Source organism: Flavobacterium sp. (assembly GCF_031409475.1).
Lineage (GTDB): Bacteria > Bacteroidota > Bacteroidia > Flavobacteriales > Flavobacteriaceae > Flavobacterium.
This window is the reverse complement of the sequence record NZ_JANNXH010000043.1, coordinates 57672-115342: the sequence shown is the minus strand read 5'-3', so window position 1 is coordinate 115342 and position 57671 is coordinate 57672. Positions and strand designations below refer to the sequence as shown.

57 protein-coding genes, 2 tRNA genes and 1 pseudogene (2 of these 60 cut by a window edge) are annotated in these 57671 nt (G+C 34.4%); 30 read left to right on the top strand and 30 right to left on the bottom strand.

Annotated features, from left to right (window positions below):
- The 5 genes from RMO53_RS08305 to ruvC form a co-directional block, all read right to left on the bottom strand.
- A protein-coding gene (locus RMO53_RS08305) for an MmcQ/YjbR family DNA-binding protein (protein ID WP_310379584.1) crosses the window boundary here: on the bottom strand, positions 1 to 315 show its 5' portion. The gene continues 57 nt to the left of window position 1, outside the view; the window shows 315 of its 372 coding nt (coding positions 1–315); the start codon lies at positions 313 to 315; the stop codon falls past the left edge of the window.
- Positions 316 to 366: 51 nt separating this feature from the next.
- A complete protein-coding gene (locus RMO53_RS08300; RefSeq protein ID WP_310379582.1) occupies positions 367 to 1146 on the bottom strand; it encodes a cyclase family protein in 780 nt (259 codons plus the stop codon).
- A gap of 87 nt (positions 1147 to 1233) precedes the next feature.
- Positions 1234 to 2397, bottom strand: coding sequence for a radical SAM family heme chaperone HemW (hemW, locus tag RMO53_RS08295; RefSeq protein WP_310379580.1), 1164 nt, complete (start codon positions 2395 to 2397; stop codon positions 1234 to 1236).
- Between the two features lie 108 nt (positions 2398 to 2505).
- Positions 2506 to 2877 (bottom strand): four helix bundle protein, encoded by a 372-nt coding sequence (locus RMO53_RS08290; RefSeq protein WP_310379578.1) that lies wholly within the window; start codon positions 2875 to 2877, stop codon positions 2506 to 2508.
- Between the two features lie 81 nt (positions 2878 to 2958).
- Positions 2959 to 3513: a crossover junction endodeoxyribonuclease RuvC gene (gene ruvC / locus RMO53_RS08285; RefSeq protein WP_310379576.1), complete on the bottom strand. Its 555-nt coding sequence runs from the start codon at positions 3511 to 3513 to the stop codon at positions 2959 to 2961.
- A 110-nt stretch (positions 3514 to 3623) separates the two neighbouring features.
- On the opposite strand from ruvC, the gene RMO53_RS08280 reads away from it, so the two are divergent.
- Together RMO53_RS08280 and RMO53_RS08275 are read left to right on the top strand one after the other, a co-directional pair.
- The gene (locus tag RMO53_RS08280; protein WP_310379574.1) at positions 3624 to 4550 is read left to right on the top strand and encodes a hypothetical protein; all 927 of its coding nucleotides are present in this window, start codon (positions 3624 to 3626) and stop codon (positions 4548 to 4550) included.
- Positions 4547 to 5647 carry a glycosyltransferase gene (locus tag RMO53_RS08275; protein ID WP_310379573.1) on the top strand — a complete coding sequence of 367 codons (1101 nt, stop codon included), beginning with the start codon at positions 4547 to 4549 and terminating at the stop codon, positions 5645 to 5647. The genes RMO53_RS08280 and RMO53_RS08275 overlap by 4 nt, the downstream gene beginning before the upstream one ends.
- A 189-nt stretch (positions 5648 to 5836) precedes the next feature.
- Here the strand turns inward: RMO53_RS08275 and RMO53_RS08270 are convergent, their stop codons facing one another.
- Positions 5837 to 6319: a hypothetical protein gene (locus RMO53_RS08270; protein ID WP_310379571.1), complete on the bottom strand. Its 483-nt coding sequence runs from the start codon at positions 6317 to 6319 to the stop codon at positions 5837 to 5839.
- Positions 6320 to 6398: 79 nt separating this feature from the next.
- On the opposite strand from RMO53_RS08270, the gene RMO53_RS08265 reads away from it, so the two are divergent.
- Positions 6399 to 6899: a DUF456 domain-containing protein gene (locus RMO53_RS08265; protein ID WP_310379570.1), complete on the top strand. Its 501-nt coding sequence runs from the start codon at positions 6399 to 6401 to the stop codon at positions 6897 to 6899.
- A 210-nt stretch (positions 6900 to 7109) separates the two neighbouring features.
- Here the strand turns inward: RMO53_RS08265 and RMO53_RS08260 are convergent.
- The 5 genes from RMO53_RS08260 to dnaE all read right to left on the bottom strand — a co-directional run bounded on the left by RMO53_RS08260 (position 7110) and on the right by dnaE (position 14425).
- Positions 7110 to 7183: transfer RNA gene (locus RMO53_RS08260), tRNA-Asp, on the bottom strand.
- A gap of 86 nt (positions 7184 to 7269) precedes the next feature.
- Positions 7270 to 8208 carry a DUF58 domain-containing protein gene (locus tag RMO53_RS08255; protein ID WP_310379568.1) on the bottom strand — a complete coding sequence of 313 codons (939 nt, stop codon included), beginning with the start codon at positions 8206 to 8208 and terminating at the stop codon, positions 7270 to 7272.
- A gap of 129 nt (positions 8209 to 8337) precedes the next feature.
- The gene (gene trxA / locus RMO53_RS08250; protein WP_310379567.1) at positions 8338 to 8688 is read right to left on the bottom strand and encodes a thioredoxin; all 351 of its coding nucleotides are present in this window, start codon (positions 8686 to 8688) and stop codon (positions 8338 to 8340) included.
- Between the two features lie 315 nt (positions 8689 to 9003).
- Positions 9004 to 9831 carry a hypothetical protein gene (locus RMO53_RS08245; RefSeq protein WP_310379566.1) on the bottom strand — a complete coding sequence of 276 codons (828 nt, stop codon included), beginning with the start codon at positions 9829 to 9831 and terminating at the stop codon, positions 9004 to 9006.
- 4 nt (positions 9832 to 9835) lie between these two features.
- Positions 9836 to 14425 (bottom strand): DNA polymerase III subunit alpha, encoded by a 4590-nt coding sequence (dnaE, locus tag RMO53_RS08240; RefSeq protein ID WP_310379565.1) that lies wholly within the window; start codon positions 14423 to 14425, stop codon positions 9836 to 9838.
- A 594-nt stretch (positions 14426 to 15019) separates the two neighbouring features.
- Between dnaE and leuC the strand changes: the two genes are divergently transcribed.
- The 5 genes from leuC (at position 15020) to leuB (ending at position 20470) form a co-directional block, all read left to right on the top strand.
- Positions 15020 to 16414, top strand: coding sequence for a 3-isopropylmalate dehydratase large subunit (leuC, locus tag RMO53_RS08235; RefSeq protein ID WP_310379563.1), 1395 nt, complete (start codon positions 15020 to 15022; stop codon positions 16412 to 16414).
- A gap of 181 nt (positions 16415 to 16595) precedes the next feature.
- Positions 16596 to 17192, top strand: coding sequence for a 3-isopropylmalate dehydratase small subunit (gene leuD / locus RMO53_RS08230; RefSeq protein ID WP_310379561.1), 597 nt, complete (start codon positions 16596 to 16598; stop codon positions 17190 to 17192).
- A gap of 50 nt (positions 17193 to 17242) precedes the next feature.
- Positions 17243 to 17749, top strand: a complete 507-nt coding sequence (locus RMO53_RS08225; protein WP_310379559.1) for a GNAT family N-acetyltransferase — start codon at positions 17243 to 17245, stop codon at positions 17747 to 17749.
- 31 nt (positions 17750 to 17780) lie between these two features.
- Positions 17781 to 19301 carry an alpha-isopropylmalate synthase regulatory domain-containing protein gene (locus RMO53_RS08220; protein ID WP_310379557.1) on the top strand — a complete coding sequence of 507 codons (1521 nt, stop codon included), beginning with the start codon at positions 17781 to 17783 and terminating at the stop codon, positions 19299 to 19301.
- Positions 19302 to 19408: 107 nt separating this feature from the next.
- Positions 19409 to 20470, top strand: coding sequence for a 3-isopropylmalate dehydrogenase (leuB, locus tag RMO53_RS08215; protein ID WP_310379556.1), 1062 nt, complete (start codon positions 19409 to 19411; stop codon positions 20468 to 20470).
- Between the two features lie 120 nt (positions 20471 to 20590).
- Here the strand turns inward: leuB and RMO53_RS08210 are convergent, their stop codons facing one another.
- Entirely contained in the window at positions 20591 to 20956 is a 366-nt protein-coding gene (locus RMO53_RS08210; RefSeq protein WP_310379555.1) for an RNA-binding protein, read from the bottom strand.
- Positions 20957 to 21111: 155 nt separating this feature from the next.
- Complete coding sequence (locus RMO53_RS08205; protein ID WP_310379554.1) at positions 21112 to 21582, bottom strand: DUF6252 family protein; 471 nt, start codon at positions 21580 to 21582, stop codon at positions 21112 to 21114.
- A gap of 200 nt (positions 21583 to 21782) precedes the next feature.
- Between RMO53_RS08205 and RMO53_RS08200 the strand changes: the two are divergent.
- The 5 genes and pseudogenes from RMO53_RS08200 to RMO53_RS08180 all read left to right on the top strand — a co-directional run.
- Positions 21783 to 22334, top strand: a pseudogene (locus RMO53_RS08200) (30S ribosomal protein S16); the annotation flags it as partial.
- A 196-nt stretch (positions 22335 to 22530) separates the two neighbouring features.
- On the top strand, positions 22531 to 23055 hold the full coding sequence (rimM, locus tag RMO53_RS08195; RefSeq protein ID WP_310379552.1) for a ribosome maturation factor RimM: 525 nt from the start codon (positions 22531 to 22533) through the stop codon (positions 23053 to 23055).
- A 139-nt stretch (positions 23056 to 23194) separates the two neighbouring features.
- The gene (locus RMO53_RS08190) at positions 23195 to 23887 is read left to right on the top strand and encodes a methyltransferase (RefSeq protein WP_310379630.1); all 693 of its coding nucleotides are present in this window, start codon (positions 23195 to 23197) and stop codon (positions 23885 to 23887) included.
- A gap of 149 nt (positions 23888 to 24036) precedes the next feature.
- Positions 24037 to 25215, top strand: coding sequence for an acyl-CoA dehydrogenase family protein (locus RMO53_RS08185; RefSeq protein ID WP_310379550.1), 1179 nt, complete (start codon positions 24037 to 24039; stop codon positions 25213 to 25215).
- Between the two features lie 124 nt (positions 25216 to 25339).
- Entirely contained in the window at positions 25340 to 26068 is a 729-nt protein-coding gene (locus RMO53_RS08180; protein ID WP_310379548.1) for an SGNH/GDSL hydrolase family protein, read from the top strand.
- 12 nt (positions 26069 to 26080) lie between these two features.
- On the opposite strand, the gene RMO53_RS08175 is transcribed toward RMO53_RS08180, so the two are convergent.
- The 8 genes from RMO53_RS08175 to RMO53_RS08140 all read right to left on the bottom strand — a co-directional run bounded on the left by RMO53_RS08175 (position 26081) and on the right by RMO53_RS08140 (position 31644).
- Positions 26081 to 26404 carry a 2Fe-2S iron-sulfur cluster-binding protein gene (locus RMO53_RS08175; protein ID WP_310379546.1) on the bottom strand — a complete coding sequence of 108 codons (324 nt, stop codon included), beginning with the start codon at positions 26402 to 26404 and terminating at the stop codon, positions 26081 to 26083.
- 81 nt (positions 26405 to 26485) lie between these two features.
- On the bottom strand, positions 26486 to 26725 hold the full coding sequence (locus tag RMO53_RS08170) for a NifU family protein (protein WP_310379544.1): 240 nt from the start codon (positions 26723 to 26725) through the stop codon (positions 26486 to 26488).
- A gap of 57 nt (positions 26726 to 26782) precedes the next feature.
- Positions 26783 to 27925 (bottom strand): Mrp/NBP35 family ATP-binding protein, encoded by a 1143-nt coding sequence (locus RMO53_RS08165; protein WP_310379542.1) that lies wholly within the window; start codon positions 27923 to 27925, stop codon positions 26783 to 26785.
- 150 nt (positions 27926 to 28075) lie between these two features.
- The gene (locus RMO53_RS08160) at positions 28076 to 28408 is read right to left on the bottom strand and encodes an MGMT family protein (protein ID WP_310379540.1); all 333 of its coding nucleotides are present in this window, start codon (positions 28406 to 28408) and stop codon (positions 28076 to 28078) included.
- A 4-nt stretch (positions 28409 to 28412) separates the two neighbouring features.
- Positions 28413 to 29045, bottom strand: coding sequence for a LysE family transporter (locus tag RMO53_RS08155; protein ID WP_310379538.1), 633 nt, complete (start codon positions 29043 to 29045; stop codon positions 28413 to 28415).
- A 55-nt stretch (positions 29046 to 29100) separates the two neighbouring features.
- Positions 29101 to 29778 carry a tRNA (guanosine(46)-N7)-methyltransferase TrmB gene (gene trmB / locus RMO53_RS08150; RefSeq protein ID WP_310379536.1) on the bottom strand — a complete coding sequence of 226 codons (678 nt, stop codon included), beginning with the start codon at positions 29776 to 29778 and terminating at the stop codon, positions 29101 to 29103.
- 119 nt (positions 29779 to 29897) lie between these two features.
- Positions 29898 to 31355, bottom strand: coding sequence for a glycoside hydrolase family 30 protein (locus tag RMO53_RS08145; protein ID WP_310379533.1), 1458 nt, complete (start codon positions 31353 to 31355; stop codon positions 29898 to 29900).
- 215 nt (positions 31356 to 31570) lie between these two features.
- A tRNA-Ala gene (locus tag RMO53_RS08140) sits at positions 31571 to 31644 on the bottom strand.
- Positions 31645 to 31769: 125 nt separating this feature from the next.
- On the opposite strand from RMO53_RS08140, the gene RMO53_RS08135 reads away from it, so the two are divergent.
- The 5 genes from RMO53_RS08135 (at position 31770) to RMO53_RS08115 (ending at position 36044) form a co-directional block, all read left to right on the top strand.
- Positions 31770 to 32537, top strand: a complete 768-nt coding sequence (locus tag RMO53_RS08135) for an enoyl-CoA hydratase/isomerase family protein (protein WP_310379531.1) — start codon at positions 31770 to 31772, stop codon at positions 32535 to 32537.
- Positions 32538 to 32660: 123 nt separating this feature from the next.
- Positions 32661 to 33113 (top strand): 6-carboxytetrahydropterin synthase, encoded by a 453-nt coding sequence (locus tag RMO53_RS08130; protein WP_310379529.1) that lies wholly within the window; start codon positions 32661 to 32663, stop codon positions 33111 to 33113.
- A 23-nt stretch (positions 33114 to 33136) separates the two neighbouring features.
- The gene (locus tag RMO53_RS08125) at positions 33137 to 33889 is read left to right on the top strand and encodes a UDP-2,3-diacylglucosamine diphosphatase (RefSeq protein ID WP_310379527.1); all 753 of its coding nucleotides are present in this window, start codon (positions 33137 to 33139) and stop codon (positions 33887 to 33889) included.
- Positions 33890 to 33950: 61 nt separating this feature from the next.
- Positions 33951 to 35354 (top strand): PQQ-dependent sugar dehydrogenase, encoded by a 1404-nt coding sequence (locus tag RMO53_RS08120; RefSeq protein ID WP_310379526.1) that lies wholly within the window; start codon positions 33951 to 33953, stop codon positions 35352 to 35354.
- 3 nt (positions 35355 to 35357) lie between these two features.
- On the top strand, positions 35358 to 36044 hold the full coding sequence (locus RMO53_RS08115; protein WP_310379524.1) for a GNAT family N-acetyltransferase: 687 nt from the start codon (positions 35358 to 35360) through the stop codon (positions 36042 to 36044).
- A 5-nt stretch (positions 36045 to 36049) separates the two neighbouring features.
- On the opposite strand, the gene RMO53_RS08110 is transcribed toward RMO53_RS08115, so the two are convergent.
- The 3 genes from RMO53_RS08110 to recJ are packed head-to-tail and all read right to left on the bottom strand — an operon-like array spanning position 36050 to position 40290.
- Entirely contained in the window at positions 36050 to 37315 is a 1266-nt protein-coding gene (locus RMO53_RS08110; protein WP_310379522.1) for an MFS transporter, read from the bottom strand.
- A 22-nt stretch (positions 37316 to 37337) separates the two neighbouring features.
- Complete coding sequence (locus RMO53_RS08105) at positions 37338 to 38555, bottom strand: cytochrome c3 family protein (RefSeq protein ID WP_310379521.1); 1218 nt, start codon at positions 38553 to 38555, stop codon at positions 37338 to 37340.
- A 37-nt stretch (positions 38556 to 38592) separates the two neighbouring features.
- On the bottom strand, positions 38593 to 40290 hold the full coding sequence (gene recJ, locus RMO53_RS08100) for a single-stranded-DNA-specific exonuclease RecJ (protein ID WP_310379519.1): 1698 nt from the start codon (positions 40288 to 40290) through the stop codon (positions 38593 to 38595).
- Between the two features lie 153 nt (positions 40291 to 40443).
- On the opposite strand from recJ, the gene ade reads away from it, so the two are divergent.
- Genes ade through RMO53_RS08085 form a run of 3 tightly spaced genes read left to right on the top strand, consistent with a single transcriptional unit; the run spans position 40444 to position 43742 of the window.
- Positions 40444 to 42066 carry an adenine deaminase gene (ade, locus tag RMO53_RS08095; RefSeq protein WP_310379517.1) on the top strand — a complete coding sequence of 541 codons (1623 nt, stop codon included), beginning with the start codon at positions 40444 to 40446 and terminating at the stop codon, positions 42064 to 42066.
- 52 nt (positions 42067 to 42118) lie between these two features.
- Entirely contained in the window at positions 42119 to 42454 is a 336-nt protein-coding gene (locus RMO53_RS08090) for a helix-turn-helix transcriptional regulator (RefSeq protein ID WP_310379515.1), read from the top strand.
- A gap of 1 nt (position 42455) precedes the next feature.
- Positions 42456 to 43742, top strand: a complete 1287-nt coding sequence (locus tag RMO53_RS08085) for a type II toxin-antitoxin system HipA family toxin (protein WP_310379513.1) — start codon at positions 42456 to 42458, stop codon at positions 43740 to 43742.
- A gap of 65 nt (positions 43743 to 43807) precedes the next feature.
- On the opposite strand, the gene RMO53_RS08080 is transcribed toward RMO53_RS08085, so the two are convergent.
- The 4 genes from RMO53_RS08080 to RMO53_RS08065 form a co-directional block, all read right to left on the bottom strand.
- Positions 43808 to 44155, bottom strand: a complete 348-nt coding sequence (locus RMO53_RS08080; protein ID WP_310379511.1) for a HopJ type III effector protein — start codon at positions 44153 to 44155, stop codon at positions 43808 to 43810.
- 70 nt (positions 44156 to 44225) lie between these two features.
- On the bottom strand, positions 44226 to 44693 hold the full coding sequence (locus RMO53_RS08075) for a hypothetical protein (RefSeq protein WP_310379510.1): 468 nt from the start codon (positions 44691 to 44693) through the stop codon (positions 44226 to 44228).
- Positions 44694 to 44719: 26 nt separating this feature from the next.
- Positions 44720 to 45421: a 16S rRNA (cytidine(1402)-2'-O)-methyltransferase gene (gene rsmI / locus RMO53_RS08070; RefSeq protein WP_310379509.1), complete on the bottom strand. Its 702-nt coding sequence runs from the start codon at positions 45419 to 45421 to the stop codon at positions 44720 to 44722.
- Positions 45422 to 46270, bottom strand: a complete 849-nt coding sequence (locus RMO53_RS08065) for a hypothetical protein (protein ID WP_310379507.1) — start codon at positions 46268 to 46270, stop codon at positions 45422 to 45424.
- A gap of 101 nt (positions 46271 to 46371) precedes the next feature.
- On the opposite strand from RMO53_RS08065, the gene RMO53_RS08060 reads away from it, so the two are divergent.
- The 8 genes from RMO53_RS08060 (at position 46372) to RMO53_RS08025 (ending at position 54611) form a co-directional block, all read left to right on the top strand.
- Positions 46372 to 46983: a thymidine kinase gene (locus RMO53_RS08060; RefSeq protein ID WP_310379505.1), complete on the top strand. Its 612-nt coding sequence runs from the start codon at positions 46372 to 46374 to the stop codon at positions 46981 to 46983.
- Between the two features lie 68 nt (positions 46984 to 47051).
- Positions 47052 to 47312: a DUF6364 family protein gene (locus RMO53_RS08055; RefSeq protein ID WP_310379503.1), complete on the top strand. Its 261-nt coding sequence runs from the start codon at positions 47052 to 47054 to the stop codon at positions 47310 to 47312.
- A complete protein-coding gene (locus tag RMO53_RS08050; RefSeq protein ID WP_310379500.1) occupies positions 47312 to 47731 on the top strand; it encodes a PIN domain-containing protein in 420 nt (139 codons plus the stop codon). The genes RMO53_RS08055 and RMO53_RS08050 overlap by 1 nt, the downstream gene beginning before the upstream one ends.
- A gap of 4 nt (positions 47732 to 47735) precedes the next feature.
- Entirely contained in the window at positions 47736 to 50180 is a 2445-nt protein-coding gene (locus RMO53_RS08045) for a bifunctional UDP-N-acetylmuramoyl-tripeptide:D-alanyl-D-alanine ligase/alanine racemase (protein ID WP_310379498.1), read from the top strand.
- A gap of 61 nt (positions 50181 to 50241) precedes the next feature.
- Positions 50242 to 50643: a large conductance mechanosensitive channel protein MscL gene (gene mscL, locus RMO53_RS08040; protein ID WP_310379497.1), complete on the top strand. Its 402-nt coding sequence runs from the start codon at positions 50242 to 50244 to the stop codon at positions 50641 to 50643.
- Between the two features lie 217 nt (positions 50644 to 50860).
- A complete protein-coding gene (locus RMO53_RS08035; RefSeq protein WP_310379494.1) occupies positions 50861 to 51850 on the top strand; it encodes an aspartate-semialdehyde dehydrogenase in 990 nt (329 codons plus the stop codon).
- A 92-nt stretch (positions 51851 to 51942) separates the two neighbouring features.
- Complete coding sequence (locus RMO53_RS08030) at positions 51943 to 52293, top strand: hypothetical protein (protein WP_310379492.1); 351 nt, start codon at positions 51943 to 51945, stop codon at positions 52291 to 52293.
- A 98-nt stretch (positions 52294 to 52391) separates the two neighbouring features.
- Positions 52392 to 54611, top strand: coding sequence for a TonB-dependent receptor domain-containing protein (locus tag RMO53_RS08025; protein ID WP_310379490.1), 2220 nt, complete (start codon positions 52392 to 52394; stop codon positions 54609 to 54611).
- Positions 54612 to 54814: 203 nt separating this feature from the next.
- Here RMO53_RS08025 and mtgA read toward each other — a convergent pair whose 3' ends face one another.
- On the bottom strand, positions 54815 to 55555 hold the full coding sequence (gene mtgA / locus RMO53_RS08020; RefSeq protein WP_310379488.1) for a monofunctional biosynthetic peptidoglycan transglycosylase: 741 nt from the start codon (positions 55553 to 55555) through the stop codon (positions 54815 to 54817).
- Complete coding sequence (locus tag RMO53_RS08015) at positions 55555 to 56667, bottom strand: FAD-dependent oxidoreductase (protein ID WP_310379486.1); 1113 nt, start codon at positions 56665 to 56667, stop codon at positions 55555 to 55557. The genes mtgA and RMO53_RS08015 overlap by 1 nt, the downstream gene beginning before the upstream one ends.
- Before the next feature lie 170 nt (positions 56668 to 56837).
- Between RMO53_RS08015 and RMO53_RS08010 the strand changes: the two genes are divergently transcribed.
- A protein-coding gene (locus tag RMO53_RS08010; protein ID WP_310379485.1) for a reprolysin-like metallopeptidase crosses the window boundary here: on the top strand, positions 56838 to 57671 show its beginning. It continues 2382 nt past the right edge of the window; only the first 834 of its 3216 coding nucleotides appear in the window; its start codon is at positions 56838 to 56840; its stop codon lies beyond the right edge, outside the window.

Here is a 57671-nt window from a genome sequence, read left to right as displayed (position 1 = left end):
CAAATCATAAGACATCGTAATGAGTTCACACATCATTTTATTAGAAACATCACTTTTAAAATCAATGGTGTTCCAATGCACTTTGCTCATGTGATATCCGGGTTTTATTGCCTCATATTCTGCTCGAAGTTCTTGAGAACGATCTGGTTCACACTTTAAATTTAATGAAGGTGTCCCTTTTTCCCATTCTTTTAATGATGTAAGACAAAACATTTTGCCTCCAACTTTAAACACCAATGTGTCTTCATCGAACGGAAAATGCTCCGTAACTCCTTTTTTTGAAAGGCAAAATTCATAAAGTTGTTGTATGTTCATGATGATTTTTAATTTGAGAATAGTTCTTTTTGATTTTTGAAGTTTAGGAATCTACAATCGTTTATCTAAATTCGAAAATCTTAATTCATAAAGAATCGGTTTACTCGGACTGGCATCGTTTTCGAACGAAGCAATTTGAATATTTAATAAATAACTACCATCGTTTACTTTATTTGGGACAAAAATCATTTCGGTAATCGTGCAATTTAGCCTCGCATCAATATTCAAATTATTACTATCTGTAACATTCCAAAACGCTTTGTGTGCCAAAAGTTTGCCTTCATCGCGTTCTTTGTCTACACTTGGCAAATCAATTAGTAAATGTTGAATTCCCATTTCACGAATAAATATTGCCGCATCTTCAGACAAATAAGGCGGATTTGTATTGGAATATTTTAAGGCTTTTTTACTTTCTAAATTGGGCAAAGTTCTAATTATTATTGCTTCGGGAGTTTTTCCGTTTAAAGTTTTTTCAACCTGATTTTTGGTAATTACTAAATCATCTCCTTGCTTTTCAGGTTCAATAGAAACTAATTCTGCCATGAAGAAAAACTGTTTTAAACACTGATTGATGCTGTAAAATTCTCTAGTAATATGTCCCAAACATTCGGTGTGTGTGCCGTGTCCGTGAGGATTGAAAAAGATAGTATTGAAATTTGTCGAAGATGTTCCTTCGGAAACTTTGCCAATCCAATCGCCAAAAACAACGGGTTTGATTACTGGCTTTTCGAGATACCAAGCAATTGGGTTTTGGTCTGTATTAGTTAACGGAATCGAAATATCAATGGGTTTTGATAGGTCGATTTGGAAGTTTTTTATTGTTGCTTTCATTTTTTTAAACACTAAGTTCACCAAGAAGGCACTAAGTTCACTATGCTTTATGTGCTTAGTGTTTTCTTTGCGCTCTTTGCGGTTAAGTTATTCCAAATTTAAATAAAATAAATCTGATGCAATTCCATCCGTCAAAAACTTTCCTTTTCGGGTCGTTTTTAAAACATTATTTTCAATGAAAAGTAAGTCATCATTAAGGAATTTCTGCGCTTGGTTTTGCAAATAGTTTAAATATTCTATTCCAAATCCGGTTGTAATTCTATCCAAAGAAACTCCCCAAATAGTTCGCAAACCGGTCATTATATATTCATTGTAACGGTCGGTTTTGGATAAAATCTCCATTTCGCTTGGTAATTTATTTTCTTCCAAAGCTTTTAAATACATTGCATTATTCGAAACATTCCAACTCCTAGAAATTCCGTCATAACTGTGTGCCGAAGGTCCAATTCCTATGTATTTTTTTCCCAACCAATAGGCTGAATTGTTCTTAGAAAAGTAATTCTCTTTCCCAAAATTTGACAACTCATAATGAATAAACCTATTTTTTTCTAGTGTTTCGACCAAAATCTGAAAATGTTCTTGCGCTAAATCATCGTCTGGTTTGGCTATTTTACCCGTTTGAATGAGTTTATTCAAAGCGGTTTTAGGCTCGACTGTCAAAGCATAACTCGAAATATGCGGAATACCAAAAGACAAAGCTGTTTCGATATTCTGTATCCATTTCTGGTTGCTCATTTGCTTCGCCTGTTCGCCATTCTGGCTCGAGTCAGGAATTCCGTAAATTAAATCGAGGGAAATATTGTCGAAATATTGTGTGGCGATTTCCAAACATTTTTTGGCTTCAGCCGAATTATGAGCGCGATTCATCAGCTGTAAATCGTCTTCAAAAAAAGACTGAATTCCAATGCTTAGACGATTAATCCCAATTTTAGAAAGTTCTATCAAATAATCTTCCGATAAGTCATCAGGATTGGCTTCGAGCGTGATTTCTGGGTTTTGAGCAACCTGATAATTTTTATAAATCGAATCAATCTGCAATCTTAAATCTGCAATTTGCAATCTGCTCGGTGTTCCTCCGCCAAAATAAATGGTTTCTACAACTTCATCTTTAAGCTCTGTTTTACGCATTTCAATTTCTTTGGCCAAAGCCAAAACCATTTCGTCCTTCTTCTTCATCGAAATCGAAAAATGAAAGTCGCAATAGTGACAAGCTTGCTTGCAAAAAGGGATATGGATGTAGATTCCGCTCATAAATTAGTGTTCAGTATTCAGATTTTAAGTGGTCAGTCTTAAGAATTGGTTGGTGTTCAGTTTTTTAGCGATCAGTGAATAACGAAATACTCAAATACTGAAAACTGATTACTCCTTCTTTACTCCAAATTTCTCTGGATTTAATATCATATAATTAATAAGTTTACCTATTTCTAAACTTTCCGAAGTAAGTTCTTGATGAATTGTCTGGGAGATATATTTACATGCAAATGCAAAATCTAACCAAACTAGAGTTTCTGAGTTTTCGCCATCTGAGTCGGTTAATTTACTATGAAAATGTTTTGGATAAATTCTTTTTCTATACGATTCTGCTATTGTAACAGGCACGCTTCTTGAAGAACGCCTTATTTGATCTGTCAATGAATAGGTTTCTTCTTTGGGAAAGGTTTTTGTAATTTCAAAAATTCTCATCGCTAATGAAAATGATTTCTTATAAGCCAGTAAATCTTGAAATCTCATATAACTTTAATTGAAATTAACACTAACACTTTTTACTCTAAAACTGAATACTATTTTATGCCTAACACAACTGAACACTGATTACTTTTTTACTCGTTCCTCATTCTGTTTCACAAAAGCATCCCAGCCGGTATAACTTTTCGTTCCAATCACTTTTCCGGAGTTAAAAAAATGACAAACCGCAGCAGCTAAGCCATCTGTAGAATCGAGATTTTTTGGTAATTCTTTTAGTCCTAGAAGTTGTTGGAGCATTTTGGCCACTTGTTCTTTGCTGGCGTTTCCGTTTCCTGTAATGGCCATTTTTATTTTTTTGGGCTCGTATTCTGTGATGGGAATGTCTCTCGAAAGTCCCGCTGCCATTGCCACGCCTTGAGCTCTTCCGAGTTTCAGCATCGATTGTACGTTTTTACCAAAAAAAGGCGCTTCAATCGCTATTTCGTCAGGATGATGCGTATCAATTAATTCTATGGTGCGTTCGAAAATGATTTTCAGTTTTTGATAATGGTTGTCGTATTTAGACAATAGCAGTTCGTTGAGTTGTATAAATTGCATGTTTTTACCCACTACTTTTATCAATCCAAAACCCATAATAGTGGTTCCTGGATCTATTCCTAATATGATGCGTTCGTTTGCCATAATTATTTTGCCACAAAGACACGAAGTCACAAAGTTTATTTATTAAATTATACCTACAAGGTTTTGAAAACCTTGCAGGATTATGGAGAGTTTTCATTTACTTTGCAACAATGATTTCAATTTCTCACAAAGCTAAACAATTCCTTGTACTTCTAATCAAAGTTTTAATTGTAGGCGGTGCATTTTATTTTATTTACAATCAATTAGCCAATAATGACCAGCTCGATTGGCAAAAATTCCTTGTGTTGTTTCACAAAAATCAATCTTTTCTAGGAGTTACTTTTATCTTGTTATTGAGTATTTTGAATCGGTTTTTTGAAATTTTGAAATGGCAGAATTTAGTTTCTTATTTTCTAAAAATTTCTTTGCCCGAAGCCACTAAACAAGTTCTTGGCGCACTTACTGCTGGACTTTTTACTCCAAACGGACTAGGTGAATATGCAGGGAAAGCTGTTTTTTACAGCAAAAAAGAAACTAAAAAAATCATTTTTTTAAACCTCATTTGCAACGGAATCCAAATGATTTTGACCATTGTTTTTGGAACAATCGGGTTGTGGTTTTTAGGTTATGGGTTGTGGGCTTTGGGTATTTTAGGAATATTTTTTTTCTTTTTTCTTTTTTCTTTTTTCATCAGAAATTTAAAAATCAAAGGGTATTCTATAGAAAAACTGATTCATAAAATTAACGGAATTCCAGAGGCGATTCATCAAAAAAATATCTTTTTGGGCATTTGCCGCTATCTTGTTTTTTCGCATCAATATTATTTTTTATTTCTGGCTTTTGATGTTCATTTGCCTTATTTAATAATGATTGCTACTATTGCTACGGTCTATTTTCTAGCTTCATCATTGCCTACTTTTCAGTTTTTAGACTTTGCAGTCAAAGGAAGTGTGGCGGTTTATTTCTTCGGAATTCTGGGTGTAAACGAATGGATTGTTGTTTTTATTTCGACATTAATGTGGTTTCTAAATGTAGTTTTGCCTGTACTAATCGGGAGTTATTATGTGTTGAATTTTAAAACCAAAACCTCGATATGATTTATGTTTTATACCTAATCATGCTTTTGTATTGCTTGGCGATTGGTGTTTTGATTCGTGGCTTTGTCAAAGTAAATGACTATGAATTCATAGGCATAAAACCAAAAACAAAATTCTCGATTGTAGTACCTTTTCGGAACGAAGCTGAAAATTTACCAAAGCTTTTAGACAGTTTTTCTAACTTAAATTATCCGAGTGATTTGTTTGAAGTTATTTTGGTTGATGATGATTCAAAAAAAGTGTTCAGTATTCAGTCTAAATTAGTGTTCAGTGTTCAAATAATAAAGAATATTCGGGTTTCAAATTCACCAAAGAAAGATGCGATTACAACGGCAATACAAATCGTGAAAAATGATTGGATTATCACGACTGATGCGGATTGTGTGGTCAATAAAAACTGGTTGTTGACATTGGATAATTACATTCAAAACCATGAGGTTTCAATGATTTCCGGAGCGGTTACTTATGATGGCGAGAATTCTTTTTTGCATCATTTTCAGCAGTTGGATTTGGCGAGTTTACAAGGCGCAACGATAGGAAGTTTTGGTATGAACAAAGGTTTTATGTGCAATGGAGCCAATTTTGCTTACACCAAATTATTTTTCCAAGACTTAAATGGTTTTGAAGGAAATGACGGAATTGCAAGTGGCGATGATGTTTTTTTGTTCCAAAAAGCGATGGCTCAATTCCCCAAGAAAGTGTATTATTTAAAATCTAAATATAATATAGTTACCACAAAACCTTTGAATAATTGGAAATCGTTGTTTTATCAAAGAGTGCGTTGGGCATCAAAAACTGGTTCGTATCAGAGTAGTTTTGGCAAAGGATTGGCGTTGTTCGTTTTTGGAGGAAATTTAGCTTGGCTGTTGGCTGTTGGCTGTTGGTTTTTGGGTTTAATTTCATTTCAAAATATCATTTTGCTATTTCTCTTTAAGTTTGTTGTTGATGTTGTTTTAATTTACAAAACGAATCGTTTTTTGACTAAAAATAAAATCCGTTATTTGGTTTTGAGTAGTTTAGTATACCCGTTTTTTAGCGTAAGTGTGGCTTTGTATTCCATGTTTGGAGAATATGAATGGAAGGGAAGGAGATTTTAGATTTCAGATTTTTGAACAATACTAATCCTTACCTAAATTCCTAGCCCAGACCTGTCTGCCGACAGGCAGGTGGAAACGGCATCCTTTTGTGGCGGTGTTCGCCACAAAAGATATAGTGAACAGCTGGAAACCTGCCTGCCGGCTGGCAGGAAGCTCCTTCCTTCGACTGCGCTCAGGATGACAAATAAGCTACTCTACTTTGAGAATAACTGGGAGAATAAACTGGGTTTTTACAGGAATTCCTCTTTTAATTGCAGGGTTTATTTTTGGAAATCCAACCAAACGAGCTTTGAGAATACTGTCGATTTTCACGGTATCATAGGCTACAGAATCTTTAGGAAATAGAGGCTCGAATATAATTCTTGAGTTAGGATAAACGGTCACTTTCACTTCTATCGTGTCCAATTCTGGATAAAGTACAGACAAGGTATCGACACTCAATTTATGTTGAATTAGCTGGGTCATATACTCGAAAAAGCATTGCTGACGCTCGGTTTTATTCTCTATTTTTTCGCATTCAACAACCGATGGGAATTCGTCGACTTCATTCCAATTGATGGCTTTCAATTCTTTTTGCAGCAATTCCTTTTCTGATGGCACTTGCTTGTCGAAGTACTGACAGGAATTAAAAAATAGTGACAAAAAAAGTAGTATTAGAATTATTTTCCTCATATTCGTTAACGAAACAAATGCTGTTTTAATTTTGTTTAAAAGTACTGCTTTAATTTTCAAAAATACTAAAAAATACTTTATGGATTCGTTGCTTTTGATTATTGGTTTTGCACTTATGGTTTTAGGCATTTTGGGAAGTTTTATGCCTGTTTTACCTGGACCAAGTATAAGTTGGGTTGGGTTGCTTTTGCTCTATTTTACAAATGCAATTGCCATAAATTATTGGGTACTAGGAATTACTTTATTGATTACAATTGTCCTTTCGATATTAGACTATACAATTCCTGCCAAGGGAACAAAAAAATTTGGAGGTAGTTCTTATGGTATTTGGGGGACGAATATTGGTTTGATTCTGGGATTTTTTGCTCCAATTCCTTTTGGATTTATTATTGGTCCTTTTGTAGGCGCTTTTGTAGGAGAACTTATTTATGATTACAAAGATCACGGTCGAGCTTTTAAGGCTGCAACTGGATCCTTTTTGGGATTTCTGGCTGGTAGTTTTATGAAATTTGTGGTTTGTATGATTTATTTTGGATTGTTTTTGTGGATTGTTTGGAAGAATAAATCGGGTTTGTTTTAAAAACACAAATGCATTAAATCAAAAAAGCCATCCCTAGATTCTGAAATTCATTCAGAATAAATGGAAAGCTTTTCATTGGTCTAACTACTAAACCGTGCCACGCTTTACAAAGGCGTGACGAAAACAACACAACTATTTTTATCCCAAAATCTCGGGACTTTTTTGGGGCAAAAAAGCGATTCATCTCTGAATCGCTTCTCCCAATATTAGCGGTCTGGACGGGACTCGAACCCGCGACCCCATGCGTGACAGGCATGTATTCTAACCAACTGAACTACCAAACCTCTGCTTTATTGCGGTTGCAAATATACTATAGAATTTTGTTTCTACAAGTGTTTCTGACAAAAACATTTAATAAAATTTCAATAGATTACCCAAACTTTTGTTTTTCAACTAAATATGTCGTCAATACTTTCTCAAAACTATCAGAAAGCCCAACGGGAACATACTTAATTTTGTTTTGTGCACAGGTTAATTCAAGGTTTTTAAAGTATGCATGTACTCCTTTTTCATATTCAATTTTTACATTATCCGCAAAAACAGTTACCTCATCACCGGTTTCGATGTCTATAAACTTTCTTGGAGCATTGTCAAAATCAAAGTGCAATTCTGTTTTATTATCAATTACGTGAAATAAAACCACTTTGTGTTTGTTGTGTTTTAAATGTTGCAAAGCGATAAATAATGCTTCTTCATTCCCACCCGAAGCGTCGGGATGAAACATATCTGTAAACAAAACAATCATCGAACGGCGGTGAATTTTTTCGGCAATTTGATGTAAAAATTTAATCGTGTCTGTGCTTTTTGTTGCTTTTGGTTTTTCCAATAGATTCTCTAAAGTATTCAAAATCATTCTATGATGACGATCACTCCCTTTCTCTGGCGCATAATACTCGTATGTGTTTGAAAACACACTGAGCCCAATGGCATCGCGCTGTTTTTTTAGAAGATTCATCAACACGGCTGAAGCCAAAACGGAAAATCCTATCTTATTTTGGAAAAATTTTTCGGTGTCGTCCAGTTTTGGATAATGCATGGACGACGAATTATCGATAATGATGTGGCAACGCAAATTAGTATCTTCTTCGAATTTTTTGGTGTACAATCTATCGGTTTTAGCAAATAATTTCCAATCGATATGTTTGGTGCTTTCGCCAACATTATAGACTTTATGCTCTGCAAATTCAGCCGAAAAACCGTGAAAAGGACTTTTGTGCATTCCCGAAATAAAACCTTCCACAATTTGGTTGGCCAATAATTCTAGATGCTCGAAACTGGAAATTTTCTCTATTTGGGATTCAATCTTCATACTTCAAATGTATTAAAAGATTGAATGATTAAAAAATTAATGGATTGTAAATAAAAAAGGCTTGACTTTCGCCAAACCTTGATAAATTATTTTGAGATTGCGTCGTTCCTCGCAATGACATTTTGTTAATTACAACAAAGCGTCTAAACTATCTGCATACGTTTGTTTAGGAGCTACTCCCACTTGTTTTCCTACTACTTCTCCATTGTGAAAAACAAGAACTGTTGGAATATTTCTCACACCGTATTTTGCGGCAAATTCTTGGTTTGCGTCAACATCTACTTTTCCTACGACTACTTTTCCTGCGTATTCCTCACTGATTTGGTCAATGATTGGCCCCACCATTCTACAAGGTCCACACCATGCTGCCCAAAAATCTACCATTACTGGTTTGTCTGATTTTAAAACTACTTCTTCAAAAGTAGCATCTGTTATTGCTAATGCCATATTTATATTTTTAAATTTATTTTCGTAATGCAAAGATATAGAAACAATTGATTTACAAAGAGTAACTTGTATTAGATTTAACTATTTTAAAATTGGTTTAATTTATCAATTCAACTTAAAATTAATCTGCATCTTCTCCAACTCCATCAATAATTCATTAGAAATCCTAATTTTCAACTTTCGGCTTGGCATCGATAATTTTGTTATGTTTAGTGGTATTTAGTGGGATTCTCAGGTAATATTTGGTAATATTTGGTAATACTTAGTAATATTTACATATCTTTGCACTAGCAATTTTGATTTAGCATAATCTGCACTTGCAGAGGTTACCAGTATTGGTACGGCTTATCAAAGATTGCTTTTTTTATTTATATATCCATCAATCCTGAATTCACTAGCTTTTTCTAACTCAAATTTATTCTTTTTTGGGTGATAATAATTGCTGCTTTTACTTCCAAATTTTTCAAAGTCATACAAATCAATAATTAAATTAAACTTGTTGAGTAAAGAATTATAAAAACGACTGTCTTTAAGTAAAATATACCGTTGCAAAGACCACATTAAATAATCAATTATACTCAATTCTGGCGTAATATTACTAGGTATTGTCCTGCAATCATAATGAATGGTTATGGGCTGTTTTCTTTTTTTATTATCTCTTTCAATTGCTTTTTCAATTGCTTCCTTGAGTTTTTCGGCAGAATTACCTGCTCGTGTAGATAATAATATTTGATAAAAAACAGTTGAATTGTTTAGTCTATCTTTTAATAAATGATAGACCATATCAAAATAAAATTCGCTTTCAGATTTATTGTGTTTTTTATGAAAAAGATCTAATCGTTTCCTGCCAATGACTATATAAGATTTGAAACCATCTGTTTTCCGTATTAATTCAATGAACTTTGTTCTAATTTCGGGTTGATCGTTTCGAGCGTGAAAATACCATCCTTTTGGATTGGAAACACATTTCAAGGAATTGTACAAAGAATCATTCTTTATCTCTTCCTGAAGATCATTGACCTTTTTATGAATCTCTTTTTTTTCTTCTAAAACTATTAATCCCAGTAATAACAAGGATTGAAAACCATCAGTTCCTACCAGTAATCTATTCTTTTTGGCATAAAAAGAAGCATCACCGCTTTCGTCAATAAATAAATATACTTTCTTTTTATCCATAGATTTAATTCAACTTAAAATTAACTTGCATCTTCTCCAACTCCATCAATAATTCATTCGAAATCTTAATTTTCAACTTTCGGCTTGGCATCGATATATGGGTAATGACTTTTGTTTCTTCTACCAAAAGCTCTGAATCTGAAATTGTTTCTATTAAAGTCACTTCTTCATCTTCAAGAATTTCATCTGTAAAAACGGCGGGTTCATCTGGTATTTCATCATCAAATAACGCTGTTTCTATTAGTTCTTCTAGTTTGATTTCAGGAATAACTTCTTCTGAAACTATAGGCTGTAATTTTATTTTTTCTAACTCCATAATTTCAAAAGCAACCGTATTATCGCCTTTGTTGGCTTGAAATACTGCATTCAGTTTCGAAATAAAATCGGCGTTTAAATCTTTTATGTCCAATAAAATATTTAGTTTTTTGGCGAAATTTTCAAATACATCTTGCAACATTTTAAATTCTGAAAATTGTAATCTTGGATCTCCTTTTTTGCCTGTATCTCTATCGATCCAACCTTCTTTTACCAATACTTTTATATACGTAAAACTATTTGGAATCAAGTAATGTCGGTTTTTCATATATTCTTCTCCAAAAATTTTGAATTCATAACTCTCGTCATATCCTTCGAGATTGAATAATGCCCAACCCTTGCCGTTTTTGGCAATACGGTGTTGCACATTGCTAATAATGCCTCCAAAAGTTAAGTTTTTATTTATGAATTGATTCAAATCTTTCAACGATTCTAATTTAGAATTACAGAAATATTTCATCTCAAATTTAAAATCATCCAGTGGATGACCTGAAATATAAATCCCAACCACTTCCTTTTCTTTTGCCAATTTTTCCATCGTGCTCCAATCCTCACAAGGCGGCACAACTGGTTCAGCAATTTGAACATCGCTGCTTTCGCCAAATAAACTCACTTGTGCTGAATTTTCGTTCTCCTGAAACTTGGCGCCATACCGAATCGCTTTTTCGTAGAACGTAATTCCATCGCCATCATCGTGAAAATACTGTGCTCTTGTTACGCCTGAAAAAGAATCAAAACCACCAGCTAAGGCTAAGTTTTCCAATGCTTTTTTATTGGCAGCACGCAAATCAATGCGTTTGGTTAAATCAAAAATAGACTTGTATTTTGTTGTTTTTCTGTTTTCGACAATCGTTTCGACTGCGGACATTCCAACTCCTTTTACGGCTCCAATACCAAAACGAACGGCATAATCATCATTTACCGTAAATTTATAAAAGGACTCGTTCACGTCTGGACCTAGAACTTTTAATCCCATTCGTTTGCATTCCTCCATAAAAAAGGAAACCTGCTTGATGTCACTCATATTATTAGATAAAACCGCTGCCATATATTCGGCTGGATAATTTGCTTTTAAGTATGCGGTTTGGTATGCAATCCAAGCATAACAAGTCGAATGCGATTTGTTGAAAGCATATTCTGCAAAGGCTTCCCAGTCTTTCCAGATTTTCTCCAATTTGTCTTCGGGATGCCCTTTGGCGACAGCCTGACTGATAAATTTTGGTTTCATTTTATCCAAAACATCCTTTTGCTTTTTTCCCATTGCTTTACGCAAAACGTCGGCATCACCTTTCGAGAAATCCGCCAGTTTTTGAGACAAAAGCATTACTTGTTCTTGATAAACTGTGATTCCGTAAGTATCTTTTAGCAATTCTTCGCAAACATCAAGGTCATAAACAATGTCTTCCTCTCCGTTTTTTCGCTTGACAAAACTCGGAATATAAGCGATTGGTCCGGGACGATACAGAGCATTCATTGCAATTAAATCAGGAAAAACGGTTGGTTTTAGCTCTTTAAGGTATTTTTGCATTCCAGGCGATTCGTATTGAAAAATACCCACGGTTTCGCCACGCTGAAAAAGCTCGTAAGTTTTCACGTCATCGATAGGAAATTCGTCTGGATTGAGGTCTTTTCCGGTTCTGTATTTTACTAATTTAACGGTGTCTTTTATCAAAGTTAGGGTTTTCAAACCCAAGAAATCCATTTTCAACAAACCCGCACTTTCCACAACTGAGTTGTCAAATTGTGTGACATATAAATCACTGTCTTTGGCTGTAGCCACAGGAACAAAATCAGTAATATCACTGGGTGTAATAATCACTCCACAAGCGTGAATTCCAGTGTTTCTGAGGTTTCCTTCCAAGACTTTTGCCTGCTGAATGGTCTCGCCACTCAGGTCATCTTCCTTTGAAATTCCAATTAATTCTTTTATTTTTTCGAAATCTTCAGGACGTAAAATTTTCTTGATATCGCCTTCGGCATCTTTCAAAAACCGGGACAAACTCCATTTAGATGGAATTAAATTTGGGATGAGTTTGGCTATTTTATCCGCTTCAAAAAGGGGCAAATCCAGCACTCTCGCTGTGTCACGAATAGCTGATTTGGCTGCCATCGTTCCATAAGTGATGATTTGTGCTACTTGTTTCGATCCGTATTTATTGATTACATAATCCATTACTTTGCTTCGTCCTTCATCATCAAAATCAATATCGATATCGGGAAGTGAAACTCGGTCAGGATTCAAAAATCTTTCAAAAAGCAAATTGTACAAAAGCGGGTCAATATTAGTGATTCCGAGACAATATGCTACAACGGAACCGGCTGCAGAACCACGTCCAGGACCAACAGACACACCCATTTTTCGTGCAGCTGCAATAAAATCCTGAACAATCAAAAAATAACCTGGATAACCGGAATTTTCGATAGTTAACAATTCAAAATCCAATCTTTCTTGAATTTCTGGAGTGATTTCTTTGTAGCGTTTGTTAGCTCCAATAAATGTGAGGTTTTTCAAATAGGTATTTTCGCCTCGAACGCCACCGTCTATCGCATCTTGTGGAACAGTATATTCGATCGGAATTTCAAATTTGGGAAGCAAAACTTCGCGTGCCAAATTGTAAATTTCGATTTTATCGACAATTTCAGCAATGTTAGAGATTGCTTCTGGCAAATCGTTGAAGTTTTTCTTCATTTCAGCGCCCGACTTGAAATAATATTCCTGATTGGGCAAACCATAACGATAACCGCGACCACGACCTATTGGCGTAGATTGCTTTTCGCCCTCTTTTACACACAATAAAATATCGTGCGCATTAGCGTTGTCTTTCTCGATGTAAAATGTATTATTAGTCGCAACTATTTTGACATCGTGTTTTCGTGCCAATGAAATTAAAGTTTCGTTAACCCGATTTTCGTCTTCCTGATTGTGACGCATCACTTCGATGTAGCAATCTTCGCCAAATTCTTTTTTCCACCAAATCAAAGCTTCTTCGGCTTGGTTTTCGCCCAAATTCAAAATCTTACTTGGAATTTCCCCATTAAGATTACCTGACAAAACAATAATATCTTCTTTATATTGTTGAATTACTTTTCGGTCGATTCTGGGCACATAATAAAACCCTTCGGTGTACGCAATCGAAGACATTTTGGCCAAATTGTGATAGCCTTTTTTGGTCTTCGCCAAAAGCACGATTTGGTAACCATTGTCTTTGTGAGACTTGTTTTTATGATCTTCACATACATAAAATTCGCAGCCAACGATAGGTTTTATGGAAACTTCGCTAGGTTTTTCACCTTTTTCAATAGCTTCTTTGTTCTTGGCTTCAGCCGATTTGTTATGGTATAAAATATCCCGAACAAAGTGAAAAGCACCCATTAAATTGGCGTGATCGGTAATTGCTACTGCGGGCATTTTTTGCTGAGAAGCTGCTTTTACCAGAGCCGCAACGCTGATTGTGGACTGCAATACCGAAAATTGGGTATGATTGTGCAAATGCACAAAATCAGAATCGATTAAAATTTGTTTATTATCTGAAAGTTTCTGTTTCGAAATAGTTTCCGTTTGTTGACCTCCTAATTGTTGGCGAATTTTTTCAGATGCTTCCTTTAAATTAATATGTTGTAATCCGATGAGTTGAATTTCACGAGGATTTTTTAATTGGAAATCCTCGAAATATTCGTGCGAAACTTCGAGGTCTTTTTTGGTAAAAACTTCAGTACGAATTAATTCGAAAAAGCAACGTGTGGTTGCCTCAACATCGGCAGTGGCATTGTGCGCTTCGGAGAAAGGTTTGTTAAAAAGATAGGAGTGCAATTCTGTTAACGTTGGTAATTTGAATTTTCCACCACGACCACCCGGAAGTTTTAATAAAGAAGCCGTAACTTCGGTACAAGTATCAAGAATTGGCATCGAGCTCATTGGACTTTCAACGCCCAATCTATGAAATTCGCAACCCATAATATTGATGTCAAAACCCAGATTCTGGCCTACAATAAATTTAGTTTTCGATAGAGCACTATTGAATTTTTCTAAAACTTCAACCAAAGGAATTCCTTCAGCTTCGGCTAATTCAGTCGAAATACCGTGAATTCTCTCGGCATCATACGGAATATTGAATCCGTCTGGCCTGACTAAATAATCCTGATGCTCGATGAGTTTTCCCATATCATCGTGGAGTTGCCAAGCAATTTGAATACAACGCGGCCAATTGTCCGTGTCGGAAATGGGTGCACCCCAACGCTTGGGTAATCCTGTGGTTTCGGTATCGAAAATTAAATACATAGTTGAATTTTAATGCTTTGAAATTGCTAAAAAATACATTTAGCAATTTTCAAATTTAGAATTTTTTAGGCTAAAAAGTTGTGTAAGTTATTAACAAAAATGGAAAAGAAAAAACCAAATAATTTAACAATTCTGTTTTTTTGGATGTCGTAGTAATTTATCAAAAATATCAGCAATACCTTCTTTTAAATCCTAAAACAAACGATTTTTTTTTAAAATTATAAAGTATAAAAAATGTAAAATACTAATAACCAGACAAAGCATTTCGATGTGCAAAATTTATAAATTATCAAGTTTATTCTTTATTTCATTGAGCTATTTATAAAGAAATGTGTCATTTGTATTAAAATTTTATTGAAATCATAAATTTGTTTATAGTATGTTCTAAAGCAAAAGAAAGTACAGAAATCAAAAATTAGTTAGAAAATTAAATCGAAAAAAAAATCCCTAACAAATAAACAGAAGCTATAAAGTGTACTAAAACAATTTTGGGTATCGTATATAAGCAAATAATAAAATTGACAAAATTATTTCTTTTTTTAAATTTGCTCACATTGTTCCAAAACAGAAAAATATTTAATAAAATAGATAAAAATGAGTACTACATTATTCGACAAAGTATGGGATTCGCACGTGGTGCGTAAAATTGAGGATGGACCAGACGTGTTTTTTATTGACCGTCATTTCATTCACGAAGTTACCAGTCCTGTTGCTTTTTTAGGTCTAAAGGAAAGAGGAATTTCGGTTTTATATCCAGAACGCACTTTCGCAACTGCCGATCACAACACACCCACAATAAACCAACATTTACCTGTTGAAGACGCATTATCTGCCAATCAGTTAAAAGCGTTGGAAGATAACGCAGCAGAATATGGTATTTCACACTGGGGATTAGGTCATAAAAAAAATGGAATTGTTCACGTAGTAGGTCCTGAAAACGGAATTACTTTACCAGGCGCAACAATCGTTTGTGGAGATTCACATACTTCTACACACGGAGCTTTTGGTTGTATCGCTTTTGGTATAGGTACTTCGGAGGTAGAAATGGTTATGGCTACGCAATGTATTATGCAGCCAAAACCAAAGAAAATGCGCATCAACGTAAATGGAACACTAAGCAAAGGTGTTGGTCCAAAAGATGTGGCATTATATATTATTTCTCAATTAACAACTTCTGGTGGTACAGGATATTTTGCTGAATATGCAGGAAATGTTTTTGAAGATATGTCTATGGAAGGTCGTATGACCGTTTGTAACTTGAGTATCGAAATGGGCGCTCGTGGAGGAATGATTGCACCTGACCAAAAAACTTTCGATTTCTTAGAAGGAAGATTATACGCTCCAAAAGGTGAAGCTTGGACAAAAGCGGTTGCCTATTGGAAAACTCTAAAAACCGATACCGATGCTGTTTTTGATGCAGAATTGAATATAGATGCAGCAGATATCGAACCCATGATTACTTACGGAACTAATCCTGGAATGGGAATTGGCATCACAAAAAACATTCCAAACGCCAACCAAGTGGAAGGTGGTGAAGAAACGTATAAAAAATCTTTGGCTTATATGGGCTTTGAAGAAGATGATGTAATGATAGGAAAAACAATCGACTATGTTTTCTTGGGAAGTTGTACCAATGGTAGAATTGAAGATTTTAGGGCTTTTACCGAAATTGTGAAAGGGCGACAAAAAGCAGAAAATGTTACCGCTTGGTTGGTTCCAGGTTCTCACGTTGTAGAGGCACAAATCAAGGAAGAAGGACTTTTGGATATTCTTACTGAAGCTGGTTTTGTATTGCGTCAACCAGGTTGTTCGGCTTGTTTAGCAATGAACGATGATAAAGTTCCTGCAGGAAAATATGCGGTAAGTACTTCAAACAGAAACTTCGAAGGTCGTCAAGGACCAGGTTCTAGAACTTTATTGGCTAGTCCAATTATGGCTGCAGCTGCTGCAGTTACAGGAAAATTAACGGATCCTAGAGACTTATTTTAAAGGATTTCAGAATGTAGATTAACGATTTTTTATTTCAGATTTTGTTAGTCGACAAATTTCAGATTTTTTATATTTCATCAGATTAAAAAATAGATTAAAAAAAACAATAGTAACGATTACGATTCATTTTCCTCACGGCAAATCATAAATCAAGAATCGTTAATCAAAAATCAAAAATCAAATGGCATACGATAAATTTAATATCCTTACCAGTAGTGCAGTGCCACTACCAATAGAAAACGTAGATACAGATCAAATCATCCCAGCTCGTTTCTTGAAAGCTACGAAACGTGAAGCCTTTGGGGACAATCTTTTCAGAGACTGGAGATACAACGGAGATGATTCTCCAAAAGTAGATTTCGTATTGAACAATACAACTTACAGCGGAAAAATTCTTGTTGGAGGAAAAAACTTCGGTTCAGGTTCTTCAAGAGAGCACGCAGCTTGGGCAGTTTATGATTATGGATTTCGTGCGGTTGTTTCTAGTTTCTTTGCTGACATCTTCAAAGGAAACTGTTTGAACATTGGCGTTTTACCTGTTCAAGTGAGTCCAGAATTTGCTGAAACTATTTTTAAGGCGATTGAAGCAGATCCAAAAACTGAATTGGAAATCAACTTACCAGCGCAAACCATTACGCTTTTGGCAACTGGCGAAAAAGAATCTTTTGATATCAGCGGTTACAAAAAAGACAATATGGTCAATGGTTTTGATGATATTGATTATTTGCAAAACATTAAAAAGGACATTGTTGAATTTGCTGATAAATTGCCATATTAAAAACAATCTTGATTTCACCTGTCAGGTTTTTAAAACCTAAAAAAAAGAAAATGATTTTCAAGCCAAGCACAATTCATGATATTGACGAAATTTTTAAATTTTATGATTTGGCTATTGAATATCAAAAAACCAAATTCAATAAACAATGGCAAGGTTTTGATAGAGAATTGGTTGAAAAAGAAATTTCTGAAAATAGGCAATGGAAAGTAATTATTGATGATAAAATTGCTTGTGTTTTTGCGATAACTTTCGAAGACAAAAGTATTTGGAAAGAAAAAAACAGTGACAAAGCCGTTTATTTTCATCGAATAGTGACGCATCCGAAATTTAGAGGAAACCATTTTGTAGAAAAAATAATCGAATGGGGTTTGTCATTTGCAAAAGAAAAAAAATTAGATTTTTTGAGAATGGATACATGGGGAGACAATCAGTCTTTAATTGACTATTATCAAAAATGTGGTTTTGATTTCTTGGGAATTATTACTCCAGATTATGACGGTTTACCCAAACATTATGAAGGAATAACATTGAGTTTGTTTGAAATTGAGGTAAATTAAGACATTCGACATTGTTGACATAAATAAAAACATGGAAAAAAGAAAAATTGAAATAATGGATACCACACTTCGTGATGGCGAACAAACATCAGGCGTGTCATTTTCTGCTGCAGAAAAATTAACCATTGCACAATTATTACTCGAGGAATTAAATATTGATCGAATCGAAATTGCATCTGCACGCGTTAGCGAAGGCGAGTTTCAAGGCGTAAAAGGCATTATGACTTGGGCAAAAGAGAAAAATTACACACATCAAATCGAAGTATTAACTTTTGTAGATGGTGGACTTTCAATCGATTGGATGAAAAAAACCGGCGCAAAAGTTCAAAATTTATTGACCAAAGGTTCTCTGAATCATTTAACACATCAATTAAAAAAAACACCTGAACAGCACTTTGCCGAAATTGCTCAAACCATAGCTTTGGCACAAGAAAATAATATCGAAACCAATGTGTATCTCGAAGATTGGAGTAACGGAATGCGAAATTCTCCAGAATATGTCTTCCAATATTTAGATTTTTTGGTAACACAACCCGTCAAAAGAATATTATTACCTGATACTTTGGGCGTACTAATTCCATCAGATACTTTTGAATTTGTATCCAAAATTATTACCAAATACCCAACCATTCATTTTGATTTTCACGCACACAACGACTATGATTTAAGCGTTGCAAATGTTATGGAAGCTGTAAAAGCTGGAATCCACGGACTACACATTACCGTAAACGGAATGGGAGAACGTGCAGGAAATGCACCGCTAGAAAGCGTTGTTGCAGTACTAAATGATTTTATGCCAGAGGTTAAAATAAATGTAAAAGAAACCGCATTGTACTCTGTAAGCAAACTCGTAGAGACTTTTACAGGCTATAGAATTCCGGCCAATAAACCCATCGTAGGCGACAATGTTTTTACGCAAACCGCAGGAATTCATGCTGATGGGGACAATAAAAACAATTTGTACTTTAATGATTTGCTTCCGGAACGTTTTGGAAGAAAACGAAAATATGCATTAGGAAAAACATCGGGTAAAGCCAACATCGAGAAAAATCTTCAAGAATTAGGGTTGAAACTTAATCCTGAAGATTTAAAATTAGTTACCCAAAGAATTATAGAATTAGGCGACAAAAAAGAAACCGTCACCAAAGAAGATTTGCCATACATCATTTCCGACGTTTTGGACAGTCATACTTATGAAGACAAAATTCTTATTGAATCATACATTTTGGTTCATTCCAAAGGGTTGCGACCTTCGACAACTTTGTGTTTAAAAATTGATGGCGAAATCATCGAAGAACATGCACAAGGTGACGGACAATTTGATGCTTTTATGAATGCTTTATCAAAAATATACAAAAGCAAAAAATTGACATTACCAAAATTGATTGATTATGCCGTGAGAATTCCACCCGGAAGTAGCTCGGATGCTTTGTGCGAAACCATCATCACTTGGACAAACGACGGGAAAGAATTCAAAACCAGAGGGTTAGATTCAGACCAAACGGTTGCTGCTATTATTGCTACACAAAAAATGTTGAATGTAATTAATTAAAAGAGATACTAAGTCGCTAAGTTTCTAAGTCATTGAGATTTAAAAAACTTAATATCTTAGACACTCAGAACCTTAGAACCTATAAAAATTAACAAATACTAAAAAGAATGAAATTTAACATAGCCCTTTTAGCCGGAGACGGAATCGGACCAGAAGTAATCAACGAAGCGGTAAAAGTTTCGGATGCAATTGCCAAAAAATTCAATCACGAAATCACTTGGACACCAGCACATACAGGAGCTTGTGCTATAGATGCTGTTGGCGTTCCTTATCCTGATGAAACCCATGAAATTTGTATGAAAGCAGATGCTGTTTTGTTTGGCGCAATTGGACATCCAAAATACGATAACGATCCAAGTGCCAAAGTAAGACCAGAGCAAGGATTGCTTTTAATGCGAAAAAAATTAGGTTTATTTGCCAATGTTCGTCCAACATTTACTTTCCCATCTTTGATAGACAATTCTCCTTTGAAAAGAGAACGCATCGAAGGAACGGATTTGGTTTTTTTAAGAGAACTAACAGGTGGAATTTATTTTGGAGAAAAAGGACGAAAAGATGATGGCGAAACCGCTTATGACACTTGTACTTACACTAGAGTTGAAGTACAACGATTGGCAAAAAAGGGTTTCGAATTAGCCATGACACGTACCAAAAAATTGTGTTGCGTTGATAAAGCAAACGTGTTAGAAACTTCTCGTTTATGGAGAGAAACAGTTCAAGCTATGGAAAAAGACTATCCAGAAGTAACCGTTAGCTACGAATTTGTTGATGCAGTTGCAATGCGTTTGGTACAATGGCCAAACTCGTATGATGTCTTGATTACCGAAAACTTGTTTGGAGACATTCTTACCGATGAAGCTTCTGTTATTTCAGGTTCTATGGGATTAATGCCATCAGCATCTGTAGGAGAACACACTTCATTGTACGAACCCATTCACGGATCTTATCCACAAGCTACGGGATTGAATATTGCCAATCCGTTGGCGACAGTTTTATCAGCAGCGATGATGTTTGAAGATGCTTTTGGACTAAAAGTAGAAGCCGAAGCAATCCGAAACGTTGTTAACAAATCATTACAACAAGGAATTGTAACCGAAGATTTAGTTGCAAAAGGAGCCAAAGCATATTCAACTAGCGAAGTTGGAGATTGGTTGGTTGCTAATCTATAATATAAATATTCTTAGAGACGTTGCAATGCAACGCCTCTATCGTCAAAACAACAAACAGAATATAAACAAAAAAGGTGTCAATTTTCATTGACACCTTTTTATATATGATTGAAAAGAATATTAATATCTTCCTCCTCTGTCTCCACCTCCGCGGTTGTCTCCACCACGACTGTTTCCACCACCATAACCACCGCGTGAATCTCCACCACGACTGTTACTATTAAAACTTCTTCTTTCGCCTTCTGGTTTTGGCTCAGATTTATTAACTACAATTGCACGACCTTGAACAGTTGCACCGTTCAATTCATCGATTGCTTTTTGAGCTTCGTCATCATTTGACATTTCAACAAAACCGAATCCTTTACTTCTTCCAGTAAATTTATCAGTAATAATTTTTACAGAATCAACTGCACCGTAAGACTCGAAAGACTCTCTTAAATCTGCTTCCTCAATACTGAACGGAAGGCTTCCAACAAAAATATTCATATGTACTTATTTTAAAATAATTGGCACAAATGTAATCTTATTTTTTTCTAATCTACTATGCATTAGATTATTTATGATTTTTATTTTTATAAAAATCATAAAACTGAAATATAAAATATTCATTTGGAGATTGATAATATCCTAATTTATGTAATCTAGGGAGTTACAGGGACTTTATAAAAAACACCTTTTTGAAAATTTAATGTTGGTCCAGCCAATGGATTATTGAGTGTGTTTATAGCATTAAATTTAAAAGTTCCTGAAACTGTTTTATTTACAGCGTCATATTCAGTGATAACAATTTGTCCATCACCAATGCCAAATCCTGTAGTAAAAGTTAAAGTTCCGTCAGTATCAGTTAAAGTATAGGTAGCTGTTTTTGAGGTACTAGTTCCTAAAAAGTAGGTTTGAACAATCTTAGAAGTAGTTTTCAAAGTTATTTTTTCCTTACTAGTGTATGCCTCAATAATCAAAGAGCCATTTCCGGCAAGAGTTGCTTTAGATTCGATTGCTCTCCAAAACACATTGTCTTTAAGTCCTTGAAATGAAGGATTATTAAATGTCACTTCTTCTTGACAAGAAATAAAGGAAAACAACACAACAGTTAATAGAATCAGTTTTTTCATAACTATGAAGCATTTATATAGACAAAAGTAGATTATTTTGGATAAAAACAAACAAATTGAGGTAAAAAAACAATCTGAATTAAATATTGCAAAATCTATATAATTAAAACACAAATCGAATTAGTATCATTCGAAAAAAAATGTATCTTTGCACCCTTAATTAATCGAGGTCGAGTACCTCAAAATTTAATCAAACGATTATGTCAGTAAAAATTAGATTACAAAGACACGGTAAAAAAGGAAAACCTTTTTACTGGGTTGTAGCAGCTGATGCTCGCTCAAAAAGAGACGGTAAATACCTAGAAAAAATTGGTACTTACAATCCAAACACAAATCCTGCAACTATCGAATTAAACCTTGACAGTGCGGTACAATGGTTACACAATGGTGCACAACCTACAGAAACTGCAAAAGCTATCCTTTCTTACAAAGGCGCTTTATTGAAACATCACCTTGACGGAGGTATTCGTAAAGGAGCTTTAACACAAGAGCAAGCTGACGCTAAATTAGCTGCTTGGTTAGAAGCAAAAGCTGGAAAAGTAGATGCTAAAAAAGAAGGTTTATCTAAAGCAGAAGTTGCTGCTAAAGCTAAAGCATTCAAAGCAGAACAAGAAGTAAATGCAAAACGTTTAGCTGCAGCTGCACAAGCCGAAGCCGATGCTATTGCTGCTGAAAATCCTGCTGTAGAAGAAGAAGCTGAAGTTGCCGAGGTAGAAACTGCTGTTGAAGTAGTTGCTGAAGTTGAAGCTACTCCAGAAGTTGAAGCTGCTGTTGAAGTGGTTGCGGAAGTTGAAACTGCTGTTGAAGTAGTTGCTGAAGTTGAAGCTACTACAGAAGTTGAAACTGCTGTTGAAGTAGTCGCTGAAGTTGAAACTGCTGTTGAAGTAATCGATACTCCTGCCGCAGAAGAAAATAACGAAACTACCGAAGCATAATTTTCTGGCGACGATGCGTAAAGAAGATTGTTTCTATTTAGGTAAAATCGCTAAAAAATTTAGTTTCAAAGGGGAAGTTCTTGCTTATTTAGACACGGACGAACCCGAGTTATACGAAAACTTGGAATCAGTGTTTGTTGAATGCAACAAACACTTGGTTCCATTTTTTATTGAAAATTGTTCCCTTCACAAAAACGATTTTCTCCGCATTCATTTTGAAGATATGAATTCCGAAGAAGATGCTGATGCCATTATGGGCAACGCCATTTATCTTCCTTTAAATATGTTGCCAAAACTTACTGGCAACAAATTCTACTTTCATGAAGTAATAGGTTTTGAAGTCGAAGACAAACGACTTGGATATGTTGGCGAAATCCAATCCATAAACGACACCACAGCACAACCACTGTTTGAAGTTCTAAAAGGCGATACGGAAATTCTTATCCCAATGATTGATCATTTCTTGATTAAAATTGACCGAGAAAACAAAAAAGTCATCATGGATTTACCAGAAGGATTAATAGAAATGTATCTTTAATTTTTACTTATGAACTATTAAGAAATTAAGGTTCATTAAGTCTTAATTTTCTTAATATCTTAATGGTTTAATTTTATAATATAAAAATTTGACTACATTTTCATTCAAACAATTCTCAGTAGAACAAGACCAATGCGCCATGAAAATTGGAACCGATGGCGTTTTACTTGGCGCTTGGACGCCAATTGAAAATAATCCGTTTAGCATTTTAGATATTGGGACTGGAACTGGAATTATTGCATTAATGCTGGCGCAAAGAAGCAACACAGAACACTCGAGCCTGAAAGGCGAACAGGCGCAGCAAATTGACGCTCTAGAAATAGATGAAAATGCTTATGAACAAGCTGTAGATAATTTCGAAAACTCGCCTTGGAGTGATCGTTTATTTTGTTTTCATGCCGGATTAGATGAATTCATTGAAGAACCAGAAGATGAGTACGATTTAATCGTTTCCAATCCACCATTTTATACCGAAGATTGCAAAACTAATAACGAGCAACGCGATTTAGCCCGTTTTCAAGATGCTATGCCTTTTGAAGAATTGATAGAAGCTGCAGCTTTATTACTTTCTGAAAGCGGAGTTTTTTCTGTAATAATCCCTTTCAAAGAAGAAGAAAAAATTTTGGCTTTAGCCAAAGAATTTGAACTTTATCCAATGAAAATCACGCGTGTAAAAGGAACTCCAACTTCTGAAATCAAACGCAGTTTATTGGCGTTTAGCAGAAATGGAAATGCCATCATTGTTATCGATCAATTAATTATCGAAACTTCAAGACATATTTACACACCAGAATATATTGCATTGACAAAAGATTTTTACTTAAAGATGTAATCAAAAAGTCAAGGATGTTTTTGTTTTATAAAAAATATAACAATTTACATTAGTTTTGTTATATTTCTTTATGTAGCTTTGCAAGACAATTAGTAACACATTGCTTTACTTCGACAAGCTCAGTACAAGCTATTCACAATGACTTAAAGATGAAACCAGACTTATTTCAATCACCCGATTATTACAACCTAGACGATTTATTAACCGAAGAACACAAATTAGTTCGTGACTCTGCACGTGCATGGGTAAAACGTGAAGTTTCGCCTATCATTGAAGAATATGCACAACGTGCTAAATTTCCGAAACAAATTATTAAAGGATTGGGAGAAATTGGTGGTTTTGGACCCTATATTCCTGTAGAATATGGTGGAGCAGGATTAGACCAAATTTCTTACGGATTAATCATGCAAGAAATTGAGCGTGGTGATTCTGGTGTTCGTTCGACCTCATCAGTTCAATCGTCATTAGTTATGTATCCCATTTGGAAATACGGAAACGAAGCACAACGAAAAAAATATTTACCAAAACTAGCCACAGGCGAATTCATGGGTTGTTTTGGTTTAACCGAACCTAATTTTGGTTCAGACCCAGGAAGTATGATTACCAATTTTAAAGATATGGGCGACCATTATCTTTTGAATGGTGCCAAAATGTGGATTTCGAATGCGCCTTTTGCCGACATCGCAATCGTTTGGGCAAAAAACGAGGAAGGAAGAATTCACGGATTGATTGTAGAACGTGGCATGGAAGGTTTTACAACCCCAGAAACGCATAACAAATGGTCGCTTCGCGCATCATCAACAGGAGAATTAATTTTTGATAATGTAAAAGTTCCTAAAGAAAATTTACTGCCGAATAAATCTGGACTTGGCGCACCATTAGGCTGTTTAGATTCTGCTCGATACGGAATTGCTTGGGGTGCAATTGGTGCCGCAATGGATTGCTATGACACGGCTTTGCGATATGCCAAAGAAAGAATCCAATTTGACAAACCCATTGCTGGAACACAATTGCAACAAAAAAAATTAGCCGAAATGATTACCGAAATTACCAAAGCACAATTGCTAACTTGGCGCTTGGGTGTTTTGAGAAACGAAGGGAGAGCTACAACTGCTCAAATATCAATGGCAAAAAGAAATAATGTAGATATGGCCATTCATATTGCACGCGAAGCAAGACAAATGCTTGGTGGAATGGGAATTACTGGAGAATACTCTATCATGAGACACATGATGAATTTAGAATCAGTGATAACTTACGAAGGAACACACGATATTCATTTACTTATTACCGGTATGGATGTTACTGGAATTCCTGCTTTTAAATAGTGTAAACAACTATTAAAGTATATATAATATCAATGCTAAAAGCTTCTTGGAAACAGGAAGCTTTTTTATATTTACATAAAAAACCATTCATTGTTAGTTTACGTAAATTTATAAAACAAATAATATGAATACCATTTATAAAACAATCGCTTTTCTCTTTGTGCTTGTAATTATTTTAGCATGTAATTCAGAAGAAATAATTACAAATACTACTACGGAAATCCCTGAACCAATCACACCTAAAGAATTAAATTATATAGCACTTGGAGACAGTTATACTATTGGTCAAAGTGTTTGTGAAACCTGTAAATTTCCAGAACAATTAATAAAAAGTCTAAAAAATTTGAGTCCAAATATTGTATTTTCTCTAAAAATTATCGCACAAACAGGCTGGACTACTTCCAACTTATTTTCGGAAATAAATATACAAAATCCAACTTCTAATTATGATTTAGTGACTCTATTGATTGGGGTAAATAATCAATATCAAAACAAAAATTTTTTGTTGTATGAAAAGGAATTTCCTGAATTAGCAACTAAAGCTATTGCACTAGCAAAAGGAGATAAATCGAACGTAATTGTAGTTTCGATTCCAGATTATGCTTATACTCCTTTTGGACAACGCACAGGAAATCTAGCTAAAATTTCTACGGAAATAGATCATTATAATGCTTTTGCAAAAAAATATTGTGTAGAAAATAATATTGAATTTGTAGAAATTACCGACATTACTAGAATGGGTTTAACTAATCCAAATCTAGTCGCCTCTGATGGATTACATCCTTCGGAACTCGCGTATTCTAAATTTGTAGAGCGAATTTTACCAAAGGCTTCTGTTGCAATAAAGAACTAAAAAAAACACTGTTTAATATTCTGGCGCCAATTCTAATTCTAATCCTTCTAAATCTTCTGTAATTGGAATTTGACAACCTAGTCTACTGTTAGACTTTACATAAAACGCTTCGGAGAGCATGGCTTCTTCGTCTTCGCCCATTTCGGGTAAAGCAACATCATTAAGAACATAACATTGACACGAAGCGCACATTGCCATTCCGCCACATGTGCCTTCTACCGGAAGTTCATAGGCTTTGCATAATTCCATGATGTTCATGGCCATATCTGTTGGTGCTTGTAATTCGTGAACGATTCCTTCACGGTCTTTGATTTTTATGGTAACATCTTGTGCCATTTTAATAATAAAAAGTTAGCTATTGAAAATAATTTCCCAATAATGATTTGGTTATTTAGGATTGAAATATGCCAAAACTATTTAAGCAACATTGACAACCGTTTCTATTTGCGGAGCATATTTTTTTATGGTAGTTTCAACACCAGCTCTCAATGTCATTTGGTTAACACTACAAGATGTGCATGCTCCTTCAAGGCGTACTTTGACATGTTTGCCGTCTTCGATTGAAATAAGTGAAATATCTCCACCATCAGAATTCAAAAAAGGACGAATTTCTTCGAGTGCTTTTTGAATATTCTCGGTTAATTCTTCTGTTGTCATATTTTAGACTTTTTAGATTATTTAGAGTATTGGATTTTCAAGTTCCAATTTCTAAAATTACTTTCCCTTTACGGCAGAACATCCTGCCATTGTTGTTATTTTGATGGCTTCGGTAGCGGGTAAAAATTGGTTTCTTTTTACTACTTCTTGCACTACATTTCGGGTAACTTCTTCGAATATTGTTTCTATAATAGATCCCGTTTGTAATGCTGCTGGACGACCATAATCTCCCGCTTCACGAATGGATTGCACTATTGGGATTTCGCCAAGAAAGGGAACTTGTAAATCATCGGCAAGGTTTTTTGCTCCTTCTTTTCCAAAGATATAATATTTGTTGCTGGGCAATTCTTCGGGTGTGAAATACGCCATATTTTCTATGATTCCAAGAACCGGAACATTAATAGCATCCGACAAAAACATAGAAACTCCTTTTTTTGCATCGGCAAGTGCTACCGCTTGTGGCGTGCTTACTACAACTGCGCCAGTTATTGGCAGTGATTGCATGATCGAAAGATGAATGTCGCCAGTTCCTGGTGGTAAATCGATGAGCATAAAGTCTAATTCTCCCCAATGGGCATCAAAAATCATTTGGTTCAACGCTTTTGAAGCCATTGGTCCACGCCAAATCACGGCTTGACTTGGTGCTGTAAAAAACCCGATGGAAAGTATTTTGACTTCGTAGCTTTCTACAGGTTTCATTTTGGATTTTCCGTCAACGTTTATCGAAATTGGTTTTTCGGTTTCTACATCAAACATGATTGGCATTGATGGTCCGTATATATCGGCATCGAGAATTCCTACTGCAAAACCCATCTTGCCAAGTATTACCGCAAGATTAGCCGTTACTGTTGATTTGCCTACACCGCCTTTTCCAGAAGCTACAGCGATTATATTTTTTATTCCAGGAATTGCTTTTCCTTTAATTTCTGGCTTATCTGTCCCGAAGTCTCGGGATTCGACTTTACTATTAATTTTAATTTTGGCGTCTGAAGAAACTAACTCAAGAATGGTTTTTTTGATGTCGTCCTCAGCTCTTTTTTTGATGTGCATTGCTGGTGTGTGTAGTACTAAATCTACTACTACTTCATCTCCAAAGGTGATTACGTTTGCAATGGCACCACTTTCTACCATGTTTTTTCCTTCACCAGCGATGGTTATTGTTTCTAATGCTTTAAGGATAGTTGCTCTGTCTAATTTCATAACGTATTTCTTGTCTTAATTAAGACTAATTTTAGATTACAAAGATAGTAAGAAGTTTAAAGGATTAAAAGTTTATACGTTTAAAGTTTAGATTTACAATTGATAAAGTTTTGTGATGGTTTTTGTTGTTATTTGAAGATTAAGAACTAATTACAAATCCATTTCAGGTTCCCAAAAATGTTTTTCAAAATCCTGAATTTGGCTATCAAGTACTCTAATTCCTTCGTTTTCGAGTAATTGTTGCATGAGATTTGTCCCATCAAAATGATGTTTTCCTGTAAGCAAACCTTTTCTATTTACAACACGATGTGCGGGAACATCTTCTATATTGTGAGCTGCATTCATCGCCCAACCTACCATTCTTGCAGAACGACCAGTCCCAAGTGCTCTAGCAATTGCACCATATGAAGTGACTTTCCCATAAGGAATTTGTCTTGCAATCGTATAAACTCTTTGAAAAAAATTGTCGTTAGGGTCGGTCATTTTACTACCAATAGTTTTTAATAATATTTAAAAATGTAATTATTGATATTAATCCCGTTATACTCCCAATGATTGTATTTATGTTTTTCAAGATATAATCTGTTTTGTTTTCTATACTATTAAAAAAAGTGATATAGGAATAAAAAACAGTAAAAGAACCTAACACTACTCCAGTAACAAAAATTAAAATTGAGGCTAAATCAAATGTAAAAAGTTTGACTGTGGCCAATGAAATACTTACAAATACATAATAAGGAATAGGGAAAAAATTGATAGCCGAGAGTAATATTCCAAGAAAAAATCGATTCGTAATGCTATTTTTTTTTAAATTTCTAGTTTTGTCTTTTGGTTTTTTTGCTAAAAATAAAAAGTAAATTGTTAACATAACAAAAATTCCCAGTCCCACTTCTCGCAATAATATTACTAAATCTGGCCTGCGATTAATTATTTTAGCAAATAGAATTGCAAAAAAAGCCTGAAAAACAATAATAATTAAAGCTCCTAAAACAAACCATAGTGCGTTTTTTTTACCCTCTTTAAGATTTACTTTGGCTGCTGTCATATTGATTAATCCTGGAGGAATAATCCCTATAAAGGCAGTAAAAAAACCCAAAAATAAAGGCGTAATTAAATTCATTCGGTATGGTCTAAGTGGTACTTAAAAGTCAAACTAGTTGCATGCCTTTAAAGAATTATTCTTTAATTCTGAAACGAATATAGGTAATTGCTTTGTTAGTTTCCAAATATTGTTTTTCATAAAAGGTCTGAAAAGCAGTAACTTCCTCTGGAGAACCTTCATTTACATAGACATTATGATTGGCATACAACACTTCGTGACCTTCTCCATGAAGCAATCCTAGAGTATAACCGTGCATAAACTCGCTATCGGTTTTCAGGTTTACAACACCTTCTTTTTTGAGAATTTTTTTATATAATTGTAAAAACTCCGAATTGGTCATTCTATGCTTGGTGCGTTTGTATTTTATTTGTGGATCAGGAAATGTAATCCAAATTTCATCCACTTCGTTTTCGGCAAAAATATAATTAATTAATTCGATTTGAGTTCTAATAAAAGCTACATTGTGCAATCCTGTTTCGACAGCAGTTTTTGCACCACGCCAGAAACGGGCACCTTTAATATCAATCCCTACAAAGTTTTTGTTCGGATATTTTTCGGCTAAGCCAACAGAATATTCTCCTTTACCACAGCCTAATTCGAGCACTAATTGATTTTGATTTTTAAAGAAATCAGTATTCCATTTTCCTTTTAAAGAAAATAATTCGCCTACAACTTCCTCTCTTGTTGGTTGAAAAACATTATTGAATGTTTCGTTTTCCTTGAACCTTTTTAATTTATTTTTACTTCCCACTTTTTATAAATATTTGGGCAAAATTAAGGAAATATATAAGACTGGGTGTTTCTTAGAAGAAAATTGAATGAATTAAATTTTAGATGGTTTTTAATAGGAACTTATATTTTTATAAAATTTCAATACACTAAGGTTTGTATTGATTGCGGATCTATTTTAAGTTCAACCGATTGGTTTCCTAAATACAAATAATAAGAAACTTCTTTATTAGTTGAATTCATAACAATGGTAACAATTTCACCATTTAAATTTTCAAAAGAAGTTGTGAGTAATTGACTTCTACTAGCTACACTGCTAATCCTCTTTGCGTTTTGCTTAATGAACTTTGAAAAATGCCCAATATAATAATAAGAAGGTGTGTATATTAATTCTCCTTTATTTAGGTCTGCATGAATAGGAGAAAAGCAAAAATTTCCAACATGATTTGGCCCACCTTTATCATCAAGTAAAATGTTCCAATCGGTCCAGCCTACTGTTCCGTTATTAAAATCATTAATCATTGAGGTTCCATATCTTTCTGCATTTGCCCATAATTGATATTTCGCTGGGTCAAATTTTTCAACACAACCTTCAGTAAATAGTAAATTTTTATTGGGATATGTTTCGTGTAATTTTGCAATATTTTCAAACATAGGTTCGCCTCCGCTCCAAGTTTCATACCAGTGAAAACCTATTCCCCATGCATATTTACTTGCTTCTGGATCGTCAAAAATAACGTTTGCTCTTTGCATAATTAAATCCCTATTGTGATCCCAAACAATTATTTTTTTATCACCAAGTGCTGCTTTCTTTAATGTAGGTCCAAGATAATTTTTTAAAAAATCTCGCTCTTCTTCTGCGGAATAAATACACGATTCCCATGTTTGTTTTGCCATGGGTTCATTTTGAATGGTTAAACCCCAAATAGGCATTCCCTCTTTTTGATACGCATTTATAAATTTTACATAATAATTAGCCCAAGATTGATAAAATTCCGGTAATAATTTACCGCCTTGTAACATGTTTTTAGTGTCTTTCATAAAAGCTGGTGGACTCCAAGGACTTGCATATAAAGTTACTTTACCTCCAGCTGTTTCTGTAGCTTTTTTAATTAAAGGGATTTTATAATTTTTATCGTGTTCGATATTAAAAGTTTTTAAAGCCGCATCACCTTCGTCAATATAGGTATAACTACCCGAACTAAAGTCACTGCTGTGAATAGTTGTTCTTATTATTGAATACCCAATTCCTTTTACTTTATTATAGTAGGCATCAAGCAATTCTTGTTGTTTATCTTTTGGTAATTTTGCAAAAACTTCGGCACTTGCATCAGTAATAGCACCCCCAATTCCAAGAAATGTTTGAAATTTGTTATTTGGATTTACAAAAATACAGGATTGTGTTTCAAGAGGTTGGATAGCATCTTTGAAAAGTAAATTTTGATTATTGCTTAGTTTCAAATTACTTCCTTCGGAAGTTGTGTAAACAGCAATTTTAGTTCTTTTGGCAGTAATATCCATTTTGGTTTTATTAATATTTTGTTGAGAAAAACCTATAAAATTTACGAATAATAGTAATGTAATTGTTGTTGTTTTCATTTTTAATTATTTGTTAAATTTTTAATTTTAAAACTTTAATTACTAAAATGAACTAGCTTTTTGGGTTGTAGTTTTAAATAGTAGCTTATGTGTTTCACCAATAAATTTAATGAAATCTAAACTGATTTTTAAAAAATTTCGATTTAATTGAGAAACTTAAATGCAAGTAAATATAGGAATAAATATAAAAATCCCAAACAATGTTTGGGATTTTGTGGAGAATATCGGATTCGAACCGACCACCTCTTGCCTGCCAGGCAAGCGCTCTAGCCAAATGAGCTAATCCCCCAATCTTTCGCAAATATAAACTATAAATTGTGCATAATGCAAATTTAGAAAAAACAAATTCGTAGCAATTCAAAAAAAAGAACAAGCTGCTACTAATATTATTAACTTTGCATAAAAATTATTGCTATGACCTCAAAAGACCTAAATGGATCGCTACTCACAACCATAGAAAACAAAATTGCAACCCTAGAATTTGAACATCCCGCAAGCAATTCCTTTCCTAGTGAATTACTAGATCGTTTGACAGTTGAACTAAATAGTTTAAGCAATAATAATTTAGTTTCAATTATCGTTTTAAAAAGTAGTGGTTTTGGAGCTTTTTGTGCCGGTGCTTCTTTTGAGGAATTAAAAGCAATTTCAACTCTGGAACAAGCCACTAAATTCTTTTCTGGATTTGCTAATGTTCTAAACGCAATGAGAAATTGTTCAAAATTAATCGTTGGTAGAATTCATGGTAAAGCAGTAGGTGGCGGAGTTGGCATTGCAGCAGCTTGTGATTATGCATTAGCAACCAGTGAAAGCGCCATAAAATTATCTGAACTCACTATAGGAATTGGACCCTTTGTAATTGAACCTGCAGTTTCTCGAAAAATTGGAAAAAGCGCCATGACCGAAATCGCTCTCGCAGCACACGAATGGAAAACCGCAACTTGGGCAAACCAAAAAGGGCTTTACGCCAAAATCTATGAAACTCATGAAGAACTAGACCAAGAAATCATAGTTTTCGCTAACAAACTAGCCAGTTATAATCCAGAAGCTTTAGTCGAAATGAAAAAAGTATTTTGGGAAGGAACTCAAAATTGGGATACTTTACTTCATGAAAGAGCCGAGATTTCAGGCAAATTAATACTTTCGGATTTTTCTAAAACAGCTTTGGCACAATTCAAAAAATAATTTTTTTTGAATTAATTCTGCTATGATTTTAAAAGGAATAAAACAAAACAGTATTCTAAACCCTAGATTTGAAACCCATTTCTCATCTTGATTTACTAAATTTGCATTCAAAATAAAACGGTTATGAGCAATATCAGAATCACAAAACAATTTAGTTTCGAAACCGGACATGCTTTATATGGTTACGATGGAAAATGCAAAAACGTACACGGACACAGTTATAAATTGTCAGTAACGGTAATTGGAAAACCCATCGAAGACCGAAATAATGTGAAATTCGGAATGGTGATCGACTTTACGGATTTAAAAAAAATCGTAAAAGAAGAAATTGTTGATCAGTTTGATCATGCCACAGTTTTTAATGAAACCACACCTCATATTGAACTCGCTAACGAACTAAAAATGCGTGGGCATCATGTCATTTTGGTAAATTATCAACCCACGAGCGAAAACATGGTGGTCGATTTTTCTAATAGAATTAAAAAGAGATTGCCCCAAAACATCACTCTTTTTTCACTAAAACTGCAAGAAACAGAATCCTCTTTTGCCGAATGGTTTGCAAGTGATAATTTGTAATTCAAAAACCGTACTTTAGCTTTATGCAAATCTCACCAAATAAAAAAATATATTTCGCCTCCGATCAGCATTTTGGTGCACCAACTCCAGAATTAAGTTTTCCTAGAGAACAAAAATTTGTGGCTTGGCTCGACGAAATTAAAAGTGATGCCGAAGCAATTTTCTTATTGGGCGATTTATTCGATTTTTGGTTCGAGTACAAAACCGTTGTCCCAAAAGGATTTGTACGCATTTTGGGCAAACTTGCCGAAATTCGTGATAGCGGAATTCCTATTTATTTCTTCGTGGGAAACCATGATTTATGGATGGAAGATTACTTCCAAAACGAACTGAACATTCCTGTTTATCACGATAATCAAGAATATACTTTTAACGAAAAAACTTTCCTGATTGGGCATGGCGACGGAAAAGGTCCAGGCGATAATGGCTACAAACGAATGAAAAAAGTATTTACAAATCCGTTTTCTAAATGGCTTTTTAGATGGCTTCATCCTGATATTGGTGTAAAATTAGGGCAGTATTTTTCGGTCAAAAACAAACTAATCTCAGGTGATGAAGATGTAAAATTCCTTGGCGAAGAAAACGAATGGCTCGTACTTTACTCCAAACGAAAATTAGAAACCAAACATTATAATTATCTTATTTTTGGGCATCGCCATTTGCCAATGATTCTCTCAGTAGGCGAAAACGCGAATTATGTCAATCTTGGCGATTGGATTAGTTATTTTACCTATGGCGTATTTGATGGTGAGAATTTTGTGTTGAAAGAGTTTTAATAAATTCAAACATTATAATTCTTTTTAACTTAAAATAAGAATTAAATTTCAAATAAAATTTATGCGAACTCAAAATATTTTCCTTTTTATATTCTTTATTTTATTCATAAACTGTCAAGATAAAAAAAAAGTTGGCATTCTTAAACCAGATATAGACAATGGCGGATTGATTTTGCCAGATGGTTTTGGCGCTCTAGTTGTAGTTGATAGCATTGGACCATCAAGACATTTAGCTATCAATGACAATGGAGATATTTATGTAAAATTACGAGTAGACACAGGAACCATGGGTAATATTGCCTTAAGGGATATCGACAACGATGGCAAAGCTGATAGTATACAGCGTTTTGGGAATTATCCAAATGACGGAATTTTTGCCACCGAAATGCGCATACACAATGGTTATTTGTATTTTAGTTCTGAACTAGTAGTTTACAGACAAAAATTAACTCCAAACAAATTAGTTCCAGAAGGCAATCCCGAAACGATATTAACCGATCATTACCCCATTAGATGGCATAATACAAAATCATTGGCCTTTGATAATCAAGGCGGAATGTATGTAACCTTTAGCGCGCCAACAAATGCATGTGAAGATTGGGATAAAAGCTATGGTTATGAAGTTGCAAATGTCAAAGGAGAATTTCCTTGTCAGCAACTTGACATTTTAGCAGGAATATGGAAATTTGATGAGAACAAATTAAATCAATCTCAATCTGACGGTAAAAGATTTGCAACAGGATTAAGGAGTATTGTAGCCATGTCATGGAACACTTTAGACCATAACTTGTATGCGGTTCAACACGGCAGAGATTATTTACACGAACATGCACCACAACATTTTAGTAAATGGCAAAATGCCATTTTACCAGCTGAAGAATTTATGAAAATCCAAGAAGGTGAGAACTATGGATGGCCATATAGCTATTATGATCCATTCAAAAATAAAAAAATGGTCGCACCAGAATATGGTGGTGATGGTGAAAAAGTAACAATGGATTTTGCAAATCCAATTATGGGATTACCCGCGCATTGGGCACCAAATGATTTGTTGTTTTACACAGGCAAACAATTTCCTGCACGATATAAAGACGGTGCATTTATTGCATTTCATGGGTCAACAAATCGCACACCTTATCCACAAGCTGGGTATATTGTGGCATTCATTCCTTTTAAAAATGGAAAACCTACTCATAAGTGGGAAGTGTTTGCTGATGGTTTTGCAGGCGTTGAAACAATTACCAAAATGGCAGATGCAAAATATAGACCAATGGGTTTAGCAGAAGGTCCAGATGGCTCATTATACATTTCTGAGTCTAAAAAAGGTAAAATATGGCGAATTCTATTCAAAGGCGATCGAACTAAATTTGGAAATTCACAACTTAACAAAATGGAAAATAGAAAATCAAAAAGTTACATAAAAACTCCCGATGAAATAACGGATAATTTATCTAAAAATAATTGAAAAATGTTACCAAACGAAAAAAAATTAGACAACCCAGTTTGGTTTTCCTTATCTGAAACCCATAAAAATTTTGCCATTGATAGTGAGACTATAAAATTTTATCATCCAGATTATTGTCCTTTTGGAGGTTTTGTAAACTCTGAAAACACTGCAAATCCTATTTCGGAATATGCCAGAGAAACCGAAAGTTTTTATATCATAGGACAAAAACTAATTCTCCCAAACCATTTAAAACTGAATGATGAATTAATCTGTCATCAAATGATTATTTACGAAAAAATAGTCACTGTTATCAACGATGAAATTGTAAAACTCGACGAAAAACATTTGGATGATTTACTAGCTTTAGTAAAAATAGTGTATCCAGAATATTTCAAAAAGAAAACCTATACTTTAGGGAATTATTATGGCATTTACAAAGACAATCAACTCGTTGCGGTAACAGGCGAAAGAATGCAAATGAACGATTTTACCGAAGTTAGCGCTGTAATTACACATCCCAATCATACCGGAAAAGGCTATGCAAAACAATTAGTATCACATACTGTAAATGCCATTTTAAACCAAGGAAAAACTCCTTTTTTACATGTTTCCGAATCCAATATCGGCGCAATAAAATTATATGAAAAATTAGGTTTTCAGACTAGAAAAAAAATTAGTGTTTGGAATATAATCAAAAATGTGGATTAATATTATTACTGGTTTTCGTGTTCTTCAATATCTTTTTGCAAGTCAAGTTTTCTGAATTTTGGCGCAAAAATTCCTGTTGCAAGCACAATTATCAAAGTCATGCTCCCTCCAAAAACAACTGCTCTTACCGTTCCAAATAATTTTGCTGTCAACCCACTTTCAAAAGCACCCAACTCATTTGAAGAACCTACAAAAATAGAATTTACCGCTGCAACGCGACCTCGCATGTGGTCTGGAGTTTTGAGTTGCAAAATCGTCTGACGAATCACCATAGAAACGCCATCGACAACACCACTCAAAAATAAGGCAAATACCGACAGCCAGAAAATAGTGGAAAGTCCAAAAACAATCATACAAATTCCAAATAAGAAAATAGAAACCAAAAGCTTCATTCCAGCGTTTTTATTCAACGGAACATAAGCAGAAATAAACATCATCATAAAAGCCCCAACTGCTGGTGCAGCTCGTAAAACTCCAAATCCTTCAGGACCAACTTTAAGAATGTCTTGAGCAAAAATGGGTAAAAGCGCTACTGCTCCACCAAAAAGAACGGCTACCATATCCAACGATAAAGAGCCCAAAATCATTTTATTAGTATACACAAATTTGACTCCTTCTTTTAGACTTTGCATCATGGGTTCACCAATTTTTGGATTCAAAATAGGCTTAGTTTCAATTTGAGTTAAAAGTGCTAATGCAAAAACAGAAAATCCCAAAACAATACACATCGACCCGTGAACTCCAATCCAGTTTATAGAAAAACCTGCCACTGCTGGCCCTAAAACTGAACTTATTTGCCACACAGAACTGCTCCAAGTTGCAGCGTTTGGATATACTTTTTTCGGAACAATTAAAGCCAAAAGCGAAAAAATTGTTGGCCCAAGAAATGCTCTCACTAATCCGCCTAGAAAAACCATAAAATAAATAGCATACAAAACTATTTTTGTAGAATAACCGCTGATAAATGGTGGCCATGTAAGTAAAAATAGGCCAAGACTAATAATTGAGAAGCCTAAAATGCATTTCAATAGCAGTCCTTTTTTTTCGTTTTGGTCCACAATGTGTCCTGCAAATAGTGCCATCGATATGGCTGGAATTATTTCCATAAGTCCTATGATTCCTAACGAAAGTGGATCTTTTGTCAAGCTATATACTTGCCATTCTGTTATAATAAATTGCATTGCCCAAGCGAAAACCATGGCAAAACGCAATACTAAAAACGTATTAAATTCTTTATAACGCAAGGCTGCGTAGGGATCATTTTTTTTCATGATTAACGAAAAGGAGTTACTCTTACTTTTTAGGTATTTTTTTAGGCATTTCGGTAGGATATATTCCAATCTTGTGGGTTCTCAATAGGTAAGGAGACATTTCCGTTTTCCCTGAAAGGTAAAAACCAATCACGCCAGATGACTTTTTGGGCATATGACAATCAATACAATTGTCTTTGAGTGAAAACCCAGAAGGCATTCTGGTGGTGCAAAAATTATTTTTAACCTCACTATGACAGCTCATGCATTTTTTCGATTGTTTTGAAAAGCTTTCTGTTTCATCATTATGTGGATTATGGCAAGTTATGCAATCCATGGTTTTACTTTCCAAAAAACATTTACTTTGAGATAGCAAGCCATATTGGTTTCCATGTACGTCTGGATTTGTATCTGGATTTGAAGCGGATTCATTATAAAAATCTGAAATTGAATTTCCTACTACAAATTTAAAACGAGACTGTAAGTTATCACCTGCAAAATGGCAAATCACACATCTATCTAGTTTTTGTTTGCTATTGAGGGATTTGTTAGATACCATATATTTAGCCAACTTTAATTCCGGATTTCTCTTGTGATAATCTACATGATCCATTCCTGGTCCGTGACATCTTTCACAATCAATACCATAAATTAATGATTCTTTTTTCATCGTTTCTGGAGTTATTTGAGTGCCAAAATAATTTTCTGAATCTGTATTTTTCTTCTTTAGCTCGATGTGTGAACTATGGCATTCAAAACAATCTTGAGAAATCATTCTGTCGAAGTGAGGTTGATTGGCAGGATAACCAGGACTAGTTCCCCAATTTTGTACAGAAGTGTAATAGGATAAGGGTAATTCATATACACTATCTTCGTTCCAAAACAATGAAGTTTGAGCATTTTTTTTTCCCATTACAATATCTAAACGATATGCTTTAATTTCTTTTCCGTTTTTGTAATAAACCTGAAATAATTCGTTATTTCTATTTTCTATTATAATTTTGGTGTCTTTGTCATAAGAATAAATAGTATGACCCGCTTTAAAGTTCCCTAAAACATTTTTTATGGAGGCTGGAGCAGACGCTTTATTATGGGAACTATTTAAAGCATCATTATAAATTTTCTGATGACATTGTATACAGCTAGCTGAACCGGCATAAGTATTACCTCTTGGGTCAATATAGTCATTGTCCTTGTTTCCACAGCTTAAGAATAGGATAGACATTAAAATAACAAAAAAAGATTTTATTTTTATTTTCATTATTGCAAGTGTACTGTTTATTATATTTAAAATCAAATCACTCAATATCTTTTAATCTTAATTGCAAACTTACTTTTCCATTCCATTCGTTCTCATCAATGCAATACGCTGCTTGAAACGATTTTTTATTAGACACAATTTCTAATTTATTTCCAATACCAAACCCAATTGCTGCAATTCCTTCGGTCCCGAGACTTCGGGATTGCTTAACAAAAAGTTTTAAATGAGTTTCTTCAGCGCCAATTTTTTTAGCGTAACCTGAATCTTTAAGGTTTTTTGTCAAGAAAATAGGGGTCATGTTTTGTGGACCAAAAGGTTCAAACTGTTTTAAAATCCGCATAAATTTTGGCGTAATATCCAATAAATTTATCTCGGCATCAATTGCAATTTCTGGAATTAGCATATCGGGATGAATCGTTTCTTGAACTACTTTTTCGAAAGCCTCTTTAAAATTTTGATAATTTTCTTCTAATAAAGTCATGCCTGCTGCATACATGTGTCCGCCAAATTGTTCCAAATATTCCGAGCAAGATTCGAGCGCATTATAAACATCAAATCCTTTTACAGATCGTGCAGAAGCGGCATATTTATCGCCACTTTTTGTAAAAACTATCGTTGGTCGATAATGAGTTTCTATCAATCGAGAAGCCACAATACCAATAACGCCTTTATGCCAATTTTCGCTATAAACAACAGTGCTAAATTTTTCTTGTTCGCTATTATCTTTAATTTGGTTAAGTGCTTCATAGGTTATTTGTTTGTCCAATTCTTTTCGTTCGGTGTTGTAAGTTTCAATTTCTGAAGCAAATTGTTGGGCTTGCTCAAAATTAAATTCGGTTAATAATTCCACCGCATGATTGCCGTGTTTGATTCGTCCTGCAGCATTTATTCTTGGTGCGATAATAAAGACAACATCGGTAATATCCAGTGTTTGTTTTTTTATTTGATGAACCAATGCTTTGATTCCTGGTCTTGGCTCAGAATTAATAACTTGTAAGCCAAAATAAGCCAAAATCCTATTTTCTCCTGTTATTGGAACGATATCCGCCGCAATTGCAGTGGCAACTAAATCCAAATATGGGATGAAGTCTTCAATAGTTTGATTTCGGTTTTCTCCCAATGCTTGAATGAGTTTGAACCCGACGCCACAACCGCAGAGTTCGTCATAAGGATAAGAACAATCATCGCGTTTTGGATCTAAAACTGCAATCGCTTCAGGCAAAAAATCGCCTGGTCGGTGGTGATCACATATAATAAAATCTATATTTCGATCTTTGGCATACCCCACATGATCTATTGATTTTATGCCACAATCTAAAGCAATAATTAATGAAAATTCATTATCGTCTGCAAAGTCAATGCCTTTAAACGAAATGCCATAACCTTCGTCATAACGATCTGGAATATAAGTGGCAACATTCGGGTAATAGCTTTTCAGATAACTCGAAACTAGAGAAACGGCTGTTGTTCCATCAACATCATAATCGCCAAAAACGAGAATATTTTCATTGTTTTCTATCGCTTTTTCAATTCTTTCGACCGCTCTATCCATATCTTTCATTAGAAATGGATTGTGCAAATTGTCTAAACTAGGACGAAAAAAATGTTTGGCTTGCTCGTAAGTTTCAATCCCACGCTGAATTAAAAGCTGCGCTATCAGTTTATCAACGTTGAGTTGTGTAGCTAATTGTTCTATTTTTTCTTCGGAAGGTTTTGGTTTGAGTGTCCAACGCATTTTGAATTACAATTTACGATTTTGTGTGTTTGAACAAATTTAGTTTAAATCATTTAATATATGTTCAAAAACAATTACCCAATGAGAAACAACTTCATAAATTTTAAAATAAAGATAAAATGGTTGTACTTTTGATTTATAAAAATTTATAAAATGCAAATTCAAGGTCAAATTGTAGACATCCAAAACAAACGGATTTATGCTGGAGAAATTACAGTTTCTAATGGCAAAATCGTTTCTATAGTTGAGGCAACTCATGATGTTCAAAACTACATTCTTCCCGGATTTATTGATGCACACATTCATATCGAAAGTTCGATGCTTGTGCCTTCGGAATTTGCGAAAATTGCTGTTCTTCACGGAACGGTTGCAACGATTTCTGATCCTCACGAAATCGCAAATGTTCTCGGGAAAGAAGGTGTTTATTATATGATAGAAAACGGGAAGAAAACGCCTTTTAAATTTCATTTTGGTGCGCCATCGTGTGTTCCTGCAACTTCTTTTGAAACAGCTGGAGCGATTATAGATTCAGATGAAATAAAGGAATTAATGGCCAATCCAGATATTTATTATTTGTCTGAAATGATGAATTATCCCGGTGTTTTGTTTGATGATAAAGAAGTTTTAAAGAAAATAGAATGGGCAAAACAGTACAGAAAACCTGTTGATGGTCATGCGCCAGCGTTGCGTGGTGAACCAATAAAAAAATACATTGCAGCAGGAATTACAACTGATCATGAATGTTTTACATTCGACGAAGCCGAGGAGAAATTATCGCTAGGCATGAAAGTCCTAGTTCGGGAAGGAAGTGCGGCAAAAAACTTTGAAGCTTTGATCGATTTACTTCCCAGAAATTATGAAAATATGATGTTTTGTTCCGATGATAAACATCCTGATGATTTGATTCTGGGACACATCAATTTGCTTTGTGCTAGAGCTGTTGCCAAAGGGTTTGACGTTTTCAAAATCCTGCAAGTAGCGTGTGTTAATCCTGTCCATCATTATAAAATGAACGTGGGTTTATTGCAAGAAAACGACGCTGCCGATTTTATTGTAGTCGAAGATTTGGTTCATTTTAAAGTAAAACAAACGTATATCAATGGCGAATTGGTTGCTGAAAATGGGATGTCTTTTGTGAAACACATTCCGTTTGAAACACCCAACAATTTCAAAATAACGGCAAAAGAATTGGCAGATTTTGAATTAACAAGTTCAGCATCAAAAATTAGAGTGATTGAAGCTTTAGAAGGGCAATTAATTACTAATGAAATTCATCATCAATCACTAATTGTCGATGGAAAATTAGTCTCGGATACAGAAAATGACATCTTGAAAATGGCTGTTGTTAATCGGTATCAAAATACCAAACCCGCAATTGCTTTCATCAAGAATTTTGGATTGAAAAAAGGAGCAATCGCCAGTTCTGTGGCACACGATTGTCATAATATTGTTGTTGTTGGCACAACTGACGAGGAAATTTTGAATGCTGTCAATCTCATTATAGGAAATAAGGGTGGCATTTGCGCAGTGAATGGAATTGATAAAAAATCTTTGGCGTTGCCTGTTGCTGGAATTATGAGCGATAAAGACGGCTGGCAAACGGGAAAATTATACCAAGAAATCGATACAATTACAAAAGAATTGGGCAGCAATTTGAAAGCGCCTTTTATGACGCTCTCCTTTATGGCATTACTCGTTATTCCAGATTTAAAACTATCCGACAAAGGTTTGTTTAGTGGGAATAGTTTTTCGTTTGTTGATTTGGAAATAAAATAAATTTTGTATATTTGTAACATATTTTAATCAATAAAGCTAATTAATAGTTATAATGATGCAATTTAGTTACAATAAAAATTGGTATGGATTGACTGATAACGCCATTATCGAAGTGCTTTGCAAAAGCCTGAAACAAATGCGTTTGAACAAAAACATCTCTCAAGAAGAGCTTTCCGAAAAATCGGGTGTAAATCGGGTGACAATCAGCCGTATGGAAACTGGGAAAGCCATCAATCTATTGACTTTGGTACAATTACTTCGTGCTTTGCAACAGTTAGATTTACTAGGATATTTGAATATTCAACCCGAAATTAGTCCAATGCTTCTCATGGAACAGCAACAAAAATTGCGTAAAAAAGCTTCTTCTCCAAGAACAAAAAAATCATAACATGATTGCCATTGCCAATGTCAAAATTTGGAACAATAAAGTAGGTGTTGTCCTTTGGGACGAACAAAGAAATCTTGGTGTTTTTGAATTTGATAAAAATTTCTTCAAATTAGGATTGGATATTTCACCCTATTTAATGCCCATTGCCGAAGCTCAAAAAACAAATGCCGTTTTTTCTTTTCCTGCATTAAATCCAGAAACTTTCAAAGGACTTCCGGGTTTGCTGGCAGACAGTTTGCCGGATAAATTTGGCAATCAAATTATCGATGCCTGGCTTGTTCAACAAGGGAAAATCAGCAGTGATTTTAATCCCGTTGATCGTCTTTGCTATATTGGAAAACGCGGCATGGGTGCTTTAGAGTTTGAACCCGCTAACACTATTCCTGCCGAGAAATCAAACCCAATTCAAATTCAAGAATTGGTCAAATTTGCCAAAGAAGTACTGGACAATCGTAGTGATTTTCATGCTAATTTGGCTGCCGAAAAAGGATATTCAGATATTTTACAAGTAGGAAGTTCTGCTGGTGGTGCTCGTGCAAAAGCAGTAATTGCTTACAACGAAACCACTGGCGAAGTGCGTTCTGGTCAGGTTGATGGTTTGGAAGGTTTTGATTATTGGTTGATAAAATTTGACGGTGTTACGAACCATCAATTGGGCGACCCAAAAGGGTATGGAAATATTGAATACAGCTATTATTTGATGGCTAAAGACTGCGGAATTACCATGTCTGAAAGCAAACTGATGACCGAAAATGGTCGTTCTCACTTTATGACCAAACGGTTCGATAGACAAAATAATCAAAAAATTCACATGCAAACTTTGTGCGGAATTGCCCATTTTGATTACAATCAACCTCGAGCGTATTCCTATGAACAGGCTTTTCAAGTGATGCGAGAAATGAAATTGTCTTATGCTGACAGCGAGGAATTGTATCGTAGAATGGTTTTTAATGTGATGTCCAGAAACCAAGATGATCATACCAAAAATATTTCTTTTTTGATGTTTCCAAATGGCGAATGGCAACTTTCCCCTGCTTACGATATTACTTACGCTTACAATCCTGATAACTTCTGGCTAAAAGCACATCAAATGAGTGTCAATGGCAAAAGAGAAAACATTTTACTAGAGGATTTATTGGCTGTTGCCAAAAATGTAAACATCAAAAAACCAATGCTTATTATTGAATCGTGCAACAAAATCCTTCTTGAATGGGAAACCTATGCAACCAAAGCCGGGATTGACAAAACGCAAATAAATCAAATAAAAAAAGAACTTATAATTTATTAATTGTAACTTTATTATTTCAAAATATACAATTTATAATTATTTTGAATACAATAAGTTACAAATTATTATTTATTTAACTGCAACGCTTCTCCTTCAAATTGAATTCCGTCCCATCCTGTTTTTATAAAATTCCGAATGTTTTGATGGTTTGTTCCTTCTGGGTTTTCTAAAACTTCTTCAAAATAAAACGCTCCAAAACACGCTAATGTTTCTCCTTGAGACAAATTTTGTAATTGAGCAAAAGCAAATACTTTGCAAGAACCCGAGCTTTCACCAGCCGCATTATGTTGGGTTCCATTATCAAAAACGGTTGGGGTAAAGCTGTAATTTTCTTCAACAACAGCAATGGTGTCGGAAAATGAAACAGTTTGCGGGGTTTGTTTTAATTTTTGTAAAAAAGATTCTAGATTCATTTTTACTGTTTTTGTTATGCTATTAATTTTTTAGTGAAAAAGACACCCATAATCTAGCCCATTGTTTTGTTCATTCTTCTAGTTTCTCGTATACAATTCCATTACACTCATCGCCATCTCCAATTGTTATTGGAATTGCAAATTGACCATTTTTCTCTGAGAATGGTGTAACAAATAACCCTTCTAATTCAATTAAGCAATCATTAGACTTACTAAAAGAAACCATCCATTTCCCAACTTTATTTTCCACTAATCTATTTAATTCACTTTTGGAAGCAAAAATTTTATCTGACATACTAATTGGATTCTCATTACTTAGAAATATAAATTTACCATTTTTTAATAATTGTAATTTAAGTGGCCAAAGATTGTAGTTTTCTCCTAAGTAATCTTGAGAATCTTTACTAAGTTCATAAATTCCAACTATTTCACTTTTTGAAGGCTCTATTGTCAATTGATTATAATCAGAATCCCAATTGCAAAATAAAGGATGACAACTCACAAATAAAAACAGAAGAAATATTATTCTAATTTTCATAATGATCCTTTTTCATTTACAATTTATTATTCTGATTGTTTTTTATTTTCTTTCGTTACTATTTTCCCGCCAACAACAACCACAATTTCTCCTTTTGGTGGTTTGTTTTCAAAATGGGTCAAAACTTCACGAACGGTTCCACGAACATTTTCTTCATGCAATTTTGATAATTCTCTGGAAACACAAATTGGGCGATTTTCCCCAAAATAAGTGATAAATTCTGCCAAAGTTTTGACTAATTTATGGGGTGAAACATACAAAATCATGGTTCTAGTTTCTTCGGCGAGAGCCAAATATCGGGTTTGTTTTCCTTTTTTGTCAGGCAAAAATCCCTCGAAAATAAATTTATCATTAGGCAAACCACTGTTAACCAATGCAGGCACAAAAGCCGTTGCGCCAGGTAAACACTCTACTGTAATTCCGTTTTCGACACAAGCTCGTGTGAGCAAAAATCCAGGATCAGAAATCGCTGGCGTTCCCGCATCCGAAATTAATGCAATGGTTTCTCCTGCTTTTAACCTCGAAATTAAATTTTCGATAGTTTTGTGCTCATTGTGCATATGGTGACTGTGCATGTGCGTGCCAATCTCGAAATGTTTTAATAATTTCCCACTGGTTCGCGTGTCTTCGGCAAGAATCAAATCAACTTCTTTCAAGATTCGAATTGCTCTGAGAGTCATGTCTTCGAGATTGCCAATTGGTGTGGGAACAATATAAAGTTTGGACATTTATTCAAATTTCTTTTCAACGATTTCCATGAAACGTTTGGCGTAATCTTCTTTCTCTTCCCAGTTATTGTAATCTGGTTTTACCATATCTTCGATAAAATCGTTGGCTTCTTCAAAACTATCATAAGTGATTAATTGATTCAAAACTCGGTTAAAATCTTCATCACTATTTGCAAACAGATGTTTAACAAAACCTATTCTGTCGTTTAATCCTATGCTTAATCCGTTTGATAATTTTTCGTCTAGTGAAACCATTATCGGATCAATAGTGTCAACTGCAACGGTAGTTTGTGATATGGTTTCTGACAAATCAACAGTTGGAATTTCAATTGCAATTGCGGTAGGAATATTTTCTACTTGTTGCACTTTTACAAAAAGGGTTTCGTTGTAGTTTCCGCCCAATAAATCTTCGAAAGAAATTTGAACTGCCTCTGTTTTTATTGGAGTTTCGACTTCTTCTTCTAATTCAAAAGCGGGAGTAAAATTCAAACCATCCGAAATTGATTCTTGATTTGCGACTGGTTCCTCTTCTATTTCAAATGCAACAACTTTTTCTAGAACCGTAACTTCTTCTTTTACTATCGGAACTATTTCTTCACTTACTTCTAGAATTGCTTCTGAAAATAGTACTTCTTTATTTTCAAAAATAGCTTCAATTTTATTTTCAACTTCTGCGCGACCAATTGTGGGTTTTGCATCGGCAAAATGTTCTTCAACAAATCGTAAAACAGACAGTTTTTCGGCTAATTTCTGAGTTTCAATATATAGTTGATTGACATCGGATTTATTTTTTAGTTGTAAAATTCTGTGTGCAATGCTTATTAAGTCCGCTTCTAATTTTTTCTTCATAACTTTTGAAATTAAAGTAAATATCGCTTCTTTTTTTAATATTTTTGTTTTCGTTACAAAGTAATAAAAACTAATCCTTTTTAAAGGTTGAAAAATACAAAATGTTTCTCGAAAATACAGTAAATCACAAAGAACAATTTGGTTGGATTGAGGTTATTTGCGGTTCGATGTTCTCGGGTAAAACCGAAGAACTTATTCGAAGACTAAAAAGAGCGCAATTTGCCAAGCAAAAAGTCGAAATCTTCAAGCCCGCAATTGATACTCGTTATCATGACGAGATGGTGGTGTCGCATGATGCCAACGAAATTAGGTCTACTCCAGTTCCCGCATCAGCAAATATTGCGATTTTGGCGCAAGGTTGCGATGTGGTTGGTATTGACGAAGCACAGTTTTTTGATGATGAAATCGTGAAAATCTGCAACGACTTGGCTAATCAAGGTATTCGAGTTATTGTGGCAGGATTAGATATGGATTTCAAAGGCAATCCCTTTGGACCAATGCCAGCACTCATGGCCACTGCCGAATATGTTACTAAAGTGCACGCCGTTTGTACTCGCACCGGAAATTTGGCCAATTACAGTTTTAGAAAAACCGATAATGACAAACTCGTCATGCTGGGTGAAACCGAAGAATACGAACCTTTGAGTCGCGCCGCTTATTATTATGCGATGCGAGAAAATACCGAAAAAGAATCTGTACAAAAGGAAAAATAAATTTAATTTTTATTGTATACGGCTTTTTTTAATATATTTGTACGTATAACAATCGAAATGTAATTATTATGGACACTAAACTCACATTAAAGTTAGATAAAAACGTAATTGAAAAAGCTAAGATTTATGCTGCTGAACAAGAACGCAGTTTGTCTAAAATCATAGAATCGTATCTTCAAGTGATTACTTCAGGTAAAAAAAACAAAGACTTTGAAGAAATTGAAATCACGCCATTTGTTAAAAGTATCTCGATAGGAAAAGGAGAAATCCCTGCCGATTTTGATTATAAAAAAGACCGACAAGATTATTTAATTGAAAAATATAAATAATGAAAAAATTATTTATAGACACCAATGTATTAATTGATTTAATTGACAAAAGAATTCCTTTTTATAACGATGTTGCGGTAATTTCAACTTTGGCAGAGAAAAAGCAAATCAAATTAGCAGCTTCTTCAATCTCTTTTATAAATACTTTTTACGTACTCTCAAAAAAACTTGACAATAAACTTGTGATTAATTCTTTGATGAGGTACAGACTAATCTGTGAGGTATCAAATATTGATGAAATTATTATTGACAAAAGTTTAATTTCAAATTTTAACGATTTTGAGGATGCGGTACAACATTATAGTGCATTACACCATAAATGTGATATTCTCATTACCCGAAATAAAAAAGACTTTAAAAACTCCGAAATTCCAGTAATGACTCCAACCGAATTCTTAGTTTCACTCCAAAAAAGTTAGATCCTTGAATATATCACTAAGAAATATAGCCCAAATTCTCAACTCCAAATATATTGGAACGGCTTCAACTTCAACAATCGATACTATTTCTATAGACAGTCGTTCCTTGCAAAATAACGAGAGAACGCTTTTTTTTACTTTAGTTGGTCCCAATAATGATGCTCATATTTATATCGAGGAATTAATTCAAAAAGGGGTTGAAAATTTTGTAGTTACCCATATTCCTGATGAAGTTGCAGGCAAAGCTAATTTTCTGGTTGTCAAAAATACTTTAGACGCTTTGCAACAATTTGCCAGTTACCATCGCAGTCTTTTTGATTTTCCAGTAATTGGGTTAACCGGAAGCAATGGTAAAACAATTGTAAAAGAGTGGCTCAATTTTTTGTTAAACCCAGATTACACCATTATTCGTAGTCCCAAAAGTTATAATTCACAGGTTGGCGTTCCGTTATCCGTAATTTCTATTAACGAGAAACACAATCTAGGGATTTTTGAAGCGGGAATTTCAACCCGAAACGAAATGGAAAAACTGGAAACTATTATTAAACCAACCATCGGAATTCTTACAAATATAGGTTCGGCTCACGATGAAGGATTTGCAAATATTGGTGAAAAAATCAAAGAAAAACTAAAGCTTTTTCAAAATGCAACACTTTTGATTTATCATAAAAACAAGACCATTGATGCTTTTATAAATCCAAAAATCAAAACCTTTACTTGGAGTTGCAAAGATGAAAAAGCCGATGTCTTTATAACTAAAAAATCAATTTTAGACAAAACAATTTTAAATATTCGCCAAGCAAACGAAAATTTCGAAATTAAAATCCCCTTTCAGGACGACGCTTCTTTAGAAAATGCTGTTTCGTGCATGATGGTTTTACTGCATCTGGGTTACAATCATAAAACCATCGAAACCCGAATGGAATTGCTCTTTCCTGTCGAAATGCGCCTGAAAGTCAAAAACGGAATTAACAACACTACACTTATTGACGACAGTTACAGTTCGGATTTTCAATCTTTAAAAATAGCATTGGATTTTCTAGAAAGTCAAAAGCAATACAAGAAAAAAACCGTAATTCTGTCGGATATTTTTCAAAGTGGGTTGAGTAATGAAGAACTGTATTCAAAAGTGGCACAACTCATCATTTCAAATAAAATAAATCGAGTTATTGTCATTGGGGAAGTCATTTCGGAATTCAAAAATAAGTTCATCAACTGCATTTATTTCAAAAACACCGATGATTTTATTTCAAATCTTGACCATTTGAATATTGGAAACGAAACCATTTTGATAAAAGGAGCGCGGCATTTTCAATTCGAAAAAATTGTTGCCGCACTTGAAGAAAAAACACACGAAACGGTACTCGAAATAAACCTCAACGCGATTAGTCACAACTTAAATTTTTATAAATCAAAACTAAAACTAACCACGAAAATGATGGTTATGGTCAAAGCTTTTGGTTATGGAAATGGTGGTTTTGAGATTGCCAAATTACTCGAACATCACAAAGTAGATTATCTCGGTGTGGCTTTCGCCGATGAAGGAATTTCCTTGAAAAACGCTGGAATCAATTTGCCAATTATGGTTCTAAACCCCGAAAACACTAGTTTTCATGCAATAATTCAGCATCATTTAGAGCCCGAAATTTATAGCTTGAAAGGGCTAAATGCTTTTCTTAAAATCGCAGAACAAAAAAAATTAAATCACTATCCAATTCATATAAAACTCGATACCGGAATGCACCGTTTGGGTTTCGAGAAAGAAAATCTTGACGAATTAATCGCCATTTTAAAAGAAAATAAATCGGTTCTGGTAAAAAGTATTTTGTCTCACATGGCAACCAGCGATGACTTACTGCATCATGAATTTGCTCTTACACAAATTAATTTATTCAAGAAACTAGCGGATAAATTAATAACGGAATTACAAATAAAACCCATTTGTCATCTACTTAATACGTCTGGAATTAGCAATTTTCCTCAAGCGCAATTCGATATGGTTCGACTCGGAATTGGGCTTTATGGAATTTCGAATGATCGTGAAGAGCAAAAACAATTAGAAAATGTGGGTACACTAAAATCAATTATTTCACAAATTAGAACTATACAATCGGGAGAAAGTGTGGGTTACGGAAGGCGATTTATAGCCCATAAAATCACAAAAATTGCCACAATTCCCATAGGTTATGCCGATGGAATTTCGAGACATTGGGGCAACGAAGTAGGTTTTGTAACTATAAAAAATAAAAAAGCAGCCATTCTCGGGAGCATTTGTATGGATATGTTGATGGTTGATGTTACCGATATTGATTGCAAAGAAGGTGATCACGTAATTATTTTTGGCGAAAGCCCAACGGTAAATTTCATTGCCGAAAAATTACAAACGATTCCTTACGAAATCCTAACAAGTATTTCACAAAGAGTAAAGCGTGTTTTTTTTAGAGAATAAATTCAATAGTATTATTATTTTGCTATATTCGTAATACTATTAACCAATAAATAAATAAACTATGTTAAAAGAATTTAAAAATTTCATTATGACTGGAAACGTTGTTGAGTTTGCAGTAGCGGTAATTATGGCTGGTGCTGTTGGTGCAGTTGTGACCGGATTTGTAAATGATATTGTTATGCCACTAGTTGGTCAACTATCAGGCGGAATGGATTTTGCCGATATGAAGTATGTACTTTCTCCTGAGGTTGTTGCTGCAGATGGAGTAGCTGCAACTGCAGAAGTAGCTGTAAGATATGGCGCTTGGATTAACACACTTGTCAATTTAGTCATCGTTGGATTTGTAATGTTTATGGTGGTAAAAGCTTATAACAAGACCAAAAAACCTGTTGAAGCAGCTGCTCCAGCTGGACCATCGCAAGAAGAATTGCTTACACAGATTAGAGATTTGTTGAAAAAATAATTTCCGCTACAGTATATATTCTAATTTACCCTGAATTAATTTCAGGATTAAATCCCGTTGAAAAGCGGGATTTTTCTATTTTGTTACAAATTAAACATTTTGTTATTTTTTGTGAATCTGCTTGTTTTAATTTGAATAATACTTACTTTTGCAATTCAAATTTAATATTCACCCGAGACTGAAAAGAGAACGGACGAAGTAATAATAAAAATATACGATGAGAATAGCAGTTGTAGGCGCAACCGGAATGGTTGGCGAAGTAATGTTGAAAGTTTTGGCAGAAAGAAATTTTCCTGTAACAGAATTAATTCCTGTTGCTTCTGAAAAATCAGTGGGAAAACAAATTGAATATAACGGCAAGAAATATCCCGTTGTTGGCATGCAAACTGCTGTTGACATGAAAGCAGATATTGCTGTATTTTCTGCTGGTGGAGACACTTCGCTAGAATGGGCACCAAAATTTGCTGCAGCTGGCACAACCGTTATTGACAATTCTTCGGCTTGGAGAATGGATCCTACAAAAAAATTAATTGTTCCAGAAATCAATGCTTCGGAATTGACAAAAGAAGATAAAATTATTGCAAATCCAAACTGTTCTACGATACAAATGGTTTTGGTTTTGGCGCCTTTGCATAAAAAATACAACATCAAACGTGTAATTGTTTCTACGTATCAATCCATCACTGGAACAGGTGTAAAAGCGGTGCAGCAATTAGAAAATGAATATGCTGGAATTCAAGGTGATATGGCTTACAAATATCCAATTCATAGAAATGCAATTCCACAATGTGATAGTTTTGAAGAAAACGGTTATACCAAAGAAGAGATGAAACTCGTTCGAGAAACCCAAAAAATTCTTGACGACAAAACCATTGCCGTGACAGCAACTGCTGTTCGTGTGCCTATTGTTGGCGGACATAGCGAAGCCGTTAATGTAGAATTCACTAATGATTTTGATGTAAATGAAGTTAGAAATATACTGCATCATACCGATGGCGTTGTAGTTCAAGACAACAATGACACTTATACGTATCCGATGCCAATGTATGCACAAGGAAAAGATGCTGTTTTTGTGGGGAGAATTCGTCGTGACGAAAGCCAACCCAACACATTAAATATGTGGATTGTAGCAGATAATTTACGAAAAGGCGCTGCGACAAATACCATTCAAATTGCTGAATATTTAGTGGCAAATCAGTTGGTTTAAACCAAATTTATAAAAACATAAAAATCCGTTTTGCTTTAATAAATGTTAAAGTAAAACGGATTTCTTCGTTGCTATTACTATATTTGCATTCAATGAAAAAGAAATTTGCTTTACTAAATACTTTCTTAATGTTTGCAGTATTGTTCTCGATGCTGTTTCAAACCGTACACAGTTATGAGCATTTTTCAAAGCAATTTTCCGAAAAAAAATGTTCTCACAAATCCAATTCTAGTCAAGAAATAACGCATCAACATCATAATTTTGATACCTGTTTTGTTTGTAATTTTACATTTGGCAGTTTTATTTCTTCGGACATTTCCCACTTTAAATTCAAAAAAATAAATCACTTTTCTGGATATTCTTTTTTCAAATCTAGAGAAATCACTTCTTATTTTAAAGGAAGCCTTTTTGCGCTTCGTGCTCCACCAAGTTTTATTGCTTAAATAGTTTTGTCGTAAAGACACGTTCGATCGAAAGTGAACGGACGATGTAATGACACGAATTTTAATTGTGTCTAGTATTTAACAATAAATAATTACAAATGAAAAAAATTATAATTGCCCTATTCATAGGGTTTACAGCTATGTTGCAAGCACAAAATACCGTTTCAGGAACAATCACAGACGCAAAAAATCAACCTATATCAGGCGTTTCAATTACTGCTCCAGAATTACACAAAGGAACAACAACAGACCAAAACGGAAAATATACCTTAAACAATCTTCCTAACGGAAATGCGAGACTGACTTTTATTTTTGTTGGGTTTGCGACTCAGAATAAAACCATAAAGCTTCAACAAAAAGAAAACACATTAGACCTTATTCTTGAAGAAACCATTTTTGAAATGGATGAAATCATTGTATCGACCGCATTTAATAAATTGCAATCACAAAACGTGATGAAAGTAGAACACTCGAGTATTAAAGAGTTGCAACAAAAAGGAACCGCAACTTTAATCGAAGGATTGGCAACAATTCCTGGTGTTTCTCAAATTTCTACTGGAACTTCTATTGGCAAACCTGTGATTCGTGGTTTGAGTGGCAATCGTGTTCTGGTTTATTCACAAGGCGTTCGAATAGAAAATCAGCAATTTGGCGATGAACATGGTTTAGGTTTAAATGATTCGGGCATAGAAAGTGTCGAAGTTATAAAAGGTCCAGCTTCATTGCTTTATGGCTCTGATGCATTGGGCGGCGTTTTGTATTTTAACCCCGAAAAATTTGCAGATGTGAATACTTTTAAAGCTAATTTTAGCCAAAAATATTTTACCAATACAATAGGTTCAAATTCGACTTTAGGGCTGAAAACTTCTACCGAAAATTGGAGATTTTTAACCAGAGGAAGTTACAGCGCCCATTCTGATTACAAAATTGCTGATGGCGATCGAGTAACTAACACGCGGTATAACGAAACCGATTTCAAAACTGGAATTGGCTATAGTAATGCAAAATTCTCAAGCGTTGTGAGATACAATTACAATAAATTAGATTTAGGAATTCCAGAAGAAGGTATTACAGAGCAAACCACAAGCAAGGAAACCGTTTTCCCTAAACAAGGAGTTTTCAATCATTTATTGAGTTTGAATTCAGTTTTTTATCTAAAAAACTCAAAACTTGATGTTGATTTGGGATATATTTCAAATGATAGAAGCGAGTTTGAAGATAGTGATGTAGCGGTTTTGCACATGAAATTGAAAACATTTAATTATGATGCGAAATACCATTTGCCCAAATTTGGAAAAACAGAATCGATTATTGGAGTTCAAGGAATGAATCAAACAAATAAAAATTCGGGGGAAGAATATTTGATTCCGGATGCAACAACTACTGATTTTGGGGTTTTTGGAACTGCAATTCACGAATGGAAAACGAATGTCATTCAGGCAGGTTTGCGTTTTGATAATCGGAAAATTACAACTACAGCTCAAGGGATTTCAGGCGAAGACGGTTCGTTTGAAGCCATTGATAAATCATTCGACAGTTTTAATGCGTCGTTGGGTTACAAAACTAATTTGACAGACGATTTTACTTTTCGATTGAATCTTGCTTCTGGATTTCGGGCACCAAACCTCGCTGAATTAACTTCGAACGGTGTTCATGAAGGTACAAATCGTTATGAAATAGGAAATAGCAATTTGAAAACGGAGCAAAACTTTCAAACCGACTTAAATTTAGAATACAAAAACAGTCATTTTGAATTTTTTGTAAATGGTTTTTACAATCATGTGAACAATTACATTTATACTTCTCCAACAGGTGCTGTGATTGACGGAAACGATGTTTTTGATTACATCCAGGACGAAGCTAAATTATATGGCGGAGAAATTGGATTGCATTTTCACCCACATCCGCTGGATTGGTTGCATTATGAAACTAGTTTTGAAACCGTAACGGGTCAGAAGCAGTCCCTAAGTTTCGGGAGCGATTATTTGCCTTTAATTCCAGCAAATAATTGGAGTAACACTATTAGAACTGAATTTAAAATAAAAAATTGGCTCGAAGATGGTTTTGCTTCACTGAATGTTTCTAGCACTTTTAATCAAAATAATGTGAGCAGTTTTGAAACAAAATCAAATGGTTACACATTGACAAATCTTGGTTTTGGAGGAAAAATAAAGCTCGGAAAAATAGTTTTTGATGTCAATCTAAACGGAAATAATTTGTTTGATGTAAAATATATTGCGCATCTTTCCCGTCTAAAAACCGATGATATTCCAAACATAGGAAGAAACCTAGTTTTGGGTGTGAATTTTAATTTATAAGATATTTTACTTCAAATTCATACTCGAGACTTCTTGATTTTTTGTCATAGGTAAACTAGTGAAAAAGTTGGTGAAAATCCTACAAGGTCTTTTTTGACCTTGTAGGTATATTAACAAACCTACAAGATAAAAAAAGACCTTGCTGGATAATCGTTTGTCAAATTAAATTTTTATTAATCAACAATTTAATAATCTAATTCAGGCTAATAATTAATTTTGCCAACTTGTCGCATGACGCGCATAATTTTGGTTTTCCTATTATTAATGTAGGACGAGGAACTTGTTGCCTTGTATTTTCTAGGATTTGGCAATATTGCGGCAATTCCTGCAGCTTGAATTGGAGTAAGACTTGACGCTCCTTTTCTGTACCAATATTCTGTTGCAGCTTGAGCGCCATAAATTCCGTCGCCCATTTCTATGCTATTCAAATAGACTTCCATAATGCGCTCTTTGCCCCAAATAAATTCAATCAAAACGGTGAAATAAGCTTCCAACCCTTTGCGCAAATAGCTTCGTCCATGCCAGAGAAATACATTTTTTGCGGTTTGTTGCGATATGGTGCTTCCTCCTTTTATTCTTCGTCCACGCTCATTATTTTTAAACGCTTTTTGCATGGCATCAAAATCAAAACCGTTGTGTTTAAGAAAAGTTCCGTCTTCACTGGCAACCACTGCTTTTTGTAAATTGTTAGAAATATCCTCAATTGGAACCCAATCGTGATTCAAGTAGGCTTCTTTTCCGTCTAGTTTATTTTCTATAACCCGTATTACCATCAAAGGAGTGAATGGCACTGGCACAAATTTGAAAAGTAGTACTAAGAAAATGGAACCTCCAAAGAACCAAAGTGCCGCTTTGAATAAAAACCGTTTTAGTTTACTCATAAAACTTCCAGATTGTTTTTTTACTGTTGGTTTCTGTTTTTTTGCTGTTATTTTTGTTGCCATTATATTAAATCTGCTAATTCTTGACCTATTAAACTTCCTATTGCAACTCCCATTCCTCCTAATCTCACACCACAATAAATGTTTTCTGATAGTTGCGAAACGATAGGATTCTTACTGTTGCCTAAACCCATAATTCCGCTCCAGCGGTGCTCGATTTTAAAATCATGGTTTGGTAAAATTACTTCTTTTAATAATTGTTCCAATTTATTTTGTACGATTTCTGTTTGTCCAAATTCGGTGGTGTTTTCGGTATCAAAATCTAGATTTCTTCCGCCGCCTAATAATATTCGGTCGCCAATATTTCTAAAATAATAATACCCTTTGTCTAAATGAAACGTTCCGTTTATGTTTAAATTAGCGATTGGTTCTGTAATTACTACTTGCGCACGAGCAGGTTTTACTTGACCTGATGTTAAATCACTTGCAAATCCATTGGTTGCAAACAATAGTTTTTTTGTTGTAAAACTAAAATCTCCCAAGGCAACCTGAACTTGCTTTTCGTTGTCTAAATACGAAGTTACTGTTTGTTGATTTAAGATTAAAATATTTTCGGAAATCGCTTGTTTTAACAAAGCTTGCATCATATTTCCGGTATCAATTTGGGCTTCAAATGGATTAAAAATCAGGTATTCGTGAATGTCTTTGAAACTAAAACGATCTACTTCTTTTGCAAAAACATCCGTTTTAAAAAGTGGACGCAGAATTTCGTTTATAAATGATAATTTCCCCAAACATTCGTTATAGAAATTTTCATCCGATTTTAAAAACAACTCATATCCGCCAAACGGTTTGTAATCTATAGTGGTATCTCCAAGACGATTTCGTAGTAATTGCAGACCTTTGGTTCGTTTTTGAATGAGTTGAATAACGTCCTCTTCAGTATGTGTTTTTAAATCATCAATAATTTCAGACAGGCTTCCAAAACAGGCAAAACCTGCGTTTTTTGTACTTGCGCCTTGTGGCAATATTCCTTTTTCCAGCACTAAAATTTTACAGTCCGGAAATCGTTCTCGCAAACGCAAAGCGCAATGAAGACCTACTATTCCGCTTCCTACAATAGTGTAATCAATATTTGTAAACCAATTTTTAAGTTCCCAATAGCTTAATTCCATTTGAATTTTTTTATAAATAATAACTTATTGTAAGAAAATCAAGTTTGTGCATTTCATCGATTCAGTCGTTAAAAGAATTCAAAGTGTTGATAAATATATATTTGAGTTTAGTTTTTTGATAAAAATACACATATATTTGGTATTATAAATGTAACTAACCGAAAAAAATTATGAAAACAAAACTACTTTTATTTGCTGTGATTGCTATATCGAGCTATACTTTTGCTCAAAGTGGAAACTTCTGGAAAGCATCTGTTAGTAAGGATAGAACTGCTATTTCAGAAAATAAAAAACAACTTTTAAATCCAAAATTATACGATTTGGATTTTACAAATTTAAAGGTTGCCCTTACGGCTTCTCCAAAACGAACTGCATCTTCAGGTAAATCGGGAGTGATTGTTTCTTTTCCAAATGCTGATGGAATATTAGAAAATTTTCAGGTTTTTAGAACCTCAAATATGGATCCTGCCTTAGCGGCAAAATATACCGAAATTAGATCTTATATCGGTAAAGGAATTGAAAACCCTACATCCTCAATTTATTTCAGCGTTTCTCCTTTAGGGTTACAAACCATGACTATAAATGCGGACCGATCTGCAGTTTTTATTGAGCCGTATACTAAGGATTTGAAAACGTATGCTGTTTATAAAAAATCAGATAAAGCAGCTTCTTTGTCAAAATTTGAATGTACTGTTATTGAAGATGCTAAAAAAGATTTAAAAATAAATGGCGCATTATTACGCCCAAATGCTGATGATGGCCTTTTAAGAACATTTAGATTAGCCCTATCCGTTACTGCAGAATATACAACTTATTTTGGCGGAACTAAAGCTTTAGCATTAGCAGCAATGAACAATACCATGACGCGTGTGAACGGAATTTTCGAAATTGATTGTGGCATTCACATGAATCTTATTGCAAATAATGATGTTTTGATTTATACCAATGCAGCGACTGATCCTTATTCTCCCGCAACAAGTATTGGTAATTGGAATTTAGAATTA

Coding starts and splice junctions, on each gene's coding strand:
- leuD (WP_310379561.1), top strand. CDS start 16,596: ATGGCATACGATAAATTTAATATCCTTACCAGTAGTGCAGTGCCACTA.
- RMO53_RS08050 (WP_310379500.1), top strand. CDS start 47,312: ATGAAAAAATTATTTATAGACACCAATGTATTAATTGATTTAATTGAC.
- rimM (WP_310379552.1), top strand. CDS start 22,531: ATGCGTAAAGAAGATTGTTTCTATTTAGGTAAAATCGCTAAAAAATTT.
- RMO53_RS08220 (WP_310379557.1), top strand. CDS start 17,781: ATGGAAAAAAGAAAAATTGAAATAATGGATACCACACTTCGTGATGGC.
- RMO53_RS08080 (WP_310379511.1), bottom strand. CDS start 44,155: ATGAATCTAGAATCTTTTTTACAAAAATTAAAACAAACCCCGCAAACT.
- recJ (WP_310379519.1), bottom strand. CDS start 40,290: ATGCGTTGGACACTCAAACCAAAACCTTCCGAAGAAAAAATAGAACAA.
- RMO53_RS08165 (WP_310379542.1), bottom strand. CDS start 27,925: ATGAAATTAGACAGAGCAACTATCCTTAAAGCATTAGAAACAATAACC.
- RMO53_RS08065 (WP_310379507.1), bottom strand. CDS start 46,270: ATGAAGAAAAAATTAGAAGCGGACTTAATAAGCATTGCACACAGAATT.
- RMO53_RS08085 (WP_310379513.1), top strand. CDS start 42,456: ATGATTGCCATTGCCAATGTCAAAATTTGGAACAATAAAGTAGGTGTT.
- RMO53_RS08290 (WP_310379578.1), bottom strand. CDS start 2,877: ATGAGATTTCAAGATTTACTGGCTTATAAGAAATCATTTTCATTAGCG.
- RMO53_RS08175 (WP_310379546.1), bottom strand. CDS start 26,404: ATGGCACAAGATGTTACCATAAAAATCAAAGACCGTGAAGGAATCGTT.
- RMO53_RS08190 (WP_310379630.1), top strand. CDS start 23,195: ATGAAAATTGGAACCGATGGCGTTTTACTTGGCGCTTGGACGCCAATT.
- ade (WP_310379517.1), top strand. CDS start 40,444: ATGCAAATTCAAGGTCAAATTGTAGACATCCAAAACAAACGGATTTAT.
- RMO53_RS08155 (WP_310379538.1), bottom strand. CDS start 29,045: ATGAATTTAATTACGCCTTTATTTTTGGGTTTTTTTACTGCCTTTATA.
- mscL (WP_310379497.1), top strand. CDS start 50,242: ATGTTAAAAGAATTTAAAAATTTCATTATGACTGGAAACGTTGTTGAG.
- RMO53_RS08145 (WP_310379533.1), bottom strand. CDS start 31,355: ATGAAAACAACAACAATTACATTACTATTATTCGTAAATTTTATAGGT.
- RMO53_RS08130 (WP_310379529.1), top strand. CDS start 32,661: ATGAGCAATATCAGAATCACAAAACAATTTAGTTTCGAAACCGGACAT.
- ruvC (WP_310379576.1), bottom strand. CDS start 3,513: ATGGCAAACGAACGCATCATATTAGGAATAGATCCAGGAACCACTATT.
- dnaE (WP_310379565.1), bottom strand. CDS start 14,425: ATGTATTTAATTTTCGATACCGAAACCACAGGATTACCCAAGCGTTGG.
- RMO53_RS08205 (WP_310379554.1), bottom strand. CDS start 21,582: ATGAAAAAACTGATTCTATTAACTGTTGTGTTGTTTTCCTTTATTTCT.
- RMO53_RS08030 (WP_310379492.1), top strand. CDS start 51,943: ATGAAAAAGAAATTTGCTTTACTAAATACTTTCTTAATGTTTGCAGTA.
- RMO53_RS08300 (WP_310379582.1), bottom strand. CDS start 1,146: ATGAAAGCAACAATAAAAAACTTCCAAATCGACCTATCAAAACCCATT.
- RMO53_RS08075 (WP_310379510.1), bottom strand. CDS start 44,693: ATGAAAATTAGAATAATATTTCTTCTGTTTTTATTTGTGAGTTGTCAT.
- RMO53_RS08035 (WP_310379494.1), top strand. CDS start 50,861: ATGAGAATAGCAGTTGTAGGCGCAACCGGAATGGTTGGCGAAGTAATG.
- RMO53_RS08090 (WP_310379515.1), top strand. CDS start 42,119: ATGATGCAATTTAGTTACAATAAAAATTGGTATGGATTGACTGATAAC.
- RMO53_RS08210 (WP_310379555.1), bottom strand. CDS start 20,956: ATGAATATTTTTGTTGGAAGCCTTCCGTTCAGTATTGAGGAAGCAGAT.
- RMO53_RS08135 (WP_310379531.1), top strand. CDS start 31,770: ATGACCTCAAAAGACCTAAATGGATCGCTACTCACAACCATAGAAAAC.
- RMO53_RS08225 (WP_310379559.1), top strand. CDS start 17,243: ATGATTTTCAAGCCAAGCACAATTCATGATATTGACGAAATTTTTAAA.
- RMO53_RS08170 (WP_310379544.1), bottom strand. CDS start 26,725: ATGACAACAGAAGAATTAACCGAGAATATTCAAAAAGCACTCGAAGAA.
- RMO53_RS08265 (WP_310379570.1), top strand. CDS start 6,399: ATGGATTCGTTGCTTTTGATTATTGGTTTTGCACTTATGGTTTTAGGC.
- RMO53_RS08055 (WP_310379503.1), top strand. CDS start 47,052: ATGGACACTAAACTCACATTAAAGTTAGATAAAAACGTAATTGAAAAA.
- RMO53_RS08245 (WP_310379566.1), bottom strand. CDS start 9,831: ATGGATAAAAAGAAAGTATATTTATTTATTGACGAAAGCGGTGATGCT.
- RMO53_RS08280 (WP_310379574.1), top strand. CDS start 3,624: ATGATTTCAATTTCTCACAAAGCTAAACAATTCCTTGTACTTCTAATC.
- hemW (WP_310379580.1), bottom strand. CDS start 2,397: ATGAGCGGAATCTACATCCATATCCCTTTTTGCAAGCAAGCTTGTCAC.
- rsmI (WP_310379509.1), bottom strand. CDS start 45,421: ATGTCCAAACTTTATATTGTTCCCACACCAATTGGCAATCTCGAAGAC.
- RMO53_RS08160 (WP_310379540.1), bottom strand. CDS start 28,408: ATGACCGACCCTAACGACAATTTTTTTCAAAGAGTTTATACGATTGCA.
- RMO53_RS08110 (WP_310379522.1), bottom strand. CDS start 37,315: ATGAAAAAAAATGATCCCTACGCAGCCTTGCGTTATAAAGAATTTAAT.
- RMO53_RS08270 (WP_310379571.1), bottom strand. CDS start 6,319: ATGAGGAAAATAATTCTAATACTACTTTTTTTGTCACTATTTTTTAAT.
- RMO53_RS08025 (WP_310379490.1), top strand. CDS start 52,392: ATGAAAAAAATTATAATTGCCCTATTCATAGGGTTTACAGCTATGTTG.
- leuC (WP_310379563.1), top strand. CDS start 15,020: ATGAGTACTACATTATTCGACAAAGTATGGGATTCGCACGTGGTGCGT.
- RMO53_RS08105 (WP_310379521.1), bottom strand. CDS start 38,555: ATGAAAATAAAAATAAAATCTTTTTTTGTTATTTTAATGTCTATCCTA.
- RMO53_RS08060 (WP_310379505.1), top strand. CDS start 46,372: ATGTTTCTCGAAAATACAGTAAATCACAAAGAACAATTTGGTTGGATT.
- RMO53_RS08275 (WP_310379573.1), top strand. CDS start 4,547: ATGATTTATGTTTTATACCTAATCATGCTTTTGTATTGCTTGGCGATT.
- RMO53_RS08115 (WP_310379524.1), top strand. CDS start 35,358: ATGTTACCAAACGAAAAAAAATTAGACAACCCAGTTTGGTTTTCCTTA.
- RMO53_RS08255 (WP_310379568.1), bottom strand. CDS start 8,208: ATGAAGATTGAATCCCAAATAGAGAAAATTTCCAGTTTCGAGCATCTA.
- RMO53_RS08180 (WP_310379548.1), top strand. CDS start 25,340: ATGAATACCATTTATAAAACAATCGCTTTTCTCTTTGTGCTTGTAATT.
- RMO53_RS08015 (WP_310379486.1), bottom strand. CDS start 56,667: ATGGAATTAAGCTATTGGGAACTTAAAAATTGGTTTACAAATATTGAT.
- RMO53_RS08120 (WP_310379526.1), top strand. CDS start 33,951: ATGCGAACTCAAAATATTTTCCTTTTTATATTCTTTATTTTATTCATA.
- RMO53_RS08125 (WP_310379527.1), top strand. CDS start 33,137: ATGCAAATCTCACCAAATAAAAAAATATATTTCGCCTCCGATCAGCAT.
- mtgA (WP_310379488.1), bottom strand. CDS start 55,555: ATGGCAACAAAAATAACAGCAAAAAAACAGAAACCAACAGTAAAAAAA.
- RMO53_RS08185 (WP_310379550.1), top strand. CDS start 24,037: ATGAAACCAGACTTATTTCAATCACCCGATTATTACAACCTAGACGAT.
- leuB (WP_310379556.1), top strand. CDS start 19,409: ATGAAATTTAACATAGCCCTTTTAGCCGGAGACGGAATCGGACCAGAA.